The 52174-nt window shown below is 53.1% G+C and carries 53 protein-coding genes and 2 pseudogenes (1 of these 55 only partly in view); 22 read left to right on the forward strand and 33 right to left on the reverse strand.

The features are described from left to right. Both mntA and AC1XDK_RS25105 read right to left on the reverse strand, forming a co-directional pair. Nucleotides 1-342 carry the 5' portion of a type VII toxin-antitoxin system MntA family adenylyltransferase antitoxin gene (gene mntA, locus AC1XDK_RS25100; protein ID WP_483352756.1) on the reverse strand. 93 nt of this gene lie to the left of the window's left edge, so only the first 342 of its 435 coding nucleotides appear in the window; the start codon lies at nucleotides 340-342; the stop codon falls past the left edge of the window. 447 nt (nucleotides 343-789) lie between these two features. Further along, entirely contained in the window at nucleotides 790-1632 is an 843-nt protein-coding gene (locus AC1XDK_RS25105; protein WP_483352757.1) for a formate/nitrite transporter family protein, read from the reverse strand. A 225-nt stretch (nucleotides 1633-1857) separates the two neighbouring features. On the opposite strand from AC1XDK_RS25105, the gene AC1XDK_RS25110 reads away from it, so the two are divergent. The 3 genes from AC1XDK_RS25110 (at nucleotide 1858) to AC1XDK_RS25120 (ending at nucleotide 3633) form a co-directional block, all read left to right on the forward strand. Further along, entirely contained in the window at nucleotides 1858-2145 is a 288-nt protein-coding gene (locus AC1XDK_RS25110; RefSeq protein ID WP_483352758.1) for a hypothetical protein, read from the forward strand. Nucleotides 2146-2377: 232 nt separating this feature from the next. Beyond that, on the forward strand, nucleotides 2378-2974 hold the full coding sequence (locus AC1XDK_RS25115; protein ID WP_483352759.1) for a hypothetical protein: 597 nt from the start codon (nucleotides 2378-2380) through the stop codon (nucleotides 2972-2974). Further along, nucleotides 2971-3633, forward strand: coding sequence for a DUF2238 domain-containing protein (locus AC1XDK_RS25120; protein WP_483352760.1), 663 nt, complete (start codon nucleotides 2971-2973; stop codon nucleotides 3631-3633). Before AC1XDK_RS25115 ends, AC1XDK_RS25120 begins: the two co-directional genes overlap by 4 nt. Before the next feature lie 266 nt (nucleotides 3634-3899). On the opposite strand, the gene AC1XDK_RS25125 is transcribed toward AC1XDK_RS25120, so the two are convergent. After that, complete coding sequence (locus tag AC1XDK_RS25125; protein WP_483352761.1) at nucleotides 3900-4316, reverse strand: hypothetical protein; 417 nt, start codon at nucleotides 4314-4316, stop codon at nucleotides 3900-3902. A 78-nt stretch (nucleotides 4317-4394) separates the two neighbouring features. Between AC1XDK_RS25125 and AC1XDK_RS25130 the strand changes: the two genes are divergently transcribed. Beyond that, nucleotides 4395-4697 (forward strand): hypothetical protein, encoded by a 303-nt coding sequence (locus AC1XDK_RS25130; RefSeq protein WP_483352762.1) that lies wholly within the window; start codon nucleotides 4395-4397, stop codon nucleotides 4695-4697. A 69-nt stretch (nucleotides 4698-4766) separates the two neighbouring features. On the opposite strand, the gene hepT is transcribed toward AC1XDK_RS25130, so the two are convergent. From hepT to AC1XDK_RS25145, 3 genes are all read right to left on the reverse strand, one after another. Beyond that, the gene (hepT, locus tag AC1XDK_RS25135; RefSeq protein ID WP_483352763.1) at nucleotides 4767-5195 is read right to left on the reverse strand and encodes a type VII toxin-antitoxin system HepT family RNase toxin; all 429 of its coding nucleotides are present in this window, start codon (nucleotides 5193-5195) and stop codon (nucleotides 4767-4769) included. Next, nucleotides 5188-5619, reverse strand: coding sequence for a nucleotidyltransferase domain-containing protein (locus tag AC1XDK_RS25140; RefSeq protein ID WP_483352764.1), 432 nt, complete (start codon nucleotides 5617-5619; stop codon nucleotides 5188-5190). The genes hepT and AC1XDK_RS25140 overlap by 8 nt, the downstream gene beginning before the upstream one ends. A gap of 337 nt (nucleotides 5620-5956) precedes the next feature. Next, entirely contained in the window at nucleotides 5957-6250 is a 294-nt protein-coding gene (locus tag AC1XDK_RS25145) for a hypothetical protein (RefSeq protein ID WP_483352765.1), read from the reverse strand. A 144-nt stretch (nucleotides 6251-6394) separates the two neighbouring features. Between AC1XDK_RS25145 and AC1XDK_RS25150 the strand changes: the two genes are divergently transcribed. From AC1XDK_RS25150 to AC1XDK_RS25160, 3 genes are all read left to right on the forward strand, one after another. Next, entirely contained in the window at nucleotides 6395-6721 is a 327-nt protein-coding gene (locus tag AC1XDK_RS25150) for a hypothetical protein (protein ID WP_483352766.1), read from the forward strand. A gap of 35 nt (nucleotides 6722-6756) precedes the next feature. Then, nucleotides 6757-6978 carry a hypothetical protein gene (locus AC1XDK_RS25155; protein ID WP_483352767.1) on the forward strand — a complete coding sequence of 74 codons (222 nt, stop codon included), beginning with the start codon at nucleotides 6757-6759 and terminating at the stop codon, nucleotides 6976-6978. A gap of 84 nt (nucleotides 6979-7062) precedes the next feature. Further along, complete coding sequence (locus AC1XDK_RS25160) at nucleotides 7063-7929, forward strand: NmrA/HSCARG family protein (protein WP_483352768.1); 867 nt, start codon at nucleotides 7063-7065, stop codon at nucleotides 7927-7929. Nucleotides 7930-8252: 323 nt separating this feature from the next. On the opposite strand, the gene AC1XDK_RS25165 is transcribed toward AC1XDK_RS25160, so the two are convergent. From AC1XDK_RS25165 to AC1XDK_RS25175, 3 genes are all read right to left on the reverse strand, one after another. Then, nucleotides 8253-9032 carry an enoyl-CoA hydratase-related protein gene (locus AC1XDK_RS25165; RefSeq protein WP_483352769.1) on the reverse strand — a complete coding sequence of 260 codons (780 nt, stop codon included), beginning with the start codon at nucleotides 9030-9032 and terminating at the stop codon, nucleotides 8253-8255. A gap of 223 nt (nucleotides 9033-9255) precedes the next feature. Next, nucleotides 9256-9663, reverse strand: coding sequence for a hypothetical protein (locus tag AC1XDK_RS25170; protein WP_483352809.1), 408 nt, complete (start codon nucleotides 9661-9663; stop codon nucleotides 9256-9258). A 129-nt stretch (nucleotides 9664-9792) separates the two neighbouring features. After that, entirely contained in the window at nucleotides 9793-11229 is a 1437-nt protein-coding gene (locus tag AC1XDK_RS25175) for an MATE family efflux transporter (protein WP_483352770.1), read from the reverse strand. 706 nt (nucleotides 11230-11935) lie between these two features. Here AC1XDK_RS25175 and AC1XDK_RS25180 point away from each other — a divergent pair. The 3 genes from AC1XDK_RS25180 (at nucleotide 11936) to AC1XDK_RS25190 (ending at nucleotide 15657) form a co-directional block, all read left to right on the forward strand. Next, complete coding sequence (locus AC1XDK_RS25180; RefSeq protein ID WP_483352771.1) at nucleotides 11936-12622, forward strand: helix-turn-helix domain-containing protein; 687 nt, start codon at nucleotides 11936-11938, stop codon at nucleotides 12620-12622. Between the two features lie 116 nt (nucleotides 12623-12738). After that, nucleotides 12739-14577, forward strand: a complete 1839-nt coding sequence (locus tag AC1XDK_RS25185; protein ID WP_483352772.1) for an L-aspartate oxidase — start codon at nucleotides 12739-12741, stop codon at nucleotides 14575-14577. A 180-nt stretch (nucleotides 14578-14757) separates the two neighbouring features. Beyond that, entirely contained in the window at nucleotides 14758-15657 is a 900-nt protein-coding gene (locus tag AC1XDK_RS25190; RefSeq protein ID WP_483352773.1) for an FRG domain-containing protein, read from the forward strand. Between the two features lie 152 nt (nucleotides 15658-15809). On the opposite strand, the gene AC1XDK_RS25195 is transcribed toward AC1XDK_RS25190, so the two are convergent. The 6 genes from AC1XDK_RS25195 to AC1XDK_RS25220 form a co-directional block, all read right to left on the reverse strand. Further along, the gene (locus AC1XDK_RS25195) at nucleotides 15810-16196 is read right to left on the reverse strand and encodes a DoxX family protein (RefSeq protein ID WP_483352774.1); all 387 of its coding nucleotides are present in this window, start codon (nucleotides 16194-16196) and stop codon (nucleotides 15810-15812) included. 337 nt (nucleotides 16197-16533) lie between these two features. Beyond that, a complete protein-coding gene (locus tag AC1XDK_RS25200) occupies nucleotides 16534-17013 on the reverse strand; it encodes a PIN domain-containing protein (protein ID WP_483352775.1) in 480 nt (159 codons plus the stop codon). After that, on the reverse strand, nucleotides 17010-17261 hold the full coding sequence (locus AC1XDK_RS25205) for a hypothetical protein (RefSeq protein WP_483352776.1): 252 nt from the start codon (nucleotides 17259-17261) through the stop codon (nucleotides 17010-17012). The genes AC1XDK_RS25200 and AC1XDK_RS25205 overlap by 4 nt, the downstream gene beginning before the upstream one ends. A gap of 300 nt (nucleotides 17262-17561) precedes the next feature. After that, complete coding sequence (locus AC1XDK_RS25210; RefSeq protein WP_483352777.1) at nucleotides 17562-18422, reverse strand: DUF8008 family protein; 861 nt, start codon at nucleotides 18420-18422, stop codon at nucleotides 17562-17564. Next, complete coding sequence (locus AC1XDK_RS25215; RefSeq protein WP_483352778.1) at nucleotides 18415-18558, reverse strand: hypothetical protein; 144 nt, start codon at nucleotides 18556-18558, stop codon at nucleotides 18415-18417. The genes AC1XDK_RS25210 and AC1XDK_RS25215 overlap by 8 nt, the downstream gene beginning before the upstream one ends. A 182-nt stretch (nucleotides 18559-18740) precedes the next feature. Then, nucleotides 18741-19472 (reverse strand): helix-turn-helix domain-containing protein, encoded by a 732-nt coding sequence (locus AC1XDK_RS25220; protein ID WP_483352779.1) that lies wholly within the window; start codon nucleotides 19470-19472, stop codon nucleotides 18741-18743. 186 nt (nucleotides 19473-19658) lie between these two features. On the opposite strand from AC1XDK_RS25220, the gene AC1XDK_RS25225 reads away from it, so the two are divergent. Next, entirely contained in the window at nucleotides 19659-20696 is a 1038-nt protein-coding gene (locus tag AC1XDK_RS25225) for a proline racemase family protein (protein WP_483352780.1), read from the forward strand. A 48-nt stretch (nucleotides 20697-20744) separates the two neighbouring features. Here AC1XDK_RS25225 and AC1XDK_RS25230 read toward each other — a convergent pair whose 3' ends face one another. Continuing rightward, nucleotides 20745-21584, reverse strand: a complete 840-nt coding sequence (locus AC1XDK_RS25230; protein WP_483352781.1) for a proline dehydrogenase family protein — start codon at nucleotides 21582-21584, stop codon at nucleotides 20745-20747. 395 nt (nucleotides 21585-21979) lie between these two features. Between AC1XDK_RS25230 and AC1XDK_RS25235 the strand changes: the two genes are divergently transcribed. Both AC1XDK_RS25235 and AC1XDK_RS25240 read left to right on the forward strand, forming a co-directional pair. Then, the gene (locus AC1XDK_RS25235; RefSeq protein WP_483352782.1) at nucleotides 21980-23449 is read left to right on the forward strand and encodes a sodium-dependent transporter; all 1470 of its coding nucleotides are present in this window, start codon (nucleotides 21980-21982) and stop codon (nucleotides 23447-23449) included. Then, entirely contained in the window at nucleotides 23424-23768 is a 345-nt protein-coding gene (locus tag AC1XDK_RS25240) for a DUF8026 family protein (RefSeq protein ID WP_483352783.1), read from the forward strand. Before AC1XDK_RS25235 ends, AC1XDK_RS25240 begins: the two co-directional genes overlap by 26 nt. Before the next feature lie 45 nt (nucleotides 23769-23813). On the opposite strand, the gene AC1XDK_RS25245 is transcribed toward AC1XDK_RS25240, so the two are convergent. Both AC1XDK_RS25245 and AC1XDK_RS25250 read right to left on the reverse strand, forming a co-directional pair. Next, entirely contained in the window at nucleotides 23814-25091 is a 1278-nt protein-coding gene (locus AC1XDK_RS25245) for an RNA-guided endonuclease InsQ/TnpB family protein (protein WP_483352784.1), read from the reverse strand. A 714-nt stretch (nucleotides 25092-25805) separates the two neighbouring features. Then, on the reverse strand, nucleotides 25806-27341 hold the full coding sequence (locus AC1XDK_RS25250; RefSeq protein ID WP_483352785.1) for an aldehyde dehydrogenase family protein: 1536 nt from the start codon (nucleotides 27339-27341) through the stop codon (nucleotides 25806-25808). Nucleotides 27342-27457: 116 nt separating this feature from the next. On the opposite strand from AC1XDK_RS25250, the gene AC1XDK_RS25255 reads away from it, so the two are divergent. Both AC1XDK_RS25255 and AC1XDK_RS25260 read left to right on the forward strand, forming a co-directional pair. Beyond that, the gene (locus AC1XDK_RS25255) at nucleotides 27458-28198 is read left to right on the forward strand and encodes a helix-turn-helix domain-containing protein (RefSeq protein ID WP_483352786.1); all 741 of its coding nucleotides are present in this window, start codon (nucleotides 27458-27460) and stop codon (nucleotides 28196-28198) included. A gap of 163 nt (nucleotides 28199-28361) precedes the next feature. Then, nucleotides 28362-28563, forward strand: a pseudogene (locus AC1XDK_RS25260) (PIN domain nuclease); the annotation flags it as partial. A 388-nt stretch (nucleotides 28564-28951) separates the two neighbouring features. On the opposite strand, the pseudogene AC1XDK_RS25265 reads toward AC1XDK_RS25260, so the two are convergent. The 4 genes and pseudogenes from AC1XDK_RS25265 to AC1XDK_RS25280 all read right to left on the reverse strand — a co-directional run. Then, nucleotides 28952-29098, reverse strand: a pseudogene (locus AC1XDK_RS25265) (DUF8008 family protein); the annotation flags it as partial. A gap of 187 nt (nucleotides 29099-29285) precedes the next feature. After that, nucleotides 29286-30704 (reverse strand): APC family permease, encoded by a 1419-nt coding sequence (locus AC1XDK_RS25270; protein WP_483352787.1) that lies wholly within the window; start codon nucleotides 30702-30704, stop codon nucleotides 29286-29288. A gap of 482 nt (nucleotides 30705-31186) precedes the next feature. Continuing rightward, complete coding sequence (locus AC1XDK_RS25275) at nucleotides 31187-33217, reverse strand: primary-amine oxidase (RefSeq protein WP_483352788.1); 2031 nt, start codon at nucleotides 33215-33217, stop codon at nucleotides 31187-31189. A 286-nt stretch (nucleotides 33218-33503) separates the two neighbouring features. Then, nucleotides 33504-33986, reverse strand: a complete 483-nt coding sequence (locus AC1XDK_RS25280; RefSeq protein ID WP_483352789.1) for a hypothetical protein — start codon at nucleotides 33984-33986, stop codon at nucleotides 33504-33506. 66 nt (nucleotides 33987-34052) lie between these two features. Here AC1XDK_RS25280 and AC1XDK_RS25285 point away from each other — a divergent pair, with 66 nt between their 5' ends. After that, nucleotides 34053-34703, forward strand: a complete 651-nt coding sequence (locus AC1XDK_RS25285; protein WP_483352790.1) for an HAD family hydrolase — start codon at nucleotides 34053-34055, stop codon at nucleotides 34701-34703. 83 nt (nucleotides 34704-34786) lie between these two features. On the opposite strand, the gene AC1XDK_RS25290 is transcribed toward AC1XDK_RS25285, so the two are convergent. The 6 genes from AC1XDK_RS25290 to AC1XDK_RS25315 all read right to left on the reverse strand — a co-directional run bounded on the left by AC1XDK_RS25290 (nucleotide 34787) and on the right by AC1XDK_RS25315 (nucleotide 39597). Further along, nucleotides 34787-35461: an ABC transporter permease gene (locus AC1XDK_RS25290; protein WP_483352791.1), complete on the reverse strand. Its 675-nt coding sequence runs from the start codon at nucleotides 35459-35461 to the stop codon at nucleotides 34787-34789. Between the two features lies 1 nt (nucleotide 35462). Beyond that, nucleotides 35463-36467, reverse strand: a complete 1005-nt coding sequence (locus AC1XDK_RS25295) for an ABC transporter ATP-binding protein (protein ID WP_483352792.1) — start codon at nucleotides 36465-36467, stop codon at nucleotides 35463-35465. 35 nt (nucleotides 36468-36502) lie between these two features. Further along, nucleotides 36503-37234, reverse strand: coding sequence for an ABC transporter permease (locus tag AC1XDK_RS25300; protein WP_483352793.1), 732 nt, complete (start codon nucleotides 37232-37234; stop codon nucleotides 36503-36505). A gap of 5 nt (nucleotides 37235-37239) precedes the next feature. Beyond that, entirely contained in the window at nucleotides 37240-38193 is a 954-nt protein-coding gene (locus AC1XDK_RS25305) for a glycine betaine ABC transporter substrate-binding protein (protein WP_483352794.1), read from the reverse strand. A gap of 77 nt (nucleotides 38194-38270) precedes the next feature. Then, nucleotides 38271-38720 (reverse strand): universal stress protein, encoded by a 450-nt coding sequence (locus tag AC1XDK_RS25310; protein WP_483352795.1) that lies wholly within the window; start codon nucleotides 38718-38720, stop codon nucleotides 38271-38273. 97 nt (nucleotides 38721-38817) lie between these two features. After that, a complete protein-coding gene (locus tag AC1XDK_RS25315; RefSeq protein ID WP_483352796.1) occupies nucleotides 38818-39597 on the reverse strand; it encodes a carbon-nitrogen hydrolase family protein in 780 nt (259 codons plus the stop codon). 176 nt (nucleotides 39598-39773) lie between these two features. On the opposite strand from AC1XDK_RS25315, the gene AC1XDK_RS25320 reads away from it, so the two are divergent. The 4 genes from AC1XDK_RS25320 (at nucleotide 39774) to AC1XDK_RS25335 (ending at nucleotide 43484) form a co-directional block, all read left to right on the forward strand. Further along, entirely contained in the window at nucleotides 39774-40880 is a 1107-nt protein-coding gene (locus AC1XDK_RS25320; RefSeq protein ID WP_483352797.1) for an amidohydrolase family protein, read from the forward strand. A gap of 10 nt (nucleotides 40881-40890) precedes the next feature. Beyond that, the gene (locus AC1XDK_RS25325; RefSeq protein WP_483352798.1) at nucleotides 40891-41364 is read left to right on the forward strand and encodes a Rieske (2Fe-2S) protein; all 474 of its coding nucleotides are present in this window, start codon (nucleotides 40891-40893) and stop codon (nucleotides 41362-41364) included. Between the two features lies 1 nt (nucleotide 41365). Next, complete coding sequence (locus AC1XDK_RS25330; RefSeq protein ID WP_483352799.1) at nucleotides 41366-42688, forward strand: MmgE/PrpD family protein; 1323 nt, start codon at nucleotides 41366-41368, stop codon at nucleotides 42686-42688. A 100-nt stretch (nucleotides 42689-42788) separates the two neighbouring features. Then, nucleotides 42789-43484, forward strand: a complete 696-nt coding sequence (locus AC1XDK_RS25335) for a helix-turn-helix domain-containing protein (RefSeq protein WP_483352800.1) — start codon at nucleotides 42789-42791, stop codon at nucleotides 43482-43484. A gap of 359 nt (nucleotides 43485-43843) precedes the next feature. On the opposite strand, the gene AC1XDK_RS25340 is transcribed toward AC1XDK_RS25335, so the two are convergent. The 3 genes from AC1XDK_RS25340 to AC1XDK_RS25350 form a co-directional block, all read right to left on the reverse strand. Continuing rightward, nucleotides 43844-45238: a serine hydrolase domain-containing protein gene (locus tag AC1XDK_RS25340; protein ID WP_483352801.1), complete on the reverse strand. Its 1395-nt coding sequence runs from the start codon at nucleotides 45236-45238 to the stop codon at nucleotides 43844-43846. 283 nt (nucleotides 45239-45521) lie between these two features. Further along, nucleotides 45522-46094, reverse strand: coding sequence for a hypothetical protein (locus tag AC1XDK_RS25345; RefSeq protein ID WP_483352802.1), 573 nt, complete (start codon nucleotides 46092-46094; stop codon nucleotides 45522-45524). Next, the gene (locus AC1XDK_RS25350; protein WP_483352803.1) at nucleotides 46091-46537 is read right to left on the reverse strand and encodes a hypothetical protein; all 447 of its coding nucleotides are present in this window, start codon (nucleotides 46535-46537) and stop codon (nucleotides 46091-46093) included. The genes AC1XDK_RS25345 and AC1XDK_RS25350 overlap by 4 nt, the downstream gene beginning before the upstream one ends. Before the next feature lie 481 nt (nucleotides 46538-47018). Here AC1XDK_RS25350 and AC1XDK_RS25355 point away from each other — a divergent pair, with 481 nt between their 5' ends. Continuing rightward, nucleotides 47019-47966: a diacylglycerol/lipid kinase family protein gene (locus tag AC1XDK_RS25355; protein WP_483352804.1), complete on the forward strand. Its 948-nt coding sequence runs from the start codon at nucleotides 47019-47021 to the stop codon at nucleotides 47964-47966. A gap of 1272 nt (nucleotides 47967-49238) precedes the next feature. Further along, a complete protein-coding gene (locus AC1XDK_RS25360) occupies nucleotides 49239-50945 on the forward strand; it encodes a hypothetical protein (RefSeq protein ID WP_483352805.1) in 1707 nt (568 codons plus the stop codon). Nucleotides 50946-51305: 360 nt separating this feature from the next. On the opposite strand, the gene AC1XDK_RS25365 is transcribed toward AC1XDK_RS25360, so the two are convergent. After that, nucleotides 51306-51635, reverse strand: a complete 330-nt coding sequence (locus AC1XDK_RS25365) for a nucleotidyltransferase domain-containing protein (RefSeq protein ID WP_483352808.1) — start codon at nucleotides 51633-51635, stop codon at nucleotides 51306-51308. 53 nt (nucleotides 51636-51688) lie between these two features. Then, complete coding sequence (locus AC1XDK_RS25370; RefSeq protein ID WP_483352806.1) at nucleotides 51689-52090, reverse strand: DUF302 domain-containing protein; 402 nt, start codon at nucleotides 52088-52090, stop codon at nucleotides 51689-51691. Between the last annotated feature and the right edge of the window lie 84 nt (nucleotides 52091-52174).

The following is a 52174-nucleotide window of genomic DNA, read 5'->3' on the forward strand; positions in this document are numbered from 1 at the left end:
ACGATAATTGTTCACGGCCGTTTCATCTCCCACAAGGAGTATTCCGTCACGGAAGACTGAATGAACGACATTCAATGGGAGCTGTTCGATGTCACTTACGTCCACAAAGCCCTCTGCATATGCTTGGAGGTCAGCATCGATGCGATTCCGTCGTTGAAATCGCTCGCGGGCGGTGAGCTGGTCTGGAAAATGGAGTGCGATATCGACATCGGATGTCGATGTTGCCGTCCCGCGGGCGTGAGAGCCAAATAACAGAGCGAACGTGACCTCAGTCTGGGAAAGATATGACTGGAGCCGAGTGACATCAACGCCATCGATGTCCGTGTCGCTCGTCCGCTTCATGGGCTAGTGTTTGCGAGCCGTGACTAATATACTTACGTTGGTTCGACCTCCGTTGAGTGCAAACGATACAGAACACGGGAAGGTGGGTCTCTTCTGTGATCTCTCCCAAGCAGAAGACGCGAACACGGTTGTCAGAATCAAATCGCACTCTATTGACAGTCACTTTCTCAGTTGACTCAATCACGGATTCCCGACCACAAACGCGGTGGCCAGTACCCGATCTCCCCCTCCCGCTGGCTTTGAGCCGATAGATGCCGATACAACTGCCCTACTCAGGAGTAGCCGTCTGGCGTCTGCCCGAACTGTGTCAATTCGGGACGTCCACATCCACGGTTGTATACTGGTGGGTGATTTTGAGATTCTATTAGCTATCAAAGTTGCCAATGTCCTCACCAGCATTTCATTGAATTCATCTTGAGGCCGAACTATGGCCCAATTCTTCTTTTACTAGTCGTCGCTGTCTATCGATTCGAACGTAATATCCTGTTGCTCGCCGGCTAATGCAATATGCCCATAATTAAGCAATCCCACAAAGACGCTCCCTCCGATAACATTCCCTAAAACTGTCCAACTGAGAAAGTGAGCAAAGTCACCGATAGTTACTCCCTGGTTGAGCAACAGTGCAGTTACGATCTCCGTTGTGCCAAGGATACTGTGGTGAAACGGTCCAAATCCGATCATCGCTGTACCGAGCAGAACAAACAGAATTCGACCAACAGTATCGCGACTTGAGGCGGACAACCACGTTACAAGCCCCATTAACCAGCCTGCAATTACACCACTCAATAGAATCACCCACCAGGAGAGTGGAAGGAGTGCGTTCGCCAATTCTCCAAATGCCTTCGGTTGTATGATGCCCATGGCGGGACCAACTACCGTGATTAGTCCAGCGAACACCACACACCCAACTAAATTGGATGTTAGGGTTACACTCCATACCCGACCGAGATCCCGAATCGAAGCACGTCCATCGAGTACCGGCAGAATCGCCATCGTGGAGTGAGCAGTGAAGAGTTCTGTTTGTCCGATCACGACGAATAAAAATGCGATAGACGATACGCCACCAAGGACGACCTGCTGGACCAGCTTTGACTCAAACCCGCCAGAAAATGTGAGTGCCATCGCCATGAACAGCGCACCGAAGCTGAGGTTGAGTCCTGCTGAAAGCCCGGACAAGAACACGCCTTTCGGTGGACGATGAATCTCTTGCAGGGCATTCTCCATCTCTCGTTCCAAGATCCGACGATAAGATAGTGAAGCGCCGGATGGTTCCTCTGTGTCTGAACTCATGTAGGAGAGTGGTAGCTTAAGACTGAATACAAATAAAATAGGTCTTCTGTTGATCTTTGTTTCATATTATGGTGTCAATATTTCACGCCGATTCAACAACATCGTGGAGGACTATCCTGCTGTTCGCTTTCTGTTTGGTAGCGACTGAAGGCAAAGCAAAGACAGTTGCAAGATATTCACAGTACAAAGAATTAAACGTATCTAAGACGTAAGTTAGCAACCACCATGATTGATCGTGTTGAGAAAGAAGTCGAGATGCTAACGCGGCATCTCCAAGTCATGCAGTTAGTCATCGAACACAAGCCGATTGGCATTGTCAAAATATCTAATGAAACTGGGTATCCGCATCATAAGGTGCGATACTCATTGCGAGTGCTTGAAGAAGGGAATTTAATCGAGCCGACCGATCAGGGAGCGATCACCACTGATCAGACAAGCGATTTTGTTGACAATCTCGAAAGCAAAATCGACGATATTCAAAACACTCTAGACGACATGAAGATTGAGAAATAAAAGAAGATGTCGGGAAATTTGGACTGTAGGTTTATTCCAACTTGAGAATTGGATCGCGATACTGTCGGTCTTGATCGAGTGTTAATCGCTCATCGTGAGGACTGTCTATGAATGAGAAACATCGTTCTCGGAATGAATGTAGCGAATAGATAAGTCGATTCGAGTTGTTTATACCGAAGATACTACTAAGACACCGGAATCAGTGTCTGGTGGTCTCTGTAGGGGGATAAGGATGAGTCAACCACTTCCAGAAGAATGGTTTATCAAAAACACACGAGTTAACGCACTGATTGCATGGGTATTCGCAGTCACCTTCATTCTGATTGCTATCGTGAGTTTCATAAATATCTTATTCGTCGAAACAGTGATGGCCGCCATCGCGGCGTTTGTTGCTATCTCTCCCGCCATCGTTGATCGGTCATGGACTCGAACGATCCCGTGGCCTTTGTTACTCGTTGCATCACTCCCGCTATTTATTGCAACAACTCAGCCGGGATTCTTCGACGATATTGTGACCGGGATCAGCGTTGCGACCCTCGCGATGCTCGTCGTCGTCGCGCTTGAACTAACGACTACAGTACGAATGACGCCACAGTTCGCAATCGTTTTCACCGTCATCGTGACGCTCGCCACCGCCGGATTCTGGGCAGTGGGGTCGGCAGCTTCAGCAACATATCTTGGTACAATGTTCATTAAAACGAACACCGAGCTCATGACAATCTTCACTGCAACACTTATTGCGGGCATTATTGCTGGAGTGTTGTTCTGGTTGTATTTCCGACGTCGGCTCTCTGCAAACTTCGAACAATCAAGGGAGATCGGCGCATGAGTTTCCATACTCCCGTCCACGTTTCGGCACGCCGGGAAAGTCAGTTGGTTCGCCTCCTTCAAGGGGCGATGGTCGCCATCTTAGTAATTGGCCTCTGGCAAGGGAATGGTGGTATCGTCGTGAATGCGAGTGTTGGCCTGCTCGTAACGTTCCTGCCAGCGTTTTTCGAGCGTAATTACCGTATTACAATGAATGCTGGCATTGTACTCTGGATTACTGTCGCAATGTTCCTGCACGCGTTCGGGACGTTATCATTGCCTGCACTGGGTTTCCTCAGTCTCTACCAATCGACGTGGTGGTGGGATCACATGACCCATGCACTCTCGTCATCGCTCGTTGCGGGCATGGCATACGCTGTGACGCGAGCACTTGAAGAGCACACTGAGTACATCTCGATGCCACCGAAGTTTATGTTCGTCTATCTATTGCTGTTCGTGATGGCATTCGGTGTCATTTGGGAACTCATCGAGTTCTACGTTGCCGTCGTGTCGAATCTCATTGGCATCGGAAAGGTACTCACACAGTATGGATTGGACGACACGATTCTCGACCTATTCTACAATACGATCGGTGGATTGCTCGTCGCAACCTTCGGTACCGTCCATTTGACGGGCTTATCTGATCAACTTCAATCGCGGCTCGAATCTACGAATCGATAGTGGTTTCTCTTCTGTCTTCTCTGGGAATAATTCACGGAATGGGGGGATAACGAGCACGAGGATCTGATTACACTGTCGTAATCTCCTTCAGCCAACCAGTGTAATCCGCTGAACTGCTTCTTTCCTTCTCTTCGGGCCGCGAAGAGAAGAAGAAGCAATTACACCCGACAGTAGACAACCGTTCATTCCACCATCAGAGGGGTGCAACTTGCACCCCCTCCTCATCTCTTGGGGATCGTCGATTACGGTCGGTAGATCGGTGGTGATTACGACACCGTAATCTCCTCCGTGATACTCTCGTCTTTGTTGGTCGTGATCGGTACTGCCGACGAGAGAACGTCAAACTCTTCGGCAACGCCTTTTGTCACTGTATCCGTGTCTACCCGATCGTAAGTGCTATCGTCGCTTCTGTGGTTGTTGATGTCTGCGTCCTCGTCCACGGTGCTGACGTGCTCCATCTGTGCTGCAAAGAACGACTCCCATTCATCCTCGTCAGCCACAAGGACGTTTTTCTCGTTGCGGTGTTTCAGTGTGACAAGATTGCTGCCGTCCTCGGGATCCGGCGTCTCACTCTGACTCGTTCCTCGTGCGACGAACTCCATGACACGGCGCACTGTGTTTGGGTTGGTGTCGAGGTTGTGGTTGTCGAGAATCTGCTTGACGAGCCACGACGGCAATCGCATTTTCCCGTGGCCACGACGTGCACGCTCGTGAAATGCCGCCCAGACGAAGGTTGCACGTTCTTTGTTCTTCGAGAGGTCATGACTGCCGGTCTTCCGAGCGGCTGTATCGCGTTGAATCTGCAGTTGGTTTCCTGTGCCATCGAGATCGAGAACGTCGCTCACGTCGACCTCATCGTGTTCGAGATCGTCGATACGTTGGTCGTGGTCGTCCAGTCGTTCGCCGTGTCGTTCAACGGCTTTGCCGAGTGGGTATGGACCGACCCAGAGATTTGCTGCTTCCTCCGCTTCTCCCCGCCACTCGATGGTTGCCTGCTCCTCGAGTTCCTCGATTCGTTCGTCTTTCTCGGTAACTTCCTGTTCGAGCTCGTCGATGCGCCTTGAATCGAGATGAGTCCTTTCGGATTGGCGGCTGTATCCTACGCAGTCTCCGTCACTCTCTAATGGCGGAGGTTAGTCCTGAGTGCGGAACCACTGTGCGACTTGTCGACTAAACGTGTCATAGACGCTCAGTCCGGTCTGGAGCGTCTCGTATACTTCGACGTAATCCACCCTGCCGTATTCATGAGCCAGGACGTTTCGAAACCCGACAGCTGCGACGAGCGTATTCATCGTCTCCTCGTCGATAACCTCCTCTTGCCCGAGAACGCGAATCGCCTCCTTGGATGCGGCACCATCGAAATCAAAGTCGTGCGTGGCAATGTGTTGAGCGAGGTCGGAACACGCCTGAATCGCATTCTCGAACATCCGCTCAACGGCGCGTTGCTCGGTCGTATTCGTGAGGAGATCCGTGCGAGAAAGTGACTGTTGTTTCTCCTTCAGTTCCCCATGATACTGCTCGATTTGTTTGAGCTTTGTCGAGACGACCCGTTCGTCAGCCATGAAGGCCGTCCTCTGCAATGCGGTCGATCACGTCCCGCTGGTGGCGACGAATCTCGTCGTGTTGTTCCTCAAACAGCGCCTCTGTGTCCGCTTTGAATTGACGAAATGTGTCCTCATCACCACAAAGAAACTCGCCATTGACAGCGTCGTGTGCTACTTCGAGTGGCAGTATTTCAATATCTGAGACATCGATGAACGGGGCATCTTCTCGCTGCAGGTCACCCGAGAGGAAACAGAGCTTTTGGAATCGCTCGTGAGAGGAGAGACTGTCTGCGAACTTAACGGCGAGATCGAGGTCGGATGACGGACGCGAGTTGCTGGTGAGCTGTGAGCCGAAAACCACCGCGAAGTCGATATCCACGTCGTGGCAGAGTGACTCTTCGAGGACGGCGAGCAACTTCGAGTGTCCGTCAATCGAGTCCATACGTGGAATAATGATGGTTCTCCACTAAAGAATTCCGTTAGTCGGAGGGTGGAATTCGGTGGCGAAACGAGTTCTTTGGGGGATTCTTCCCACAGTTACTGTTGATAGCTTTCTCCCTACTCATGCCGCTCTCGACTCTCGTTAGCGGGAGTTGTCGATTATACCATTGTAATAGAGGGGGTTCGCGATAGCGACCCCCTCCATTTCGCAGAAATAGACGCACTCCACCGTAACCAACACACTACTACCACCATGTGTCACCGGCAAAGCGGTGTGAATCTCTTGTGGTGCCGCCCGAGTGGGGGTTCTGCGAACCCCCGTGAGTACAACGCTATAATCAGCGCCCTCCGTTTCGTTCCGCGTTTGCTTCGTGAGCTCGCATCCACCCCGCGAGGTCGGGATGTGCGAACGTGATCTCGATATGATGACCACCGACACCCATGGCGTCGTCGACCGACAACGTCCGCGATTCCTTGTAGGTCACGCCGGGTACACGCTCGACCATTTCCTCCATCACCCGATAGCCGTCGTTTGTGTACGCACAGCCGTAGTGGGTCGCAATTTCCCGATAGCCTAACCGTGCAACCATCACGTCATTCGTCTTGGCACCATTCTTCGCGTGCTCGAGCACATCGAGATACTTATCCTCGACTTGCTGACTCTCGGCACGCTTCTCGCGGAAGTTGACGAGTTCCGTATTTTGTTCTGCGCGTTGGACTGTCTCGAACGTTGCATCAGCTCACAGACTTACGGACATCGACGTGCTACGGGTTCCATGGACGACTCCGACCTCGAATCGACCGAACTGTACTCGGAAGAACTCGGTATCGACCTCGCGTCGGGTGACGACGAGGAGGTATTCAAATGGTTCCTCGCCAGCGTCCTTTTCGGGGGGCGCATCTCGGAGGATATCGCCAAGCGGACGTACCGAGTATTCGAGCGACACGACCTGCTGACGCCGGAGGATATCGTCGACACCGGATTCGACTTCTTGGTCGACCACATGATGCGGGAGGGCGGGTACGTCCGGTACGACAACCAACGGTCGGAGCAGATCCTCCGCAACTGCCAGACACCCTCGAAACGTACGACGGCAGTCTGAACGAACTGCGCGAATCCGCTGAGGACAAGAGCGATTTGGAGGAACGAATCGACGCGTTCTATGGCGTCGGGCTGGTGACGGTGAACATCTTCCTCCGCAAACTGCGCCCGGTGTGGGAGAAGAACGACCCCAACCCACTCGACACCGTCGAAGAAGCTGCGGCGAACTACGACGTTGACCTCGATCGGTACGACAGGGACAGCGAGCAGTTCGCTCGCGTCGAAGCGGGGCTCATCCGGCGGCGTCACGAAAGGTGAACGAACGTGGGTGGGCGAGGCAATTTGAGACGGAAAACTGTCGTGGCTCACAGTTAAGGAAACGCGCGCCGTTCACGCCATGCTATGTCACAGTCGAATCTGACCAGCGTACTAGTCGTCGGCGCGACGGGAAATCAAGGCGGTGCCGTCGTCGATCACCTGCTCGCAAGCGACGAGGAGTTCGACGTGCACGGGTTGACGCGACATCCAGAGAGCGATGCCGCCGAGCAGCTGGCCGACCGCGGGGTCACAGTGGAGGAGGGGAACTTGGAGGAGAAGGATACGTTGCGACCACTTGTGGAGGATGTCGATGCCGTCTTTGTCGTGACCAATTTCTGGGAGCACGGCTATGACCGCGAAGTACAGGAGGGGACGAACATCGCGGAGATCGCCGCCGACGTCGGCATCGAACACTTCGTCTTCAGTTCTGTCGGCGGAGCCGAGCGCGAGACCGGTATCTCGCACTTCGACTCCAAGTACGAGATCGAAGAGCAGATTCAGGAACTCAACCTCCCCGCGACCATCGTCCGCCCGGTATTCTTCATGCAGAACTTCGAGGGGATGCGCGAATCCATCGAGAACGGAACGCTGGCGATGGCGTTGGATGAAGGCGTTTCGCTGCAGATGATCGACGCCGAGAACATCGGCGCGTTCGTCGCGCGGGCCTTCGAGCAGCCCGACCGATATCGAGGCGAAGCGTTCGAACTCGCGGGCGACGAACACACACTGGAGGATGCGGCGACCGTCTTCTCGGCAGTGCTTGGCCGCGAAGTCGAAGCCCAGCACGTTCCAATTGATGACCTCCGCGAGCAGATGGGCGACGAGTACGCCGTCATGTTCGAGTGGTTCAACGAACACGGCTACGAGGCCGATATCGAGGAACTCCGCGCGAGTCATGACGTGGAGTTCACGGACCTGGAGGGATATCTCCGCGAGCAGGGTTGGGTCTAACGGCGATAACCGACGGGGTGTGATGAGTTCGACGGAGTCACTCCTTGTTGCGAGACGATGGTTGTTTTCTTGATTGTGTTCCCGTAGAAAGGTTGCTCGTCGCGCCGAATTGGGTAAGGATCCGCCGAGGGAGTCGAACCCTCATGCTGACCGTCACGGGTTTCGTAGAGCGATCAATCGCCCCGGACGTCGTGATTGAAATAGAGTCACTTGTGCTGGGTATTCTCGTAGCTCTGCTCTGAGGATGGTTCGTAGGCTTTCCACGTCACACCGTGTTTCTCATTGAACTCTTCGAGCAACGAAAACCAGTAGTGCTCGCTAAATCACTTACTAGGCCACTCGGGTTCACGCTTATTGAGGAATGCATCGATGCCCTCGTTCGCGTCGCCTGTGGTACACAGCGAGGCGAACTGCTCATTCGAGTACTCGAGGGCGGTGTCATAGTCGAGATCGTTCATCACGTAATAGGCCTGCTTACCCATTTGAACGGCGACCGGACTCTTTTCTGCGATTGACTCCGCGAACGCAATTGTCTCCTTTCGGAGATCGTCTTTAGGGACGACACGATTAACGAGTCCCCAGTCAAGGGCAGTCTCGGCATCAATGAGTTCGCCCGTCAGCAGGAGTTCGAGACATCGTTTCTGCGTGAGCGAGCGCATCAACGGCACAGCAGGCTCCATACAGAATAGCCCCACGTTGGGGGCGGTAGCGCCGAGTTTGGTTCCTTCCGCGAGCACCGCCAGATCGCACGCAGCAACGAGCCCGATACCGTTCGCGGCGGCGTGGCCATGAGCTGCCGCGATAACAGGCGTCTTCATGTGCACGAGCGTCTGAAACGGCTTCTCCATCTGCCCAACCCATTTTTCATACTCCCGTTGGGTGTCAAAGTCTCCGTGTTCACTCAAGTCAATTCCTGCCGAAAACGCGTTCCCAGCACCCTCAATGATGATGACTCGAACATCATCATCCTGGTCGAGTTCTCGAAGAGCGCCATCGAGATCGTGGGCTAATCCCGTGCTGAACGTGTTCATCGCCTCCGGGCGGTTAAGCGTGATCGTCGAAATATGTCCGTCTATGTCTACCGTGACGGCCTCGTAAGCCATACGAGGAACCACACGTCGGAAGAAAATAGTTGTTCAGGGCTCTGCGGGCGTGTTGAGATGAAACGCGGTAGCAGCGTACGAGTGATTCAATATCTCTCGCAAATAGGTCCCGCGGCAGCTAGCTAGTGTTGATGATCGAAATGAGCGATGAAGAACGAAAACATGGCACTGGATTTGCGTTCCGATCTATTGCGATCAAGTGGATTCTGGCGTCGTGGATCGGCTACCAGGGTTTCTCGAATACCAAACTCGGGCGAATCGAGTGCCACGAGGCGATCAACGCGTATGCGAGGGAGATATTGTTGGAGCTTAGTCGAGCAACCATCACGTCGTTCGTCTCGGCGACATTCTTCGCGTGCTCGAGGACGTCAAGGTATTTGTCCTCGACTTGCTGGCTCTCCGTGCGCTTCTCGCGGGAGTTAACGAGCTCCGCATTCTGTTCCGAACGTTGAATCGTCTTGAAGAGCTGGCGACCTGCATTCGAGGCTTCCGCGGCGAGGTTTGGCGACTCGTCGTCAACACCCTCTTCAGTCTCGTAGTCTTGAACGAGATTGATTATACGCGAGATGGACGCACACACCCGACTGTTTTTCTCTTCAGCGTCGGTGAGGTCGTCGATGTCTGCTTCCATGGTCTCGGTCGTCTCTTCGAGACTACTGAACGTCTGTCGGTCCTGGGCGTGCTCTTTCGTCGCCTTTGTACGATAGTCTTCGAGTTCATCAACTCACTGAGTCCGTTGATGCAGCGATTAACTGGTACGTTAGTCGTTTGCCACCGTTGGTCTGTATGAGCGACTGATTCGCTTCCAATGGCCCCCATTGAAGCGATAATACGTTACAATCGCTGGAATGCCGGTTTCCACGATCAATGTGAGTGACAGGGCAATGAGTCCGACAGAGGTTGTTGCACCGAGATACGCAACGGGTAGTGCGAAGAAATACAACCCCAATGTCTGTCCATAGAATGGCCACCGAGTGTCGCCGCCCGCACGGAGTGGGCCAGTTGCGCTTCCGATCACTCCATAGAAAATGACACTTACACAGGTTGCGTAGATCAAATTCTGCACAATTGGGAGGACGGCTGGATCGCTGACAAACGCTCGACTGATAGGATGCGAGAAGCAAGCAACAGCGATTGCAATGAGCACGTACACAAACACAGTAAATCGGAATACGTCCCTCGCGTACCCCTCGGCTTTCCGTTCAGCACCTGTTCCAAGTGCTTGTCCAACAAGGCTGCTCGAAGCAAGACTCAACCCCCAGCCAGGTGTGTCCATGAGTGCTCGAATCCGAAGCGCAATGACGAATGCGGCAACGACGTTTGGGCCGAAGAGGCCAACAATGGCGATTAAGGGGAGTTGACCTCCGGTTCGAGCAAGGTTCGTAAGAACGAGGGGCGTTCCAATCTCTGTAATTTGGTGTACGAGTGACTGATCGACATGCGGGCCATCGAGAGTAATCGTCACAGGGAACGCTCCGACTAGTGGAAGGCTTCCAGCTATGAATCCCCAGACAAAGAGAATCGTCACGAGGACTGTGCTGATAACCGTCCCGATCGCTGCACCAAGAACCCCAAAGCCAAGACCAAAGATAAGAACAGTATTGATGCTAATATTCACCATTGCACCACCAGCACGGAGGAGCATCGGAATCCGTGCGTTATCAGCACCGACGAGGGTGCGGCTTCCAATCAGGTTCACTGCTGCGAAGGGAATCCCAAGCGCAACGATTTGGAGATACCTGGCTCCATATTCGATTGCAAGGTTGTCGGAGCCAACCAGTGAAATCAGGGTATGAGGGAGGAACCAAAGCAGGAGTGCCAGCGGTATCGTTACCGCAACCGCTAAAAACGTGCTTGTTTTGACGATGCGGTTGAGTTCGTCATATCGGTCCGTACTAAACCGCTGTGAGATCAGTCCGATTGTGCCGTCTGCGATCCCACCACCAAATGAAAAGGCGAGCCCCCAGAACGGTGATGCAAACCCGATACCTGCTATTGCCGCAGGACCCACAGCCAGCCCAACCATGGCAATATCTGCTGCTGATTTCGACATTCGTGCAACCCCGGTGATAATTCGCGGCCATGCAAGTCGCGTGGTATGGTAGACCCGGTGCTTATCGATCAGATTCAGCGCAACCAGTAGATGGCCAACCTGAAGGAGAGCAACTCTCACGGGATTGTATGATTTAAGTTCCACAGAAGTACTGCGATGTATGACAGTTGTGTATAAATTACTTGTGAGACATTGAGGAACAATCTAACAAACATTCATGATCGAGAAGAGATCTCAATTCACACCCGTCTTCTGAGAGTCGTCTACAATATAGTTGTACTTGCGCAAATCGGCGAGCGTCGGAGAGTCACTCGACTGCGGATACGAAGAGCTGAAGATGTGGGCGGCACACGAACTATTACGAGACGTCGATCTCTGCCCGGACGATATCGGCGGTTCGCGGTCGGCTCGCTGGACGTTTTCGAGCCGTGACTAATATATTTACGTTGATCCACCATGTCGTCTGAACACGCGGGTGCCGTTGCAGTCGTCGTTACATATTGGTGATGGGGTCTAAGGGCAGTTAGTCGCCCTCGTACTACTTCACGAACAGAACCCCACGAATACCGTCGTTTGTTTCAATTCTGTCCCACTGACGATAGCTATCTCGGACGATTCAGACGCGATTCCGACCACAGATGCGGTGGCCGGTACCAGCTCTCCCCCTCCCGCTGGCTTGTAGCCGATAAATGCCGATACAACTGCCGTACTTACGAGTAGCCGTACGGCATCAGTCCCGAACTGTGTCAATTCGGGACGTCCAAATCCACCGTTCCGGATCAGCGATAAGAGTTAGTTTCTATGACTCGATAATCATCATATGAAGTCGGCTGGTACAGAGCTCATATCTGTGACTGTTGATATCTGGCATCCAGACTGCTGGACCCTTCATGCCACGAAAGGGGTCGATGCAGGTTTACTGGGATATGAGATGACACTACAGAACGGTGAATTTACTGACCGATTTAGGCTGTATCGTGCGTATGGCGACTCACGGGACGCTGTGGAGCAACTCATCGAAGCCATCGACGAAACGGATCTGACCAAGGACGTGATTGTTTTATCGCCGTCGACTTCCCCTGATTCTAGAGCCTTCGGCCCTATCACGCAGGATATTTTAGTTGAATTTGATCCAGTTCCTGGTATGCGGGATGCCTTCACCGACCGAGGATTCATGCACTATGGTCCGTCACAGCATGAAGAGGGTCGAGAGCGCCGATCTCTTCTCACGATCTCCAACCGAAACACGGTATATCAATCACTTGAAGATATCGAGGAATCTTACGACGCTGATCTCAATATTGAACGATTCACCACTACTCATACTCCAAGTGGGCTACAAGACCTCCCAAGCGACGGACTGTCACCTCGGCAGCGAGAAGCCTTTCAACTAGCACGAGCGCGTGGGTACTACGAATATCCACGAGGGATTACCGGACAAGAGCTTGCAGATGAGTTTGGGGTTTCACGAACTACGTTTATCGAACACCTCCGCAAGGCGGAACGTGAACTCCTTACCGGGATCGAGTTCCAGTGATCTTGAGACAAATCACCGTTGAATTCGACTTACGTCGGCTGATGTTGATCTCAGAATGGGCCCGTCATAGTGAGGTAACTACCTCATCATTCTACATCATCTACTAACAGATAAGAATGGAATCTACCGACCAACAGTTGAGTTCGTCCCACCCCTCGGATTCAATTGTTCTGAACCATCAACCGAGTGAAGATCGCTCACAGACAAGCCCTGCTCTCGACTACGAACGCGTCTCTACTCCGGTATTGATTATCGGAGCTGGAGCAGCGGGTGCCAGGACTGCCATCGAATTGGCCAAGCACGATGTGGTACCGCTAGTAGTCGGAAAGCGCGACCATGGCGATGCTCACACGACGTTGGCTGCCGGCGGAATCAATGCTGCCCTCGGGAACCGTGATCCCGAAGATGATTGGCGGATACACGCCGCGGATACGCTGAAAGAAGGTCATTTCATCAACGACCCAGACGGCGTAGAGACGGTCACGAACGCGATGCCCGATCATATCCGAGAACTCGAAAAGTGGGGAATGCCGTTCAACCGAACTGAGAGCGGGGAGATCGAACAGCGGTATTTCGGCGCCCAGTCGTTCCGTCGGACGTGTTTCGTCGGCGACCGGACTGGCAAAGCCATGCTTGAGACGTTGGTTTCGAAAGCCCAAGTGTTGGAAATCCCGTATCGGGAGAACGTGATGATCACGAGGCTCCTCTCGGATGGTGAGCGCGTCTATGGTGCCGTCGGCTACGACATGGACGACGGTCACTTTCTCCGCTTCGAGGCGCATGCGGTCGTGCTCGCAGCAGGTGGCTACTCGGGGCTCTACAACCGCCACTCTTCGCGCACCGACGAGAACAACGGCGACGGCGCAGCGCTCGCGTACGATGCCGGCGCGCGCTTGATGGATATCGAATTCGTCCAGTTCCATCCAACCGGTATGATCGGAGATCGCTACGGCGAAGACTGGGACGGTCGGCTCGTCACCGAAGCCGTTCGTGGTGAGGGCGGGCGGCTATTCAATGCCGAGGGTGAGCGGTTCATGGAAAAATACTCGCCCGAACAGATGGAACTCGACGCTCGCGACGTGGTGGCTCGAGCGATCGCTCAGGAAATCCGCGAAGGCAGAGGCACCGAAAATGGTGGTGTCTACCTCGATATCTCCCACAAAGACCGGGAGTTTCTCCAGGAACGGCTGCCCCGGATGTACACACGCTTTGCAGAGCTAGACGTCGACATGGCAGAAGCACCAGTAGAAGTCGCTCCAACAGCTCACTACTCGATGGGTGGAGTCGAAGTCGACTTCGAGACTGGAGCGACCTCCATCGAGAATCTTTATGCTGTCGGTGAGACCATTGCGGGGATCCATGGAGCGAACCGTCTTGGAGGCAACTCGCTCGCGGAAACCGTTGTGCTGGGAAAGGTCGTAGGCAATCACCTTGCGAGTGAATCGTACATTGGTACCCCGACACTGCCAGAGTCACAGCAACGCGTAGCCGGCAAACACTTCCGAGTCCTCGAATCACTCAGCGGCAAAGGGAGAGAGGATCCCCAAGAGGTTCTTCAGGCGCTCGGTGATGTCTTGGAAGAGACTGCGGGCATCATCCGGACCGAGGAAAACACGACCAAAGGTTTCGAGTGCCTCGAAGCACTGAGCGAGAGGGCGAACGACCTTATGATCGGCGGACGGACCAGCCGTTCGTTTGAGTACGCAATCGACCTCAGGTTCTCTCTGACTGTTGCCGAGCTGGTTCTCAGAGGTGCCCGTGAGCGCACCGAATCGCGCGGTGCTCACTTCCGGTCGGATCATCCGGAGCAAAGCGAGGCTTGGTGTAAGAACATTACCTATAGACAGACCGAGGAAGGTATGATGATCGACACGACGACTCCGGGAAAGCCTTCAGATCCGGTCCGTCAAGCGCTCGACGAGGGTTACGAATTGGACTATCATCAACTCGAGTAGCATCAGACTCCGTTCGTTGTTGTAGAAATCAACAGCCGTTGCCGTATGGGGTTGATGGCGGTAACCGCTTGGAAGAGAATACGGCCGGATTCAGATACTGCAGGCATTAGGTGGAAAGATTATCCACAACGAAGTCGGGAACTCCCTCTAGTATAACCTGATAGCGACCGTCTCAGTACCATGGCTCAAGAAGGTGTGACAGTCGAACGAGCCGAGGATTGGAAAACACTCCAACGACTCCTGTACCGAGATTCGTGGAACGAAGATATCGATCGTCATCGCTCGTCAAACGTTTTCCGCGGTCACTCGGACCGGGAGTACACACTCACGACGTCGCTCCAGCGGTTTGTGGGTGACTCTGGTCAGTGGGATCTCGAACTCCGGCTTCTGCGCAACTTCAACAAATATGCCCAACAGTACATCGATGAGCCAGAATCCTTCTACCATCTTTGGTCACTCGCGCAGCACCACGGGCTGCCGACACAGTTACTCGACTGGACGTATTCACCGATGGTAGCAACGTTCTTCGCGACCGGCGGTGCTCGCGATGTGGACGGTGAAATACTCGTCGTCGATTACGCAGCAGCTCACGAACTAATTCCGAATGTCTACCGAACAGTGCTCGAGCAGGCAGACACCGAGATGTTCGATGTTGACCTCGCTGAATCCGGGACTAACCAACTTCTTCAGGAATCTCGCGAGAGTAAAAGCAACGATCGCATCCGAGCGGGGTCGCTGGATCTCTTCGAACTTTTCGAGCTGTATATGGAGATGACTGATAACCATTCCGAGCCATACGTTTGGTTTTTCGAGCCGCCACCAATCGACCAACGAATAGCGAATCAGTCCGGAGTTCTCGCGGGATGGTTTCCAACTGATCCGTGGCAACCGATGGATGAATGGCTCGAAACCCATCCAGAATTCTTCAGGAGAATCATAATCCCTGCCGAGCGAAAACAAGAATTCCGTGACAAACTTGATCGTGCAAATATTAACGATCGGACGCTCTTTCCTGGTCTGGATGGGTTAGCAATGTGGCTAACTGAGTATTATAAACCGACCAAGACAAACAATCCATAGCCAACTTTCGGAAATACTTCTGAATTTGTAGTGTGATCGGAATTTAACTGCCATAATTTGCTCCCGTCTTCCACGATTGCATCGGTGATACACGGATTCCTTTTCGTTTGGGAGGTCTGAATGAGTAACAAAGTACCAAAACAACTCGGAAGTTAGTCGTCGGAATTGCTCCCGAGGAAGAATAGTGCTGCACCGAGTATAACGAGATTCTTAAGGAAATGAATCCTCTGTTGATCGCGTTGATCTCCTTCCATATTCCAGAAGTCGTGCATCTGTGGCGTAACCGCGATAAACCACGTTATGACTGCCCCTGGCGATAGCTGTCTGAATCGACCCAATGCGATGCCAAGTGCACCGAATAGTAGCATCCCACTTGAAAACGGCACAAGCTTCTCGGCTTCTGGGACGTTCATCGATTCAGCGTATGCAATACTCCCCTTCATGTCTCGGAAGTTATCGAGCGCCATGTACGCAAGTACCCCACCGAATAATGTGCGCCCAAGGTTCGCAACCGAGAGGTCAGTCTTTGAACTACCCATTAGATTTTCACCACCGCGTAGAACGGCTATCGATCCCTGTGTCAATAAATAGCATAGAAAATTCTGACGCGTAGTGAGTTTTCAATTGCGCTATAGACGCCTGCTCTCATTGGACTCGCTTCACTTACGGTCCTGTTCGTCGGTTTCGCGGCATACGAGACGCGCTATTCCGAGGATCGGCGGAGCGTTTGCATAAGGCCACGCGAGTAGCCATCGATCGCGTGCTCAAGCACATCGAGGTATTGTTCTTGGCCTGTTTCTCGCGGATGGTGACGAATTCGGTGTTCTGTTCCGAACGCTGGACCGTTTCGAAGAGTTGGCGGCTTGTATTCGCGGCTTAGCCGGAATTCGACTGTAGCAGTTTGATCCCACGTTCGACGATCGCGTCGGTGATGAAGAGACTCGTTTCCGTTTGAAGCCTCCGCATGAGCAATGCTGCATCATCGTTTGATACTACATCGCGATGATACGCAAGTGCAACCACGCCAATCGAACCATGGACTTCGATATTCTGTTCCTGAGCGAATTCTCGTGCTGCCAGGTCGTCGGTGAGAAAGACGACATTGTCTCGTTCGAGGACTACTGCTAGCGCCGCTCGCTCACCTGCGTCTAGTTCAGCAGCGCTCTCGACTGGTTGTGCAACCTCGACCCGTTCCCACTCAAGATCTGAAAACTCAGGTGGGATCCCACCTTCTTCGAGTTCTACATACACTGTTTCTGGAATCAGTAGCTCGTCGATTGCCATCAGCAAGTCGAGTGCGTCGATTTCTGCAAGGTGTATAAGTGGGCCAGTATCCGCGACCGCAACAATTGTCACGTGTTCAGACCCCAGTCGACATCCTCTTCAACGACTGCTGCTTCGCGATCGGCTCGCTGGACTTTTTCGAATCCAACTAGTTCAATCGCCTCCTCGCGAGATAGCTCACCGTCGATGTACTTCCCGAGGACGACGTTCTCCCAGAGGTCTGCGATTCCGAGTTCAAGGGCTTGCTCGAAAACCTCCGACTCAGGAACTCCTCGTGCCTCGGCGATTTCACGGACACGATCGGAGATTTCAGCTGCCATAGTAGAAGATATGCGTCGCATCACTTAAGCATCAACGTCAGTCGTGGTTCGACGCGAATTAACTCGATAGATCCAATCACGTATTTCCGACCACAGACGCGGTGGCCGGTACTACCTTTCCCCCTCCCGCTGGCTTGTAGCCGATAGATGCCGATAGATGCCGATACAATTACCGTACTTACGAGTAGCCGTACGGCGTCTGTCCCGAACTGTGTCAATTCGGGACGTCCACGACCGCGTTCGTGGTGGTGTTCGTGATAGATTCGTATCCCTCTCGGGTGTTATTTTGTCCCGACCACGTTACTCTCCGGCAACCTCGTCTGTGGTCGGATTACCGTCCGTGTCGTTGTTCGTGACCTCACCGGGCAGTTCCACATCGGCTTTAAGGACAAGACGAGTCTCCTGGTAGCTCAATCCGTCTTTGGATCGCTGGCGTTTGATCTTCCCGAGACGGCCATTCGAGAGTTCATGCATTGCATCTATCGTCCGCCGGGCAAGTTCCTGACTGTACTTCTTGCTCACACCAGACTCTTTCAGGCGAATCCAATCAGCCAGCTCTGACGCATCAAGGTAGGCTCGGATCTCTCCACTGCCCGTCGACCAGAGTGAATAGCGACCAGTATCGTCATGTTCGCGCCACGCCTTACTTGCGAGTTCGTCGGGTTTGCGATTCGTGACGGAGGCGAGCATCTTGTCGTCATACCGGGAAAGTCGCTGAATCGGGAGGAGATCCGCTGTTGAGTGAGCAACGGCACCACCGCGACCGAGGGAGTCTTCCTCACCGGGGAGTCGGAAGTGGGTGTTGCCATCGTCTTTTGTAATGCGTTCGAGTTTGTTGCCATCGACAGTGATCCGCTCTTTGTCAACGTTGTCGGCGAGCAAGTGGGCACCTTTCTCGAACTCGCGGGCTTGCAACTCGTCGATGCGTTCGCCAGCGGACTGCGTTTTGCGGGCAAGTGCCTTTCTGTGGGCTTTCGCTTTGGCTGCCTTGTCTTCTCTGGCATCGACTCGTTGTTCGAGCTCATCGATTCGCTCCTCTTTCTCGGCCACTTCTGCTTCGAGGTCATCAACACGGTCAGTGAGCGATTGGACGTGCTTGGCGAGGTCGCTGATCGAGACATTTTCGAGCGTGGACGCTCCGGACGTGGTGGTCTCACTCATTGGCAGGCACCTCCACTCTGGCCGCAGTGTCCTCTGCTGGCGTGGAGAGGCGTAGGAGGTGGGCGATGGTAGTGAGCGAACCGATACTACCGGTCGTCGTGTCAGTGGCGGTGTGAGTGTACTCGAGAACAGTCATGGCAGAATTGGGCTGACTGGTGCAGTGGAAGGTGGGATACTGTAGTTCGTCTTGTGCCGTCGTGGTGATCGGTGGAGCTGTCAGAACAATGTGTGGTGCACAGCGTGTCGGTGCGTTCGTCTCTTTGACAGTGCAAATCGTCCGTGGCAACTCGGTCGTGGTGATGCGAACGCAGTCATTCGTCACTGGACATTCGTTGCGCCAAGCAGTTTGGACTCAGCCTTCCGGAGGTGTTCGAGTAGTGTTGTTTTTGTAACCTCCAATTCATCGGCCATTTCTCGGGTTGTCGTTTCTCGCGGCCACGAATAGTAACCCATGTCCTTGGCGAGCAGGAAAACCTCGCGTTGTCGCTTTGACAGTCGTACCGAGTCGGCCGTCCCATTAGCTCCGAATTCCGGTTCCGACATGATTTTCGTCACTGTGATCTCAGCCGATTTTTCCTCACGAAGGAAATCGAGACGTCGTCTGACTGATTTACGGTCAGCGGTCACGAAGACCGGCCAGTATTCCTTTCCATCGTAAACCCTGACAGGGGCATCATGCATGAACCCCATAGAGAGTAAGGCGTCACTCATGCTATTCTGTGGATCATACTTGACGAACAGCTCGCGTGTTGTATTTCCGAGACTCGAGCGCTGGCTGGTGAAATCATGCCGTTTTTTCATCACGACGACGGATTCAGTGAGATCAAGGTCACGCGCGATCTCAACCAGTCTCTCGATTTCTTCCGTATTATCTGCGTACGCAGTAAAATGTCCTTTAACAGCGTCGCCTGGCGAGTTATACACGGTATGGGCGATAAGCCCACAATCGGTCTGCTTGGTTGCAATAAGTGTCCAGCAATCGGGATGCTCGATTTCAAGCGTCATCCGTGTTGCCTCTTTTTCTTGAAATCCATTGCCAACTATTGCCATACCACATGTACGGAATCACTACATACTAATAAAGCCCCCTACCATGGGAGGCTTCAAACCAACGATGATAGCAAATTAGATGCTTTTCGATCAGATTTTGGGGCCAATACTTACTGGCGATCGCTGTAATCCCAGGCTACAGTGATCACATAAGAGGAATAGAGAAGTGTTAGCTTTAACCCGTTCATGGAAGCCAATTGCATCATAGAGAATGCCACGTTATTAGTGGTAGAGATGGAAACAGACCTCCTTGTTGAAACTATCGACACTCATACGGCAGGTGAACCGACGAGAATACTCACCAGCGGTTTCGACGTCTCTGTTCTGGTGGAATCAGATGTAGAGGCGAGTCGCAACGCATTCAGAGAGGAGTACGATTGGCTCCGGAGATTTTTGGTTCAGGAACCTCGTGGACACTCTAACATGTTTGGTGCCGTTCCAGTGTTCAATACCGGGGAGTATTCCGATTTTGGCTTATTCTTCTTTGATAATCAAGGATACCTCGATATGTGTGGCCACGGAACGATTGGCGCAGTAACGGCATTGATCGAAACCGGGCAATTACCGGAGCAGACTGAATACAAAATCGAAACACCCTCCGGCATCGTAACGGCTGAACCAACAGTTATCGATAACCGAGTCCAGTCGGTTCAGATCGACAATGTCCCATCGCACGTACTCGGATCAATTACAATTGATCTCCCAAACGTTGGATCTGTTGACGTGGATCTCGTCTATTCGGGGAACGTTGTCGCGTTAGTTGATGCAGCCCAGTTCGAATTCGGAGTTGACCGTGCTGATCTTGAAATGATCCGCGAATACGGGTCTACTCTAAAACAAGCACTTAACACTAAGGAAATTCTATCAGAAAATAGACTATCCACTACCTCGGTTTCTTTGGTTGAGTTTTATGAACAGCGGCCGGATGTGGACCGCAACGCCGTCGTGTTTGCAAATGGATCGGTTGATCGATCACCCTGTGGTACGGGAACGTGCGCGAAGATCACTCTTCTCCACGACGAAGGAACACTTTCAGAAGGAGAACCCTATCAGTATGAGGGTATCATTGGGGGAGTCTTCACTGGTACAATCAAGAATGTCGAACAAGGTGACGAAGGCACGGTGATTCACCCCGCTGTCAGTGGAAGAGCTTCTATCACTGGGAAGCATATGTTTCTGCGAACCCCGGACGATGAACTTGACGGGTTTCAAATGCGCCAATAGCCTCAGGATCAATAATTCGACGTCTGCTGATCGACCTCGCGGTTTCCACTAGCCTTGAACCACTGCTCGAGCGGCAAAGAGCAGATTCTCCTTTCGCTCACGAACGCGTCGATAAAAGTACAGTAGCCATCGCGATCCGAAGGGCACGTACTGATAGACGTCAATTCCTTCATTCGCGAGATTCTGTTGAGCATCCTCACGTACACCCATGAGCATTTGTATCTCATACGGTGTTCCGTAGTTCTCGTAGAGTCCGCGAGCGTATTCGATCATCGCAGGATCGTGACTTCCAACTGCGATACCACCCTCGCGGTGCTTAAACGCATCTTTGAGCAACGTCCGGTACGCTTCGTCGACGCGAGATTTATCCTTGTACGCAATCGACTTCGGTTCGTCATACGCTCCCTTGACGAGCCGAATCTTTCCCGGGACGGTAGCGAGACGGTTAAGATCGTCACGGGTTCGCTTGAGATTTGCTTGGAGGCAGATACCAACGCCTCCATTATATTCGTGAGCAAATTTCTCATAAGCGTCTATAGTCACATCTGTCGTCTTGTAATTCTCCATGTCGACCCAGACGAACACTTCGTGCTCGGCTGCATAGTCGATAATTCGGCCGAGGTTTGACTCGAACTCTTCGGCGGAGATTTCCAAGCCGATCTGTGACGGTTTAACCGACACACAAGCATTCACACCCGAGATCGCGATCTCATCGACGAGTGAACAGTATGCGTTCGTATCTGCAATCGCTTCCTCAGGATTGTCGTGGTGCTCTCCGAGCAGGTTGAGGATTGTGCTAATATCGTCGTTTTCGTTTTGTGCTGCATGGTCGATCGCTATTGGTGGTGATTCACCTGCGACGAATCTGTTCGCTATCGGTGGGATCATTGTTCCTTATTTTGCTACGGAACCTCCCCCTATAATCTCAAACCCTACCAAAACATTCTCTAGGTCTAAAAATGGAATAAACGAGCTAGCAGATCAATGTCTTCGAAGTTTCTTAATCACTGGATGCCAAGATGCATCATATATTGATGATAGTGATGTTCTGGAGACGGCACTTTCCCATCACGTCCTGACGCATCGCGATTTGAGCGGACGAAACGGATCACTTCCAATTTTCTCGTTGTGGGTGGGATTTTCTTAACAACCATATGGTGGTTTGCCTGCCTCATCCCCTATTCCGTGCCAAATCATCTACACGGTTTCACATTCAATGTATGCCGACCATGGTCGCCTGTTTTTATATTATACCTCTTTACCGGTGTTTACATGGACTGATAATGTCTAACACAGACTCCAGAACAGTACGAGAACAGTGGGGAAGCCGATTCGGCTTTCTCATGGCGATGCTCGGCGCTATGGTCGGCGCGGGAAACATATGGCGAATGCCGTTCACGACCGGCGAGAATGGGGGTGGTGCGTTCCTCGTGGTGTACACCATCCTCCTGTTCCTCATCGCCGTTCCCGGCCTGATGGCCGAGACGGTGTTCGGGTCGTACACGAACCGCGGCGTCATCGGGGCGTTCAAATCCGCCTTCGGCGAAGGTCGGGCGGAAGGACTCGGGTTGGTCGTCGTCATCGTGAATATCGCCCTAATGTCCTACTACGCGCCCATCATCGGGTGGACGATGTACTACGCGGCTAACTCGCTTCTCCTGACCTTTTCACAAGAGGGCTTCGCGTCGGGGGCGTTCTGGTCGTCGTTCTCCGGGTCGCCGATGCTCACCGTCGGAATGGACACCATCGCGATAGCGGCGACAGGTGGCGTGCTCCTGTTCGGTATCAAGGACGGCATCGAGCGCGTCGTCAAATGGATGATTCCGTTCCTCGTCCTCGCGCTCATCGCGGTGGGAATCAAGGGACTCACGCTTCCCGGTGCAATGGATGGACTCGCATTTGCGTTCACCCCGAAATGGGAGTACCTCGTGAAGCCCTCTACGTGGATCGCCGCGCTCGGACAGGCGCTGTTCTCGACCGGTCTGGGCTGGGGGATTGCACTCACCTTCGGGAGTTACCTCAGCAAGAACGACGACGTGCCCCTTGGTGGTGGCGTGTTCACCGCCATCGGCAACACGAGCATCGGTCTGCTCGCCATCTTCGCCACCTTTCCGGCGGTGTTCGCGTTCGGCCTGGAACCGAGTGCCGGTTCCCAGCTAGCGTTTGTCGCGCTCCCCAACGTGTTTCCACAGATGGCCGGTGGTGCGATTTGGGCCATCCTGTTCTTCGTCGGCTTCCTGTTCGCGACGTTCTCATCGGGACTCGCTATTACCGAGGTGGCCGTGACGACAGTCACCGAGGAGACCCGACTGAGCCGTCGGAATGCCGTGCTCGCCGTCATCGGGATCATCTGGCTGCTCAGCCTTCCCAGCGCCTACTCCGCCGAGTTCCTCGGCGTGATGGACTTCATGTTCGGGAACTGGGGACTGCCGCTCGCGACCTTGCTCATCGTCCTGACCGTCGGGTGGAAACTCGAAGCCGAACCGATGCGCGTCGTCGCGCTCAATCGTAACTCCGACATCCACGTCGGTCGGTGGTGGGTCGGCATCATCAAGTTCGTCATTCCGGCGGTGATGGCGGGTATCATGGCCTATTACGTCGTGACGAACATCGCCACATCGCTCGTCCAGACGGCGGGCGGTCTCGTGCTGATGGCTGCCCTTCTCGTCGGATCCGTCATTATCATGGGTGCACTTCGCGGCCGTGGAGAAACGAGAGAAACGCCGGATGCCACAGCGAGAGGAGGTGACTGAGATGGCACTCTCGATGACTACTTGGATCGTCATGCTCGGCACAATCGTCGTTCTCTGGGGAACAGCCACGTGGGCGCTCATTCGCTCTCTGCGTGACGAGGATGAGAAACTCGAACTGCTGGACAAACAGGGCGAAATCGACACTTATTCCCCTCGTTCGATGGCGGAGCTTCGCGAGTGGATACAAGCGAATCCCGGGAACAAACACGCGTCGGAGGCCCGTTCGCGGTACAACGAATGCGTCGAGACACTCAAGCGAATCGATACGACATTCTACGACTGGAACCAGAGTGAGATCGACGGGCTGGAAAAGCTTTGACATCCTCCCCGCGCTAAAGCGCGAGGATTCCCCCGATTTGGGATATTACGGTTCGCGGTTAACGACTTGTTCTCGCGGGGCGAACCGGCCCTCGCTACAATCGAACAAGCGCACCGCTGGCTGTGCCAACCAGCCGTTATCCCTATCTCCCCCATCACAGGCGAGATTCGGGAGTACTTTTTGCCTGATATTCTCCGCACCATTACTGTCGGCGTTCGCGACCAATCCACACTCACAGACGTACAAGCCTCGCTGGACGCGCTGGCGGTCGGCAGACCGACCACACGTTGAACACGTTTTCGACGTATTGCGCTCGGACTTCGTGATGACTGCAATACCGCGTTCTTCGGCCTTGTAGTCAAGCATCGACGTGAAACGGTCGAACGCCCATCCATGCAAGTCGAGATTGCCGTGTTTACCCCAATTGCGAGCGTCGCCGTTCTCGTCCTCGCGGATACCGCCGAGGTCACCAACAACAATCGTCCCGACACCTCTTTTGATACACTCAGATACGATGTCCTTCGAGAGCGTGTGCAAGAAGTGAGTCCGGCGGTCGGTGCGCTTGGTGTCGAGACGGCGGGCTTCGCGTGACGCTGAATCGTCCGTCTCGGCGCGCTTATTAGCGAAGTAGTATTCGTCCGCTTTGAGCGCCCCACCGGGATACAACACGGACTCATCGCCGTACGAGACGGTGGCGAGGTTGCAGATACCAAGATCGATGCCTGCCACGCCGTCACCGGGCGATTCGGCTTCGTCAATCGAGACGCGACAGACGAAATGCAACCGCCAGATGCCGTGTTCGTACACTGCCCGAACCTGCTGAACGTTCTCGATGGTTCGGCCTGACGGGCCGATAGCGTCGTACTCGCACAGAACGAAGTCCGACCACTCCTCTTTGAGGTTCTTGCCTTTCGAGAGACGGACTCGGTTGTTGTGCCTGTCGTGCTTGAAGCCCGCGGCTTTGAACGTGATTGTTGACCGTGGGTGGTCGTCGTTGTGTTTGCGGTAGCCGGGCGGATTCGCGTTCTCGTCCCCGTTTCGGCGCTTTCCGTGCCAACTGGTGAACGCCTCACCGAGTTCTTGAAGAACTCGTTGACTCGACTGAGAATGGAGGTCGGCGTAGCGTTCGTGGTTCTTGAGGTAGGCCATAAGCGCGTTAGCGTCGGGAATCTGGCCGCAGGCGTCCCAGACTCGTTGGGCTGTCCATCGGCCAACGTTCCAGAGCTTGCTGGCGGCGAATCCGAGCGAATCGAGGTCGTTGCGTACCTGCGAGTAGTTGCAGATACGGGCGCGATAGGTTCGCGTAACGACCTGTTTCGCCATACGTAACCTATGTCAATACAAATACTTATACCTGCGTAGTGTGGGGTGAAAGTGAAACAATCGGTGGAATATCCGGCCCTGCTATCGGCGGCAGTTTCTGGGTACTTTGTCGGATTCATCCCCGCCTCAAGGACGGGGCTTTCTCCTCAAATCTCCGTAAGATTTGATGTAAGTGGTTCCTTCTATGGTCGGGTGGGGATATTATAGACTCTACTGCAAGGCTATGAGTACAGTGACATCCAACCAAAACTGTCCGGCCTGTCAGGCACCGACTCACGATATCGATGGTATCGAACGGTGTATCAAATGTAACTGGGTCTACCCACAGGGGGCAGACTAACTATCACAAAATGGAACTACTGGAAAGAAATGTACTCAGACTCCTATATCAACATGGTTCGTTGCACGTTAGCGATATTGTTGGACAGTCTGTCGCCCATCCCTTGCAAGTCGAAAGGTGCTGTGAATGTCTCTTTCATCACGGCCTCATCACTACAGATAGTTGTGGGACGTATCGTCTTTCTCAGAAGGGCTATCGCGAATACCAAACCCTTGAGACAGATAAAGATTCAACTGATTGACGCAACACAAAGATTTTGACTGTCGAGCGTCTCGACCAGTGAGAGAATATCGCTTTCTGTACTTCGCAACTGCATCGCATTCATCTCATCTCCCGTGAGAACAAATAACAGAGAAACGTCCGTTGTCTAACGATTAGGAGCTGTTTTGGGTCTTGATATCTGCGGATAACCCCTGTGCCATCTGTATCTCTTTGGAATTGTTGAGCGTCCACGCAGTGCGCTCGGTAACGGCCTCAATGACTTCACGGGCGGACGGGTAGCCGTTACCGGATTTTTTAACACCACCGAATGGGAGCTGAACTTCCGCACCAATGCAGGGGAGGTTTCCGTATGCGAGTCCGACTTCCGCGTTGTCGCGATAGTAGTTGATCTCTCGATAATCTTCCGAGATGATTGCACCAGCTAGTCCGTAGTCGGTGTCATTCTGGATCTCGACTGCACGGTCGATATCACCTGAATATTGGAGGAGTGCGACGTGCGGACCAAACACTTCCTCTTGAATACACCGGAGTTCATCGGTAGGAGTGGCTTCATAGACGAAGGGTCCGATCCAGTGTCCGTTTTCATGGTCATCAGGAATTTCGTCTACATCGAGTTCCGTTCGATCGACGAGCACGTTCACACCTTCTTGCTTTGCGAGTTCATTATACTCTGTGACCTTCTCCTTATGCTCGCTCTCGATTAGCGGCCCCATGAAGGTGCTCTCGTCGAGCGGGTTGCCCACGGCGATTTCCTTCGCGGTTTCGACGAAGCGCTCTTTGAACTCGTCGTAGACGCCTTCGTGGACGACGAGGCGTTCGGAAGAGACACAACGCTGGCCTGTTGTCTTGAACGAAGACATCACCGCCGAGTGGACGGCAATATTGAGATCGGCATTCTCCGTGACGACAATGTTATTCTTCCCACCCATCTCGCAAGCTGCAAGTTTGCCGGGCTCGCCGCCGACCTTCGAGGCGATCTCGTGGCCGACTTCGGCGCTACCAGTAAACAACACGGTATCGACGCGCTGGTCCTCGACGATGGTGTTCCCCGCGTCGCCAAAGCCTTGGATCATGTTGAAGACACCGTCAGGGATGCCCGCCTCTTCGAACATCTCGGCGATTATCTGCCCACACCACGGTGTCTGCTCCGCCGGCTTCCAGACGACCGTGTTGCCCTCAACCAGCGCGACGGCCATGTGCCAGAACGGGATGGCGACCGGGAAGTTCCACGGGGTGATACACCCGACGATGCCTCGGGGTTTCCGTCGCATGGAAGCGTCTTTACTCCCTACCTCAGAGGGAACAATGTCTCCATGGGGGTGCCGAGCCATACCAGCTGCCCACTCAACCATGTGGTAAGCCTCGATGACGTCGGCTTTCCCTTCGGATATCTCCTTGCCACACTCCTTCGTGACGATCTCGCCCAGTTCGTTGGTTCGATCTCGCAACTCGTGGTAGATCTCCCAGAGGTACTCTGCTCGATCAATGTACGAGAGGCCACTCCAGAACTCCTTCGCCTCGTCGGCCGCTGACAGTGCACGATTCACGTCGGATTCGGTACCTTGATAGAACGTCCCAAGTGTCTCTCCTGTTGCTGGATTTTTACTTTCAAACGTGGACTCACTCGAGCCCTCTGTCCACTCTCCATCTACATAGTGCTGATACGGTCGGTTTGTTTGTCTGTTCACAGCAGACGTGCTGTCCTGTGCCAAGTAATAGGGGCACCCGACCATGGGAATTGTACAGGTAGCCCGACCATGGTCGGGTGAGAGTTATTAATAGAGGAACGAACAGAGGAAGATGTATGCAACAGAGTAGCACAGAGCAGAAACCGGGCCCAGCAGGAACGCGGCTTACTCTCAATCTTTGGCATCCAAATTGCTGGGCCATTGGTGCCACCGAACAAGTCGACGGCGCAGGTGTCCTCGCACACGCGATTTACAACACACCAACAACCGAGACCTCTTTTGCAGTCAACGGACTGTTCAGTGTGTTCGGTGAGACGACCAGCGAGGTTGAGAAACTGCTTGCAACCATCGAGAATTCTTCGCATTCCGGTTCAGTACAAGAGTTACAGACTCGGTTCGGCCAGTGTGGTTCCCCAGCACCAGGCAACGTCGTCAGAGAATTCTTCTTGGAGTACAATCCCGGTGATATGATCTGTCCAATATTACTGAAGCACGGCTTTGTTCACAGCGCGCCAGTTCGTATTGAGAACGGTCGTGAGACCTGGCAGGTCGTCTTTGCAGGTGAACGTGATGAGATTACACCGCAACTCGATAAGGTTCGCGCAGAGGGCCCTGCTGAGGTAACCGTTGAGAGTATCGCCAGTGCCGACCCGTCAAACGGAGGGGAAGAACGTCAGCGCAGGCTTGATACGCTTACTCCGACCCAGCGTGAAGTGTTCCAGTTTACACGTAACGAAGGATACTATGAATGGCCTCGGGGTATTTCTACGCGCAAACTCGCGAAGAAGTACGGTCTCTCAAAGACGACGTTCCTCGAACATCTCCGCAAGGCCGAAGCGAAACTGCTTGATCCTTGACCGAAAACGGCTAGGTGAGTGTATTCATACCGTCAGCTACAACTACTCGTCTTTCTTGCTCTATCTGAGATTCATTATTAGTTAGTATTAGCTACTAACATAGACTTGCTCCACTTCTCGGAAGCGGATTCCACGCGGTGGTACGTAGTCGTCTTCTCCTATACTCGTCCCTATCACAGAGATTCACGATGATGCTATTCTCGCGCCAGCAACGTACATTGACGAGTATCATATGACCCCGTTCGATGCTCTCCACGCTGGTCTTGTAGCGACGAAGGGCGAGCAGGTATTCTCGACCGAACTGGATTACGATTCCATTTGGTCTTGATCGGGTACCGCTTGCTCCGTCAAAAATGGACGACTGATTCTATAGTTGGTCCTCGATTTACCGTTTATTAGTATTGGATACTAACGCAAACGAATTTCATTTCTTACCAGTCACTCCCAGGATGGAAGACAAAGAACTCGCCTCTAGAAATGTAATTCCCGCGTTATACGACGGTGCACAGGTACTTGTGCTACATTGTCGATTGATTTGATCACGTGTTTCCGACCACAGACGCGGTGGCCGGTACAACCTCTCCCCCTCCCGCTGGCTTTGAGCCGATAGCCGCCGATACAACTGCCGTACTCACAAGTAGCCGTACCACGTCTGTCCCGAACTGTGTCAATTCGGGGCGTCCACAACCGCGTTTGTATGGGGTTTCGTGTTAGATTTGTGTCCCTCTCGGGGGTGTTTTCGTCCCGACTACGCTACTCTCCGGCAACCGCGTTTGTGGTCGGAGTATCGGTTGTGTTCTCTTCCATGACCTCGCCTGGGAGCTCGACATCTGCTTTCAAGACAAGCCGGGTCTCTTGATAGTGCAACCCATCCTTCGATCGCTTCCGTTTGATCTTCCCGACCCGATTACGTGGTCAGTGAGCGACTGGACATGGTCAACGAGTTGCTGAACGTACCGTGGTACTCGCACATCGTCGGCACCTCTCCCTTCTGGACGCAAACCTTTGTATCCTCTTTCTTTGGATAATTTTCGAGGTGAGAAAAATGAGACCACGATCTTGAAGTTCAGTAAAGTAACAAGAGGAGTCAGTCTTCGGAATGATCTTGGTTGGTAGTCGAAGGGGATACCCTGGCATCAGTCAATGTTTCGATCGTGTCGAGATCGGTTTCCTCCATGAAACTCGTCCAGATCACGGAAAACAAGATACTTAACGCGAACAAGAGTAAGCCAATGATGATTAATTGATATGATCCTTTATACGCCTGCCAGAGCACGAGTAGGATAAGTCCGACACCAATAATGTATACACCGATGTTCATACTAAACGGCCGATTTAGCTCTGGATGGGTATATCGGAGTTTTATTGCTAATGCGAACACCCAAAGGTAGGCGAGAAGCCAGACCGCAACAGAGGCGTTTACCAACGTAACAACGTTTCCGGAGAATAGCCGAGGGATATTAAAGAGAATTGCAGTAACGATAATTGCTGCCCAGGGTGCCTTGGATCGTGGATGGACTTTAGCTAAAAAAGAGGGGAGAAGACCTTCACGAGCCATAGCGTAGATGATACGTGGAATTGCTGCGTACAGGACGATTACTGTTCCAAGCGTCGCTGCAAAACTTGCAATGCCGACGACAATTTCGCCCGATGTCCCAAAGAGGATACCTGCAATCTTGATCTGCGGAGCATTACCCGTATAGATTTGGGGTTGGTTGAGTGGATTTAGTACTGCCATTACTCCAAACCCCATCACTATAGTCATAAAGAGAACTGCAATAACCCCAATTACGCCACCCTTTGGCAGATTCTCCCCAGGTTCAACGATCTCTTCTACAAGCGGAGTTGAGAACTCAAGTCCTACAAATGAGAACACTGCAAGTGCGGTCACAGACGCAATAGCCGAGAATCCTCCTGGTGCGAAGTTCGTAGTATACAGTGAGAGATCCGGAGGACCAGCTTGGCTTAGGCCCGCAAGTGCGCCAATTCCCAAGAGGACGCGAACGCCAACCATGATGATGACGAGAATTATTTCAATGGCAACCGCCAGTCGAAGTCCAGCGATATTCAAGCCGATTGCAATTAAATTAATGATGAGAATCCACAATACCACCGAGCCAAAACCGGTCGACTGGGCCATCGCACTTGCACCAGTGATGAACTCTCCAGATGTTGCAAAGGCTAGTGCTATCCAGTATGCCAGCGCCGTTCCAACCCCAAGTACAATTGCCGTACGCTTATTGATAAATGAGCGCTTTGTGAATTCGAATATTTGACCCGCCTTTGGGAACATTGTTGCGAGTTCAAAATAGGCAAACATGACTAGAACGTTGACTGTAAAACCGATTAGAAGCGCCAGGAAATACCCCGGTCCAGCAGCGCCGAATCCGTTAAAGTTCCCTGCAAACGTTGTGCTAGCGACTACTAGTCCAATAGCCGATGCTGTGACCCCTTTCCAGCCAATGCTTCTTTCTAGTTCCGTATCTCCTTGTTCCTGATTTGCCATCTGGTACCACACCTCTCCTTTCGAAATAGAATTATAAATAATTACTGTATTATCAAGATTATAATTATATCCATAACCATTGCTAGAAAGAGTATGAGATCTCTAATGAATCCTTTCATTTATCGATGAATATAATCACAGAGAGAATTGGAAAACTAAACTCGTAATACACCCCAGTTAGGATTTCGATATTGACTTATCTAGCACACATTGAGATAAAGTAAAATAAAATCGAGATCAAATCTTCTGACAAACGTCGTAGGTCTATAATGTAAAGTATTCGAAGCCCACTGATCGTAGTTCATCCACTGGGAGCAGCACAGTGAATAACGATTCCATCGGTCCCTCAAAATAACACATGTGACCTAAACGATTGGGTTCTCCATCGCCGAAGTAGATAGCCACGACTATTCAAACAAAGTCATCGATCTCTTTGTATTCAGAGTGATGTGGCGAACCGAATCATTGCAGGGATGGTCTATCTACGCATCGTCTGTCTCAGAGGGCATTTTGCAGTTACTGTGATCAGGGACGTTTTGATTGTCGATGGCGTGTTGAGGTGGAACATCCATTGCTGGACTCCGCTCGAAGAAGTTCACTGGCTGAAGTTTGAAGCTATAGACCTGTACCGGAAGGATGGGCCAGTCCTCCGGGCGGGTAACGTGATTTACACCGAGCGAATACCAAAGTACAAGATCTTCCTCCTCAATATTCCGATCTTCTCTAGTCCATGCCTGGAGTCCGGCTCCACCGGGATGTTGATTCGGGAAGTCACCCGCGGGGAACCGCTCATCTTCACGGAAAGGTGTCGCCCACAAGTGATACTTGATAAATCCGGAGCGTTTCATCACACTTGAATCGGGTTGAGCAGCAGCTTTGACATTGTTTCCAGGAAGCAGTCGATAGCCAGTCGACTTACCGAGACGATTTGTGCGTTTGGGATTGACAACCTGCCAATATCGACCTTTGAGTGGGTCGATGAGGTCTTTAGCTTCCTCCTCGGTTGTGAGTTTTTCACGTTTTGCATAATAGGCGTTCCCACCGGGATTGTGCTTTCGTTCATCTACGTCACTCAATGGATCTATACCATCCGGACCAGTTGGGATTAGCTGGTTTTCGACCCGAAACAGAGAGTTGGGGCCATCGTCGATATTCATATCCAGTCGGAAATTAAAGAAATGCTGGTGAATGGGTGCATTGAGTTGTGGAGCTACAAGTTCACCATACCCTGCCGGGTCATCGTCAGGGCCGACCGCGGAAACATTATCAATTCCAGTCAGTCGAACTTCTACTTCCATTGAGGCGTCTTGATAGAAATACCAGTTGAAAATATAGTCATAGTTTCCGACTGCTGCAACGAAAGAGACGACAAGCCGTCGTCGTCGTCGAACCTCCTCCGATTCGGTACGCCAGTCAGATCTTTCCCAAAGGGTACCATTATCCTCCTCGTGTAGGCAAACAGCGTTCTCTACCACATTCACAGATCCGTCGGCCATATTCATCGTCGCATCCCAGTAGTGCATGTGGCCGAGACAGTCACATCCATTCGTCAACGATTTTGCAAGCCGGCCAATGTTATACTCGCCAATGTCCATCGCATCTTTGAATCGATCGTTGATGCTTTGCTCGCCGTAAGGAACAGACATCTCGGCACATGACGCTCGGTCGATAATAGAACGAACTTCTCCATCATCCTCATATCCGATATTATAGAGGACGAGACCTTCACGTTGGGTCCAGCCAACGCGCATTTGCCAGCCTTGCCATTCGAGTTTACGGCCGTCAACGCTCCAGCTTGGCCCATCAGGTTGGTCAACATTGTAAGCCGTCAAATCGTCCCGAAGATCGACGTCTTCTTCTCGATAGACCATTTCTTCGGGAGGGAATGGATCATTTTCATCCGGTGGGCCATAGTCGACAACCTTCAGAACCTCCATACGATCAAGATCTACGAATGTATGAAGGCCTGATACCGGTTTCGCGTATCCTTCATCCCCGCTATCTTCGCTCGGGCGAAGATACGTCAGACCGTGAGCAAGCCGTTTCGACCGGTCAACATCTTCAGGTATAAACTCATAACCAGCTGACCACGGGTCAACCATCCCACGATCTGTGTTTTCAACACCGCGTTGTCTTAATGCCTGTTTCCACGCCTCATCCGCCTTTACGGCTTCTTCGCAAGCAATGAATTCTTCAATAGCAATTGAGGGCTGAACCTCCTCAATGTGTTCCCACGATACTACTGTCTGTTTTGAGAGCGAGACAATGGCTTCGATCGTTTTCCGCTCGGCACTGACACGAACAACTATTCGGGCTTGTCGGTCAGGCCATACATCACTAGTATCGTATTCACGAAGGGAGTTTTTTGTTGGCTCCTTAAGTTCTATTTTGATGCACAGACTCCCTTCTCTAATATCGTATTCATCAGTAAGAATTTCGTACGCACTTTCGATCTCTTCGTGGGTCAGTGGGTCAAGCGGGTGGTCGACAGAGATCACGTTATCATTTACCATACCACTTTCATTCGGGCCTTGGTACAAATATTTTCGGCCATTAGAAGGATACATTGAAGCATCGATAAAATCTTCTCGAAGTCAGTGATACGGCTGGTCGATTACAACGTTGTAATAGAGGGGGTTCGCGTACGCAACCCCCTCCATTTCGCAGAAATAGACGCAGAAACAGACACAGTCCACCGTAGCCAACCGATTACTACCACCATGTGTCACCGGCAAAGCGGTGTGAATCTCTTGTGGTGCCGCCGAAGCGGGGGTTCTTCGAACCCCCGTGATTACAACGCTATAATGAGCGCCCTCCGTTTTGTTCTGCGTTAGCTTCGTGAGCCCGCATCCACCCGGCTACGTCGGGGTGGGCGAATGAGATCTCGATGTGATGACCACCGACACCCATTGCATCTTCTACACACAGTGTCCGTGACTTTTTGTAGGTCACACCGGGAACCCGCTCGGCCATTTCTTCCATCACACGATAGCCATCGTTCTTGTACGCACAGCCATAGTGGGTTGCGACTTCTCGATAGCCCAGTCGAGCAACCATCACGTCGTTCGTCTTGGCGACGTTCTTCGCGTGCTCGAGGACGTCGAGGTACTTGTCCTCGACCTGCTGACTCTCGGCTCGCTTCTCGCGGAAGTTTACGAGCTCGGCATTCTGTTCGGAGTGCTGAACCGTCTCGAAGAGCTGGCGGCCTGCATTTGCTGCTTCCGAGCAGAATGAGTCGTCAACACTCTCTTTGATTTCGAGACCACGTGTAAAAACGATCATATTGTCCTCGTGTCTATTATTTTTGAAGCCACAATTGGCTTATTGTGAGAACTGAAGGTTTAGAGCATGCCCCTGTTTCAGACCGTCCTATTCGATATGGATGGTGTCCTCGTTAATTCGGAGTCATTTTGGCAGCAGTTCTGGCGTGACCAGGTTTTTCCTTATACCAAAACTGGTGACCCAAGTCTGGAAGACGTGAATGGTCGCAATTTCCGTGAGAGTCTCGAAGATCTTGCAGCGACGTATGGGCTTCCGGATGGTCCCGAACGTTATGCACGACAGTTCGAACAGGCTGCCAAAGCAGTGTATGGCGAGCGAGTATCGATTACACCCGGGATTCCAGAGTTCTTTGCGACGCTTCGTGATCGAGGCGTCAACGTTGGAATTGTGTCCTCAGCACCAGCCGACTGGATCAAAATAGTCGTTGAGCGGTTTGACTTGGCACCTGTGGATGTCCTGGTGAGTGCTGAACATATCGATCTGCCAGGCAAGCCAGAACCCTTTATCTATGAGCATGCAGCTGCCGAACTCGATGTCTCTCCTTCCTTGTGCCTTGTTATTGAAGACTCTGTCAACGGTGCCCGAGCAGCAGCCCAAGCAGGCACCACTGTAATTCGGTTTTGTCATGGGACTACTGTGCAGCCTACCGATCACACTGACGTTGTTGCCAACTCTCCAGACGATCTTCAGCGAACTATCCTCGAATTACTTTCTTAGCTGAACGCAGGCTCTAAGCCCCGTCTCTTTGCTAAGTCACACCCGTTGTGACCGCCACCATGACCGAAATCATTGAAAACGAGCTATCCGGTCGAAATCGTCTGTGTTTGGACCGAATCGGTCCCGAGTCGTCGTTCGATAAGGGCGAAGAGTAGATCCAGCCCGATCGCGAGCAGTGCGCCCGGAATCGCCCCGGCAAGGAGTTGTGGTGTATCGAAAAGGGAGATGCCGGTGATCACCCAAACTCCGAGTCCGCCACCGCCGATGAAGAATGCGAGATAAGCGGTCCCGACGTTGAGAACCGCACTCGTCCGAATCCCGGCGAAGATAACGGGCAGAGCGAGCGGCAACTTGATCTTTCGCAAAATCTGATTCTCGGTCATTCCCATGCCACGGGCCGCCGCGACCGTATTTTCATCAATGTCTTCGAGGCCAGTAACGGTGTTCGTGAGAATCGGCAACAGCGCGTAGGTGAACAGACCGATGAGCGATGGCAGAAACCCAAGGCCGAGCAGCGGGAATACCAGAGCGATAATCGCGAGCGTCGGCACCGTCTGTGCAACGTTTCCGACACCCATCACTACCCGTTTTGCGTGTTTGTTTCGAGTCGCAAGGACGCCCAACGGGATGGCGACGACAATGGCGAGAGCCACCGATACGAGGACGAGCGCGAGATGCTCCCGCAACAACGTGAGAAACGTATCGGAGTGCGAGAGGATGTACGTGAGCGCCGCATCGAGTGTTCCGAGAACGCTCATACTACACACCCACCTCGGTCGTGGACCGATAGTCTCGGATATCCCGTTCGGTGACCTGCCCCACGACATCGCCGTCTTCGACCACATGGAGGGCCTCGGTATCTGTTTCGATCATCCGAGAAAGCGCCACCTCGGCACTATCGCTCGGCGACACGTGAACGTCCGCAACTGATACCGCCTCGGCGTCTGTCCCGCCATCGACTGCGGCCGCCTGTGTTTCACGGCCGACCGTTGCTGGGCGCATGATTTCCTCAACACGGGTGATCTGCAATTCCTTGAGCGCTCGATTGTCGCCGATGAACTCCCTGACGAAGTCGTTCGCGGGGTTCTCCAATATCTCCCGTGGCGTTCCGTACTGGACGAGTTCGCCGACGTCGAAGACCGCAATTTTATCGCCCATCTTCAACGCTTCGTTGATATCGTGGGTGACGAAGAGGATGGTCGTGTCGATGCGTTCCTGAATTTCGAGGAACTCGTCCTGCAGTTCGGCCCGGGTAATCGGGTCAAGTGCGCCGAACGGCTCGTCCATCAAAATCACGTCCGGGTCGGCGGCGAGCGCACGTGCGACACCGACTCGCTGCTGTTGGCCACCGGATAGCGCGTTCGGATATTGGTCGCGGTACGTCGCAGGCGGCAGGTCCATCAAGTCGAGGAGTTCGTCGACACGGCTGTCGATGCGATCTTCGTCCCATCCGCGAAGTTCGGGAACCGTCGCGACGTTTTCACCGACGGTCATGTGGTCGAACAACCCGATCTCCTGAATGACGTAGCCGATGTTCCGTCGGAGGTCGACCGTTTCTAGTTCTTGGATGTCTGTTCCGTCGTAGTAGACCGCTCCCTCGGTCGGCTCTTCGAGTCGATTGACCAACGTCATTGTCGTCGTCTTCCCGCATCCGGAGGGACCAACGAAGACCGTCGTCGTCCCACGTTCGACCTCGAATGTGATGTCCTCGATTGCGACTGTTTCGTCCGGGTAGACCTTCGTGACGTTCTCGAATGTTATCATACTGGATGCCTCCTGTTTGGGTTCATGTGTGTTGTTCATGCTATCGACCGCCGAATGATGCGCGTGATGAGCGCTTGTTCAACGTCCTCACCGTTTCGAAGCCGGAACAGCTGTTCCAGCACGCCGAAACCGTAGTCGAACGCGAGTGCGAGCAACGAGACCGCCACAGTCGAGACGACGATTGCCGCCGGATAGGCCTCGCTGATACCGTTGAAAATCGGGTCCCCAAGGTTGTTCGCCCCGATGAACGCGCCGATTGCGGCGATACCGACGAGAATGACCACCGCGTTGCGGACGCCGGCCATGATGACGGGTATCGCTTGAGGAAGCTGGATACGTCGGAGACGCTGTCTCCGGGTCATTCCCATGCCACGTCCGGCCTCGACGGTCGCCGAGTCAACCTGTGTGAGACCGACGTACGTATTGCGAACGATGGGAAGCTGTGCGTAGAGGACCAGCGCGATGACGACCGGTATCTTGCCGATACCGACGAACGGAATGAGGAGGCCAAACAGGGCGATGCTCGGCACCGTCATTAACATCCCTGCCGTCCAGAGAATAGCCTTGCCGAGTCGGTCGTCGAGCGTCGCGACGATTCCGAGCGGAACCCCGATGACTAGCGCCAGCCACACCGAGTCGACGACGACGATGATATGGTTGATCAGAAGCTCCCAGAGGAGCGACTGGTTTTTCGCCATGTACTCGATGTAGCTATCGAACACTATCGGCGTGACCGCGTGTGAGAGTGTGAGGTGACTTTCGAGCATTGATATCAGATAACCTCCTTCCGTTGTAGATATTCCTTCGCGACCGTCTGGGGGTTCTTCTTCTCGATCGCCACCTGCCTGTTGAGGCGCCGCATCACGTCAGTCGTAAGTCCGTTGCTGGCCTCGTTCAGCGGCGGTCGAATCGACGGATGGTTCTCCAGCGTTTCGCTGTTGACCAACGGGGCCGCGTTGTAGACCGGGAAGTATCCCTTGTCGTCATCCAGCACGTGGAGATTGAACTGAATGATTCGTGGGTCGGTGTTGAATCCGACGCCGACGTCGGCAGACCCGTTGCCGATGACTTGGTACAACAGCCCGGAACCGATGTTGTTCACGGTGACGTTCCCGAGGTCGTCCGCGAATCCATAATGCTTGCTCAGTCCCGGCCAGCCGTCGGCTCGACTCTGAAACTCGGCGTTCAGTGCGACAGTCAGGTTTGACCCATCGTTTTTGAGGAAATCAGCGAAATCGGATAGCGTCTTTACGCCCGTCTTTTTCACCCAGTCCGGATTCGCCAGAATGACGTACGTGTTGTTGAGTTCTGCACGCTGGAGAAACGTCAGCCCGTGCTTTTGCTTGAACTCTGCCTTTACCTTTCGATACAGCTTTTTCGGGTCCGAAATCACTGTGTCGTGCTGCGGTGGAAGCGTCTGCCACGCGGTCCCGGTGTACTCCCAGTACAACTGTACTTCGCCGGTATCGAGTGCACGAAAATTGGTCGTGGTCCCACCGAGGCCGACTTGGTCGTTGATGGTCAAGTCGGTGTTCGCAGAAAGCGCCTCGTATGCGATGTAGCCGAGGACCTCCTGTTCGGTGAACCGCTTGGAGCTGACTTTAACCGACCCTCCCCCAAGCTCGGTGGCGAGGGTGAGACAGCCCGAAAGCCCTCCGAGACCGGCAGTAGCGGCTAAACCACCTCCTGCCGTAAGGTACCTTCGTCGTGTGACTGACTGTGGCATACCCCGTCTTTGGTGGAAGAGGGGCCTAACAGTTGACCCGTATTAGTTCATCATTTATAAGACAGAACGATACCTCTCTATTCGATAGCGTTCGCTGGAACCACGGTGACCGGAACGGTGGCATTGAACAGTATTCGTTGCAGCGTACTTCCAAATACAGCCTTCCCAGTCGGACTGCGCTTTCTTCCATAGAGATACAGGCGCTCTACTTCTGCTTCCTCGGCGACGGTGAGGATGCTATCGGCCGTAGTTTTCTCCTGTTCCCGTCCACGGACTTCGACGGACAGATTCGCTTCCCGGAGAATTTCACGCGCCGCCGCAATACCCGACTTTCGTGCCGCGAGGTCGTTCGTCGTCATTGACCCGCTCGAATCGATGTTTTCACGTGTCGACGACAGTTCATCCTCGTCGAACACGTGGAGCAAGAGGGCGCTGACGTCGTCCGATTCGATATTGGCGGCGACGTTTGCAACGGCACGCGCCCACGGTCGGTAGTTGCGCAAGGGGAGGAGTATCGTCTCGCTCATATCATACCAGATGAACCGTACTTCGATAGTCGATTCGTCGCACATGGTCGGCTATTAAATACTCCACTGAAGCGGATGATGAGTGGACTACAGACAACTATTCCGATCGCACCTGAGTATGGTCCCTACTCTCCCGAACAGGGTTCTTTCGACGTGCTTCCGAGAGCGTCCTCGCTGAAACAGCAGCAGAAACGACCTCGTTGCCGTCCGTCGCCTTGGCGACGATATCACCGCGGGGTCCCGCGATACAGCTTTCTCCGGCGTGACAACGACCGGCCTGTGTTCCTAAGTGATTTGACCCTATGAGATAGCAGCTTCCGTCGAGTGCTCGTGCACGACACAGTAGCCGCCAATCGCGATCGAACGACCGGCGCCACGCCGCGCTCACCGCGAGCAGGTCACAGCCTTCCCGTCCGTATTCGAGCGCCAGTTCGGGGAAGTTCAGGTCATAACAGAGCAGTAGTCCGAGCGTGCCCACGGGTGTCTCGACAGTAACGAGACCGGTTCCCGCCTGGAAGTGTGCTGCCTCCTCACCCCAGAGGCGACGTTTCCGATAGGTTGCCACGATGCCGCTTTCGTCGACGTACACAAGCGAGTTGTACACCGCATCTCCGTCCGCTTCCGGTAGTCCAATGACGAGTGCGACCCCGGAGTCGCGTGCCACGGCCGAGAGTCGATCCGTTATCGGTCCCGGAACTGGGGTGGCGGCAGTCGAAACGTCGGTGAGGTCGTATCCGGTCACACAGAGTTCTGGAAAGACGGCGAATTCGACGGTCTCCGGAAATCTGCGTGCCAGTTCCGCGATCGACTCGATATTTGCGGCCGTATCCCCGAGTGTCGGTTCGAACTGGCATGTACCGACCCATGGGGTCGTCATAGTTCAATCCCCGTACGGACTCTTTGCATAGTCGTTCGAAGCGAAGCCATCATAGTAGCCCTTCGCACCTACATCTCAAGGACTTATAGGAGGTCTCGAATTCGGGAGGGGTTATATATCCGTTACAAGTTCGCCCTGACCTATAACGGGATTTCCCGAGTTGCTACTTCCAATCGATGACCAGACGACGAACCCAACGGTCCACCGATGGCGCACCGACGCTCATCGACTGTGACATCCATCAGCGGTGGAAAGACGAATCAGAGGTTATCCAGTATCTCCCTGACCAGTACAAGGATCGCGGCTTGCAGTCTCCCGAAATCCTCTACGATAACGTTGCGGAGTTTTCTCGACGTGACGCCATCCCGGACGACGGGAGCAATCCGGGGTCGGATATCCCGAAGATGAAAGACCAACATCTCGACGAGTTCGGGGTCGATTACGCGATTCTGACGGGCAATTCGTACCTCAACCTTACCGCGCTTCCGAACGACGATTACGCGGCCGAACTCGCCGTCGCGAGCAACAAATGGGCTATCGACCGATGGCTGTCTGAAGGCGGCCCGTTCGTTGGGTCGTTGCTGGCAGCACCGCAGAAACCGAAGCGGATGGCGGAGATGATTCGAAATCTCGGCCAACATCCACGCGTCGTTCAGGTAGTGATGCCGATGGCCGCACAACTCCCCTACGGGCACGAGTACTATTGGCCGATGTACGAGGCGGCCGAAGAGATGGGGCTCCCTATCGCGCTTCACCCGTACACGGAAGGGCACGGGGTTACCCGACCACCGACCGGTGCTGGGTATCCACGGACGTACTTCGAGTGGCATACGCTCTTGGGTACCTACGCGATGGGCCAACTCGTGAGCCTTGTTGCCGAAGGCGTTCTCCCGTCGTTTCCGGACCTCGACTTCGTCGTCATCGAGGGCGGTCTCAGTTGGGTGCCCCACTTCCTCTGGCGGATGGACAAAGACTGGAAGGCGCTCCGTGCTCAAGTGCCGTATCTCGAAAAGCCGCCGAGCGAATACGTCAAAGACCAGGTTCGGTTCACCACACAACCCATCGAAGAACCGGACGACCCGCAACACCTCTTGCAAATCCTCGAGATGATGAACGCATCGGAGACGGTCATGTTCGCCAGCGACTATCCCCACTGGGACACGGATTCACCGCTTTATGCGCTCCCGCCGATGCCCGAGGATATGGAAGCCGGCGTGATGGCTGGAAACGCACAGGAACTGTACGGACTCCCGGACGACCCGGCGAGTCTCCCCACCAAGTGAGGTGTCACGCATGAAAAAACGATTCGAGATCTGTCCGGCGGCGGAGCTTCCGCCCGGAGAACGAACGATAACCGAATTGAACGGTATTTCGGTCGGCGTCTTCAACGTCGATGGCGAGTACTACGCGTTGAAAAACGACTGTCCACATCAACGAGCGCCCTTGTGCATGGGGAAGGTGACCGGCACGACGTCGGTCGAGCGCACCGGCGCGGTAAACTGGGAGGACAACGGTCATATCCTGCGCTGTCCGTGGCACGGCTGGGAGTTCGATATCGAGACCGGCCGTTCCGTATTCAACCCGCACAAGGTCCGTGCCCGGTCGTTCGAGACCACGGTCGAACCAGCTGACGAGGAATCCACTGAAAGCGAAGAAAGGTGTCCGTCCACACCAGAAGGTTGTGACTGTGGCTCGAGTGCCGACGAACCGCCGGTCGCCACCTATGACGTGACCGTTGAAGACGAAATGGTCGTTGTCTACCTTTGAAATGACCGAAAATACGATAGACACGACCGATGCAGCCACATTCGTTCACTCGGCCACCCTCCGTGAGCTTCCATCGTCGGTCGAGCGCGCTGTCAGAATCAGGGTCCTCGACACGCTCGCCGCGATGACGGCGGGCTACCGGCAGGACGGAGTCGATATTGTCCGCCAGTATGCATTCGACCGATTCGGCGGCGAATCGACCGAGGCGACACTGTTCGACGGTAGCGGAACAAGCGTGCGTCCGGAAGGTGCAACGCTCGCCAACGCGACGGCGGCGAACGCCCTCGACATTGACGACGGTCATCGAGAGGTAAAAGGTCATCCGGCCGCTGTCGTCGTCCCGGCCGCACTCGCCGCCGCGGAGTCGGCCAACGCGACGGTCGAGACGTTGCTCGATGCCGTCTACGTCGGCTACGAAGTCGGCGTCAGGGCTGGACTGGCGATGCACGAAATCGACGGCGTGTACACCGGAACCGGATCGTGGGGTGCAGTAGGTGCTGGTGCGGCCGTCGCCCGAATACGCGAATTTTCACTCGAACGAACGACTCACGCGCTTGGAGTCGCCGAGTATCACGCGCCTCGGACACCCATCATGCGTGGGGTCGAACGCCCCGGCATGACAAAGGACGGAATCGGGTGGGGGTCGTATGTTGGTATTGTCTCCGCCCAACTCGCCAAATCGGGATTCACGGGGTCCGGAACGGTCTTCGATGATGCGAATGCCGGCGTTGTCACCCCGTTTGGCGTGGTCCATCACGTTACGGAAGCGTACCTCAAACCCTATCCGTGTTGCCGATGGGTACAGCCCGGGGTTGCGGCTGCGTTGTCGCTCGCTGAGACAACCGATATCGATCCAATGGATATCGAGACGATTTGTGTCTATACCTTTGAGGAGGCGACGCATCTCCAAACACGGAATCCTAATACTCCGGAAGAAGCACAGTATTCCTATCCGTTTCCGATAGCCGCGGCATTTTCCCGCGAAGAATTCACGCAAGCAGAACACGCATCGGACGTGCTATCGGACCCCGACATCTTGGCACTTTCCGACGCCGTGGAACTACGCGTCGATGAGACACTCGATGAACGGTTTCCGGGCGAATGTCTCGCTCGTCTCGAACTCGGCACCGGGAGCGAAACGTACACCTCCGACGTCACCCGTCCACCGGGCGCACGGGAACAACCTCTCGCTGCCGACGTGCGACGAGAGAAAGCTCGTCGTCTCGTCACACCGACACTCCCGACGTCGGCAATCGAAAAAACGGAACAGCGTTTCTGTGATTCCGTCTCGGTTGCGACCCTCCTCGCCCCGTGGCGAACGTGACGGCCGTCCCGTCTCTATGCGGTTCTCGTCATATGGGCACAGAAGATTGCCATATGGTAACGAAGGACACTTATAAAATCGGCACAGTGTCCTCAGTACGATGTTAACTTCTGAGGTGCGAGTCCGATACGATGGCGATTGGACTGCCCAACTCGCAGAATATGATGTCTTTGGTGAATTCATTGCATCGACGTTTCGCAACCACCGGTATATTGGAATGTTGGCGCTAGAAACGAACGATTACGAGGAGACCCTAGACGTCATCCGGTCGCACGAGATGGTCGACAGTATCGATGTCGTCGAACGGTATGACACGTCCGAAGGTCGATCTGCGGCAACCATACTGCTCCGGGGTCGTCTTACCGAACTCACCCCCTTCCAGGCGCTCATGTACGAGGGATACCTCCCCATCGGGCCGACGAGACTCAAAAACGGCTGTGAGTATTTCAACTTGCTTCTGGGTGACCGCGATGAACTCGCGAAAGCCATCGAACTTCTCTCGGATTTCGGGACCGTGTCGGTCGAACGCATCACCAGGGACTTCCGGCGGGAAATCATGCCGAGCCGTGCTGAGTGGCAGGAACTGTTCGCATCGATTCCACCGCGACAGCGTGAGTTTCTGAACACCGCAGTCGAGAAGGGATATTTCGAAATCCCTCGGGAAGTGACCCTCGAAGAACTCGCCGAAGAGATGGGAATTACGAAGACTACTGCATCGAATCACCTTCGAAAAGCCGAACACACTCTGATTACGTTCGTTCTTCCGTACATCAACCTCGCTGTCACCGACAACTGATACACTGATGTTCACTACTGAACCTCGGCACAATATCTCATATTTTGGAGATATTGTTCATACTGATCGGATTCGACGGTCATGTATTGACCGTGATTTTGCTCGGCTTGACGATGTTGGTACTCGCAACGATTGGTCAAGAGTGGACGATGGAGTGAGCTCAAGAAGAGACCGAAATTTCGTATGGTCCAGAAATCACGATGCAAACAGAGAATGGGTTACCGATGCGGCTTACGACTCGGTAATTGGATCCTCGCTACTATTCATATCTAACTACACTTCGGCGGCCATGTCTATTGCTTGTTCCTTTAGAGATTGAGAGCGAAAAGTTGTCGTCCTCCCTATCCTTAGTACCCTCTTCACTGTTTATGGAGCTGCCACCGCTGAAACAGCATTCTCACTTCTTCGTCATCGACGTGGAACTCTACTGGCACTCGCTTTCCAGTATCCGTGATAAACGAGTACCGGTGGTCATCTGGCTGCAGTCGCTCGGGATAGACATAGTGATCGGCTGACCACCCTGGATCATCAAACGAAATGTGAAGGCCACCACTCTTCTTCGAGACGGTCGCCGTCCGAATACCGTGATACGATGTGTATTCTCCGAGCAGTGGTTCTGCTTTCTGCTCAAGCATATACGTTGGCACCACTGCTGCTGGCGATTCACTCTGTACAATGGCGAGAAGCGCCTTACCTAAATCCGATGGGCGTTTCTCGGGAGCCGTGTTGCACAGTGTTACGACACCAATTCCAGCATCAGTTAGATAGCCAAACCAGGCTGTCGTGGTTCCCATCATTCCGCCGTGATTGATGAGTGTGTCTTCAAGAAATTCCTCGACGACTACGCCATACCCGTAGCCCTGTTCGCGTTCGTCGAGATACTCCTCACGCGTTGCATACGGCTTGGTCATCGTATCTATCGATACTGATGATACAATCTCTTGATCGTCGAATGTCCCCTCACGGAGGAACATCTGGAGATAGTTTGCCATCTCCGTAACCGAACTAATCATCCCGCCCGCAGCATAGAGTCGTTCATCGAATGCCAGCTTGCCCTCCACAGCCGTTCCATTCTCCTGGTTGTATGGCGTCATTCGATTTTCTACTGCCTCGAAGTCTGCTTTGGAAAATAACGACTGGGTCATCGCCAGCGGTTCGAGAATCTGGTCGCGAATGTACTCTGCATACGGTTGCTCTGCGACTGCTTCTATGATTTTGCCGAGGAGATAATAGCCCGTATTATAGTAGAAAAATCGGTCACGATCAGTCAGTCGTTCATCGACAGATCCCTCGATATGTCGTCGAAAATCGTCATCACTGCTTAATGGCTGATTTGGATCCTGATCACTACGGCCTGTGAGTCGTGTGATGAGGGCTGAAAGACTGCCATCGCTGGGCATTCCCGACGAATGTGTGAGCAGCTCATGGATCGTGATTGGATTCGCGTCGATTTCACGGAGGTGTGGGAGATAGTCATCGACGAGATCGTCAAGTGAGAGTTGACCGTCTTCAGCGAGTTGTAAGATCGCTACGGAAGTGATTGACTTGGTACACGAACCGATACCATAGAGCGTTTCTGGCGTCGCTGGTGCGTTTGTTTCCAGGTTCCGTGCCCCAAATCCGCCGGTGTAGAGGAAATCTGTCTCGTCGACAATCGCTACGCTTACGCCAGGAACACCTTCGTCACGAACCCACTTACTCACAAATGATTCGGCGCCGCAAGTGGTTTCTGCTGAAAGGGAATTGCTTGCCATTGTCTAGTATGGACGTAGTGGTCATGTAAACCATTAGCTCGGAGCAAACTACGTCGATACAAATAGCTTCCAGATGGTGTCGCGTTAGTGGACGGGATGGCAGTCGACTGTTCCCTATGAAAGCTATCGGCAGCGTTCGAGGGCAAACAACAACAGAGTGTAGGAAGTGATTTGGAAGAATCGACTCAGAGAAACGCACTAGTACCACCATCTTTCATCGGCAATGGGGTGTGAATCTCGTGTACTGGCGTCGCGGAAGAAGGGGTTCTCTAAATTGCTGTAATTATTCTAATTGTTTCACGAGCTGGGTAACGTAAGGACTGTTGTCCCAGCTTCGATACGAACCAATTGCGTTCACGAGTTCCCGTGCTTCTTCCTGAGTCATGTGCCCCCCACGAGCATAATCACAGATAAGACGTGGTGTCGGGACGATGCGTGGCCCTCTCAGTGCCGCATGGACGAGTGCGAAATTCGTCCCCCCGAACTCGTCAGTGAGAAAGCCATCCACAGCGAGTGCATTCGCGAGCAGTATGCCATCTGTTTCACCATCATCAAGCCCAAACGCCGGTCGTGAATCCGGTGCTTCCGCTTTCTGATATGGGTCTGTGACGGTATAGTGATTTTGCGCGGCGAGGACATTGTGAGCTGCTGTGCCATGGATATCGTGATATTGTGCGATATCATTGAGTTCTGAGACGACTTCGGGAGGAACGACGACTTCACATGAGGTGAGCAGATACTGGAGTGGATCGGGCGCGGAATCAGTATCGTAGTCGCTAGTCGCATGCGGGACTCCAAGACTTAATAGTGCGCTCATATCCGCAACGACTGTCCGCAATTGTGGTTGGCCGTTCATCGCTCGTCGGCGTCGTTGGGTGTGTGTTCCGACTCAACGGTCTTCGCATTGCTATCGTAAATATCGGTGTCGTCAGGGGTCGCGAGGTCGAACGGCTCGCCTTCGAGGTCTGCTTTGAGCAATCGGAGTCGCTGGGCGGTTTCAGCGCCAACCAATTGCTTTACCGTCTCGAATTCCAGTTGGGCGTCGTAGTACTTCGTTGCAACCAATTCTTGGAATGTTTCGCTTTTTGCAGTCTCTTCGATATACTTGCGAATTGCATCGACAAGGAGGTCGGTCCGGTCTTTGTCAAAGAGGTCGGCGATTCGCTCATCTTTCTCGGCAACTTTCGATTTGAGTTCGGTGATAGACTCAGCGAGTATCTGAACGTGTTCGGCGAGATCCTCAACCGAGATATCGCCACCGGGGTTACCGGATGCTCCGGAAACAGTAGTGTTACTCATTGGCAGGCACCTCCGTTCTGGTTACAGTGTCATCTGCTGGCGTCGAGAGCCGAGGAAAGTGGGCGATGGTGGTAAGTGACCCAAGACAGCAGGCAATGGTGTCATTGTGAGTGTGGGTATACTCGATGACAGTCATCGGCAACCGACCTGGACCGTCTCGAAGAGCTGGCGGTCTGCATTGCAGATATGCCAGTGCCAGCACTACGAACAAACCAATAAGCTAGATGTAAAATTCTACGAGTATTCGAGGCAAGTGCCTCGGAGCTTGACTCTAGGGCAGTTCATTATATCACCGCTGTCTGTAAAAATCGAGTATCTCCTTTGTTCTTCCTGCTACAAATTGCTTGCTTTGAGTAAGTCTATAAGTGGGTTTTTATCTCATCTATTGCCAACAATCAAGTCTTGACTCCTTGAATTGTCTCGTGTACGCACGCTGATCGTGTGAACTAGTTCCAAGGATATCCTATAAAAACAGATACTGATGACAGGAAACGACCAGGAGACGAGTGATACCCTATGCTCGAGTGCAACTAATCACTGGCTTATTCTCAATCCCACTAGTGGCACAGCAGATCATCGCGATACAATTCGACAACGCGGAGCAGAACAAGGCTATACAATCCGGGAGACAAAACATGAGGGTCATGCGATCTCCCTCACAAAAGAAGCTATAAGAAACAGTGTCGAGGTGCTAGCTGTTGCTGGTGGCGATGGAACTCTTCATGAGGTAGTTCAAGGGCTCGCTGAAGTAGATGCCCTTGAATTAGTAACAGTTGGAGTACTCCCGGTCGGAACGAAAAATATCTTTGCAACAAATATTGGTATTACAAATATCGAGCAAGGATTTGAAGTTCTCAAAACAGGAAAAAGACGTCCTATCGATATTGGTTTCGCCGGCGATGAACCATTCGTGCTGTCGTGTGTTGCTGGTTTGACTGCCGAAGCCAGTTTAGCAACCTCTAGTAAATTGAAAGAGCGCTTTGGCCCGCTCGCATTTATTATTGCGGGCATTCGGGAAGCAACAGAATTTGAGAGCCTCCATCTCAACCTCACGGCGGTCTCGGATGAGAAAGAAGCGACATGGTCGGGAGACGCATTGGCCATCCTTATTGGGAACACCCGCCGTTTTACAAAGGAGGGCGGTCAGGCAAATGTTGAAGATGGTCTCTTTGAAGTTGTGATCATCGAGCAGATGCCACCAACCGATATCGCTGCCGAAGCAATGAGTCATCGATTGCTTGGTGAAGACACCGAGCATGTGCATCACCTAAAGGCGCGTCAAGTAGAGGTCCGACGGTTGGATCGTGAGCCGATCCGATTCAGTATTGATGGCGAACAGCAGACACATGATGAGCTACTGTTGCGTACCCATCCGCAAGCACTTACAGTCTGCATTGGTTCAACGTATATCCCTGCTCCCAGAGAGTAGTGTCTATTTTCATTGGCAGTACTTGACAATCTAGTCGAACCGAACGACCAATATGGGCGGTGTTTATGCGCCTCCCTTGCTCCTTCAGAGATCGATCAACGATTAGTATTTACTACTAACATGGACGAACTCCACTCCTCAAAAGTGAACCCCTCACGGTGGTACGCGGCCGTCTTCTTCTAGACCCGTATTCATTATACTATTACTGTGTCGCTGTTTATATCTTCTATTAGTTATCCAGAAAATTGAATAACGACCGCTTATTGCAGAATTCATTGGATTAAAAAATCAATGTGAGAAATCAAGTCCGGAACGCATTGGCCGGTTATTTGGATGAATTGTATAATAAAATCAACCCATGTCTGACGAACTTATTTGATTCTTCGCGTTCTTAGGGAAGATACACTCTCACAACCAGGTCCGATGGCATCGTCTGGCGTCATCACCCGACAATGTCGTCGTACTTGAGTGTGAGGGTGACTTTCCCCTACTCATCGTTTGGACGGCTTGAGAACGACTTGTTGTTCACTCAGTTATCTCGAACGTGTCTCCCCACCGTGACTGAATATCTGTAATATCATTCTCACCCACCCTTGAGGGTGGGACGGCCTCCAAGGGAAGTCTCTTCGTGGAGGTTTCAGGACTGAAACGTCGCAAGCGTCATCTATCCGGATTTCAGACTCGGTACGCGATGTCCTGTGTTGCGGTTACAAGCACTCCCGTCCTGTGGCGTGTCATCGTCCGTCAGTTTCAGCGACAAACTCTCATCCCACGGGTTGCGGCGACCGGTGACGGAATGCTCGACGCCTTTCCTCTAGAGGACAACGAAGACTCTTTTCAAGGCACTTGCTACGATGATGTCTTCGAGCGCATATGGGTTCACGTATTCGTACAGTGAGAGTGTGGTCTGGCTGTCTGCTGGCTCAATCACGTCAATGCTAATTGACTCCAGAGGAATTATTTTTTTAGAAGTACTATTTAAATGACGCTGGGATTTTTTCCTCTCAAAAAAATTTGAGATGAAAAACCGTTTATACCGTTCACAACGTTCTAAATAGAGAAAAAGAGAGAGAAACAGAACTAAGCACCAGATAATTAATACGGGGTGGTGAGACTGCACTTTTGATGGTGTCAGACAGGCAAAATAGAAGTATCGCAAGTCGTAGAACCTATCTCAAACTAACCGGATCAATTATAGCGTCGTCTGCAATCATGGGGACCGCCTCTTCATCCCTATCAGATTACAATGACCAGTACGACAAAGTCATTGATGTGACTGAGGCCGGAGCGGACAACGGTGGAAACGAATCCATCACACCGGTACTCGAAGACAATGCGGGCGACAATACGCTCCTTTACTTCCCTGAAGGGGAGTATTATATGGATTCGCAGTTCCGCTTTACTGGCTTCGAAAACTTCGGGATGATCGGCAACGACGCGACACTCGTCCCGGCGAACTACTCCGACTTTGACGAGGGCGGCGACGGGAACTACCGTCTCTTTCGGCTCGGCGTCGAGTACGAGCCCGGAACAGATCTGCGAATCGAGAATTTCACCGTTGATCAAACCGAAGAAAATACTGGCATCCGTGTCATCGAAGCCGAGGTAACCGACGGGTTGACCATCCGCGATATCGAGGTCAAGGGCACACACGACAGTGGAACATGGGGGCCGCTCCGAGCCGTCGTTCACAACTCAGACGGTAGCGGCCTCGTCGAACGGTTTGAGGCACCTGACGGTGCCGTGTGGGAAGGGAACGCCCCGAGCGATTCGCTGTGGCGTGGACCGACCGGTATCCTCTGCAACAAAGCGAACAAGGGGAAGATGACATTTCGCGACTGTGTACTCGGAAGCTTCCCGGACAATGGGCTGTACGCCTCCAACGGGACCGGTGCTGTCCAGGTCGAAGGTGGTCACTTCCAGAACAGTCTGAGTTCGAACGTCCGTATCGGTGGCAACGACAGTTACATCGAGGACGCCACTATCATTATCGACGAAAAAAGCAGCACTGATATCGGTCAGCGTGGTCTCCGTCTTGAAGGTGGCGCCAGCATCGTCGCACGGAATGTCGACATACGGACGAAAATCGATATGAGTCCCGCAATTTGGGTTACGAGCGATGCGGACGACGTAACAGTTGTCGACTCCACTATTACAGCTCGAACCGATGGCCCAGCGAATGCGATTTTCATTCAGGAATCTTCGGGCCGGACGAGTATCAAGCGAACCACCGTCAATCACGAGACAGGGGGCTCGGAGGCTATCAAAATCAAGGAGGGTGAACAGCCAGTTTCTCTCGAAAACGTCACCGTCACCGGGAACGCAGCGACCGAAGGCACCCGGAGTGCCATTCAGAACTACCGCGACGATAGTGAGTTCCGCAATCTGAAAGTCCACCACGGCGGTGAAGCGGGTCGACGGGCGCTGACGAATACGGGGAACAACGTCGTGATCTACGAAGGTGATTACGTCTCCGAAGAAAACGCACTTGTGGAGAGCGGTACCGGAACGATGATAGAAAGCGTCTCGGCACTCGCACGCAGCGGGAACGAGGCACTTCGAATCACGAGCGACGCCGAGGGAGTCACCGTCACGGACTCCCACATCGAGAACGGCATCGACGACAGCAGTCCAGATGGATACGAAGGCAGCAATAACAGCTGGGAGTACGACGGTGGCGACGAGGACGACGGCAACTCCGGTAGTGACTCCGGCGGCGATTCTGGTGGCGATTCCGGCGGTGACTCCGGTGGTAATTCTGGTAGTGATTCCGGCAGTGACTCCGGCGGTAATTCTGATGGCGATTCTGGCGGTGACTCCGGTGGTAACTCCGGCGGCGATTCTGATGGCGATTCCGGCGGTGACTCTGGTGGTAATTCTGGTGGCGATTCCGGCAGTAATTCTGGCAGCGATTCCGGCGGTGACTCTGGCGGTAATTCTGGTGAGGATTCCAGAGACAACCAGGACGACCGCTGTTAACCATTGTAATCCCCGTCTGACGCTTCAACATCTCTGTTTTTCTCTGCTGTTTCACCCGTTCACTCCGTGACCGGAAAGCCCGAATATACTACTCGTCCGAACGTTCCCATAACCGTTCGATTTCGAACCCGTGATCGTGGAGTTACGCCTCGATCTCCTCCGTTGAGGTGCTTAGTGGTTGCTCAACTCGTGGTGGAATTCCACATACACAACGTGAATATCGGGGAAGATCCTCCTCGAATCCGCGGAAAGCCCGTGGTTCGAGACCTTCGACGTCGAATCCTCCGGACTCGTTGACATCATTAACGAGAGCCACGAGAACCTCGCTGTTGTTCGAGTTCTTCACCGACGTACTCTTCCTCAGGCATACGAGCGTCCTTCGGAGAGCACGTGCTTGATGAATGGATGATTCTTCCGTTCGACGAACCGATCAGTGATTTGGACGTGAATGGACACGACGACGGAATAGTCGAGTTGCACGTCGTACGCTAGGTCTCGAAGGTCATCTACGATAGACTCGTCAGTGACGATAACGAAGATGTCGACATCCGAGTCCATCCCACGGGTTTCTCCGCGAACAGTGCTGCCGAAGACGGTGAAATCCTCGATCCGATCACTAAACTTGTCTTGAGCAGCGGCTGCAAACGCCTCTGCAGCTTGCTCATATGGTGATAGATTAGCACCGGTCAGATAACGGAATCAACCGATTATGAGATTGGTTTTCAGCTTTGATTTAGGACTCACTATCTCTCTGTGTGCTTACCATCACCACTCGTTTCCTCACCTGTCGCGAGGTATTCTAATGCCATTGAACTCTGCTGGAAGAGATCATCTTTGCTCTCGATCCTATGCCGATCAGCGAGATACTGCGAATCGTTGTAGGCGATATAAACCGTGTCGCTCTCTTCCCAGACAAGAATTTTTTGTGGAAGGTCGATGCCTATCGTTCGGCCCTCATCCATGAGTTGCGTTCCGATCTGTGGATTGCCAAAGAGTAGAACTGACGTTGGTGGAAGCTCAAGATTGATAGATTCAGCGTTTGCAGTGTGGTCGAACGTCGAAATATGAGTGAGCGGGCTCTCCTCAATCCGCTGTTCGATCGCGGTGACGGCTTCGTCAAATTCTCGATCTGTTTTGATGGTCACCAGACCGCTATAGTAGACATTAGAAGTAGTTGCTCACTGTTGGAAGAGATAGCTGGTCGAGAGCGGTATCAATCGCCGTGGTTA

This window comes from Haladaptatus sp. HS23 (assembly GCF_056892285.1).

Coding starts and splice junctions, on each gene's coding strand:
- AC1XDK_RS25295 (WP_483352792.1), bottom strand. CDS start 36,467: ATGATAACATTCGAGAACGTCACGAAGGTCTACCCGGACGAAACAGTC.
- AC1XDK_RS25270 (WP_483352787.1), bottom strand. CDS start 30,704: ATGGCAAATCAGGAACAAGGAGATACGGAACTAGAAAGAAGCATTGGC.
- AC1XDK_RS25165 (WP_483352769.1), bottom strand. CDS start 9,032: ATGGCTTACGAGGCCGTCACGGTAGACATAGACGGACATATTTCGACG.
- AC1XDK_RS25325 (WP_483352798.1), top strand. CDS start 40,891: ATGAAAAAACGATTCGAGATCTGTCCGGCGGCGGAGCTTCCGCCCGGA.
- AC1XDK_RS25170 (WP_483352809.1), bottom strand. CDS start 9,663: ATGGAAGCAGACATCGACGACCTCACCGACGCTGAAGAGAAAAACAGT.
- AC1XDK_RS25240 (WP_483352783.1), top strand. CDS start 23,424: ATGCCACAGCGAGAGGAGGTGACTGAGATGGCACTCTCGATGACTACT.
- AC1XDK_RS25110 (WP_483352758.1), top strand. CDS start 1,858: ATGATTGATCGTGTTGAGAAAGAAGTCGAGATGCTAACGCGGCATCTC.
- AC1XDK_RS25350 (WP_483352803.1), bottom strand. CDS start 46,537: ATGAGTAACACTACTGTTTCCGGAGCATCCGGTAACCCCGGTGGCGAT.
- AC1XDK_RS25245 (WP_483352784.1), bottom strand. CDS start 25,091: ATGGCGAAACAGGTCGTTACGCGAACCTATCGCGCCCGTATCTGCAAC.
- AC1XDK_RS25305 (WP_483352794.1), bottom strand. CDS start 38,193: ATGCCACAGTCAGTCACACGACGAAGGTACCTTACGGCAGGAGGTGGT.
- AC1XDK_RS25290 (WP_483352791.1), bottom strand. CDS start 35,461: ATGAGCGTTCTCGGAACACTCGATGCGGCGCTCACGTACATCCTCTCG.
- AC1XDK_RS25105 (WP_483352757.1), bottom strand. CDS start 1,632: ATGAGTTCAGACACAGAGGAACCATCCGGCGCTTCACTATCTTATCGT.
- AC1XDK_RS25285 (WP_483352790.1), top strand. CDS start 34,053: ATGCCCCTGTTTCAGACCGTCCTATTCGATATGGATGGTGTCCTCGTT.
- AC1XDK_RS25310 (WP_483352795.1), bottom strand. CDS start 38,720: ATGAGCGAGACGATACTCCTCCCCTTGCGCAACTACCGACCGTGGGCG.
- AC1XDK_RS25315 (WP_483352796.1), bottom strand. CDS start 39,597: ATGACGACCCCATGGGTCGGTACATGCCAGTTCGAACCGACACTCGGG.
- AC1XDK_RS25340 (WP_483352801.1), bottom strand. CDS start 45,238: ATGGCAAGCAATTCCCTTTCAGCAGAAACCACTTGCGGCGCCGAATCA.
- AC1XDK_RS25120 (WP_483352760.1), top strand. CDS start 2,971: ATGAGTTTCCATACTCCCGTCCACGTTTCGGCACGCCGGGAAAGTCAG.
- AC1XDK_RS25225 (WP_483352780.1), top strand. CDS start 19,659: ATGGAAGCCAATTGCATCATAGAGAATGCCACGTTATTAGTGGTAGAG.
- AC1XDK_RS25160 (WP_483352768.1), top strand. CDS start 7,063: ATGTCACAGTCGAATCTGACCAGCGTACTAGTCGTCGGCGCGACGGGA.
- AC1XDK_RS25255 (WP_483352786.1), top strand. CDS start 27,458: ATGCAACAGAGTAGCACAGAGCAGAAACCGGGCCCAGCAGGAACGCGG.
- AC1XDK_RS25130 (WP_483352762.1), top strand. CDS start 4,395: ATGACTGCCGGTCTTCCGAGCGGCTGTATCGCGTTGAATCTGCAGTTG.
- AC1XDK_RS25235 (WP_483352782.1), top strand. CDS start 21,980: ATGTCTAACACAGACTCCAGAACAGTACGAGAACAGTGGGGAAGCCGA.
- AC1XDK_RS25300 (WP_483352793.1), bottom strand. CDS start 37,234: ATGCTCGAAAGTCACCTCACACTCTCACACGCGGTCACGCCGATAGTG.
- AC1XDK_RS25320 (WP_483352797.1), top strand. CDS start 39,774: ATGACCAGACGACGAACCCAACGGTCCACCGATGGCGCACCGACGCTC.
- AC1XDK_RS25115 (WP_483352759.1), top strand. CDS start 2,378: ATGAGTCAACCACTTCCAGAAGAATGGTTTATCAAAAACACACGAGTT.
- AC1XDK_RS25275 (WP_483352788.1), bottom strand. CDS start 33,217: ATGGTAAATGATAACGTGATCTCTGTCGACCACCCGCTTGACCCACTG.
- AC1XDK_RS25335 (WP_483352800.1), top strand. CDS start 42,789: ATGTTAACTTCTGAGGTGCGAGTCCGATACGATGGCGATTGGACTGCC.
- AC1XDK_RS25205 (WP_483352776.1), bottom strand. CDS start 17,261: ATGGCAGCTGAAATCTCCGATCGTGTCCGTGAAATCGCCGAGGCACGA.
- AC1XDK_RS25195 (WP_483352774.1), bottom strand. CDS start 16,196: ATGGGTAGTTCAAAGACTGACCTCTCGGTTGCGAACCTTGGGCGCACA.
- AC1XDK_RS25215 (WP_483352778.1), bottom strand. CDS start 18,558: ATGACTGTTCTCGAGTACACTCACACCGCCACTGACACGACGACCGGT.
- AC1XDK_RS25220 (WP_483352779.1), bottom strand. CDS start 19,472: ATGGCAATAGTTGGCAATGGATTTCAAGAAAAAGAGGCAACACGGATG.
- AC1XDK_RS25230 (WP_483352781.1), bottom strand. CDS start 21,584: ATGATCCCACCGATAGCGAACAGATTCGTCGCAGGTGAATCACCACCA.
- AC1XDK_RS25345 (WP_483352802.1), bottom strand. CDS start 46,094: ATGAACGGCCAACCACAATTGCGGACAGTCGTTGCGGATATGAGCGCA.
- AC1XDK_RS25150 (WP_483352766.1), top strand. CDS start 6,395: ATGGACGACTCCGACCTCGAATCGACCGAACTGTACTCGGAAGAACTC.
- AC1XDK_RS25185 (WP_483352772.1), top strand. CDS start 12,739: ATGGAATCTACCGACCAACAGTTGAGTTCGTCCCACCCCTCGGATTCA.
- AC1XDK_RS25190 (WP_483352773.1), top strand. CDS start 14,758: ATGGCTCAAGAAGGTGTGACAGTCGAACGAGCCGAGGATTGGAAAACA.
- AC1XDK_RS25210 (WP_483352777.1), bottom strand. CDS start 18,422: ATGAGTGAGACCACCACGTCCGGAGCGTCCACGCTCGAAAATGTCTCG.
- AC1XDK_RS25140 (WP_483352764.1), bottom strand. CDS start 5,619: ATGGACTCGATTGACGGACACTCGAAGTTGCTCGCCGTCCTCGAAGAG.
- AC1XDK_RS25355 (WP_483352804.1), top strand. CDS start 47,019: ATGACAGGAAACGACCAGGAGACGAGTGATACCCTATGCTCGAGTGCA.
- hepT (WP_483352763.1), bottom strand. CDS start 5,195: ATGGCTGACGAACGGGTCGTCTCGACAAAGCTCAAACAAATCGAGCAG.
- AC1XDK_RS25330 (WP_483352799.1), top strand. CDS start 41,366: ATGACCGAAAATACGATAGACACGACCGATGCAGCCACATTCGTTCAC.
- AC1XDK_RS25280 (WP_483352789.1), bottom strand. CDS start 33,986: ATGATCGTTTTTACACGTGGTCTCGAAATCAAAGAGAGTGTTGACGAC.
- AC1XDK_RS25125 (WP_483352761.1), bottom strand. CDS start 4,316: ATGCGATTGCCGTCGTGGCTCGTCAAGCAGATTCTCGACAACCACAAC.